The 49,181-nt window shown below is 37.5% G+C and carries 40 protein-coding genes, 1 riboswitch and 1 other annotated feature; of the genes, 14 read left to right on the forward strand and 26 right to left on the reverse strand.

Translation table 11 applies throughout. The features are described 5' to 3' along the window. Positions 1–158 precede the first annotated feature (158 nt). From pyk to ACFXN8_RS03155, 7 genes are all read right to left on the reverse strand, one after another. Positions 159–1,919, reverse strand: coding sequence for a pyruvate kinase (gene pyk / locus ACFXN8_RS03125; RefSeq protein WP_376075305.1), 1,761 nt, complete (start codon positions 1,917–1,919; stop codon positions 159–161). A gap of 28 nt (positions 1,920–1,947) precedes the next feature. Further along, positions 1,948–2,907: a 6-phosphofructokinase gene (gene pfkA, locus ACFXN8_RS03130; protein ID WP_376075306.1), complete on the reverse strand. Its 960-nt coding sequence runs from the start codon at positions 2,905–2,907 to the stop codon at positions 1,948–1,950. Between the two features lie 287 nt (positions 2,908–3,194). Further along, positions 3,195–4,151, reverse strand: coding sequence for an acetyl-CoA carboxylase carboxyltransferase subunit alpha (locus ACFXN8_RS03135; RefSeq protein ID WP_376075308.1), 957 nt, complete (start codon positions 4,149–4,151; stop codon positions 3,195–3,197). Next, positions 4,144–4,992, reverse strand: coding sequence for an acetyl-CoA carboxylase, carboxyltransferase subunit beta (gene accD, locus ACFXN8_RS03140; protein ID WP_376075310.1), 849 nt, complete (start codon positions 4,990–4,992; stop codon positions 4,144–4,146). Before accD ends, ACFXN8_RS03135 begins: the two co-directional genes overlap by 8 nt. A gap of 21 nt (positions 4,993–5,013) precedes the next feature. Further along, positions 5,014–5,655 carry a FadR/GntR family transcriptional regulator gene (locus ACFXN8_RS03145; RefSeq protein WP_376075311.1) on the reverse strand — a complete coding sequence of 214 codons (642 nt, stop codon included), beginning with the start codon at positions 5,653–5,655 and terminating at the stop codon, positions 5,014–5,016. A 352-nt stretch (positions 5,656–6,007) separates the two neighbouring features. Then, positions 6,008–9,091: a DNA polymerase III subunit alpha gene (dnaE, locus tag ACFXN8_RS03150; RefSeq protein ID WP_386842702.1), complete on the reverse strand. Its 3,084-nt coding sequence runs from the start codon at positions 9,089–9,091 to the stop codon at positions 6,008–6,010. A gap of 34 nt (positions 9,092–9,125) precedes the next feature. Beyond that, on the reverse strand, positions 9,126–10,070 hold the full coding sequence (locus tag ACFXN8_RS03155; protein ID WP_386842704.1) for a DHH family phosphoesterase: 945 nt from the start codon (positions 10,068–10,070) through the stop codon (positions 9,126–9,128). A gap of 90 nt (positions 10,071–10,160) precedes the next feature. Here ACFXN8_RS03155 and ACFXN8_RS03160 point away from each other — a divergent pair, with 90 nt between their 5' ends. Then, positions 10,161–10,466: a YtpI family protein gene (locus tag ACFXN8_RS03160; RefSeq protein WP_386842706.1), complete on the forward strand. Its 306-nt coding sequence runs from the start codon at positions 10,161–10,163 to the stop codon at positions 10,464–10,466. Between the two features lie 145 nt (positions 10,467–10,611). On the opposite strand, the gene ACFXN8_RS03165 is transcribed toward ACFXN8_RS03160, so the two are convergent. Together ACFXN8_RS03165 and ACFXN8_RS03170 are read right to left on the reverse strand one after the other, a co-directional pair. After that, on the reverse strand, positions 10,612–11,919 hold the full coding sequence (locus tag ACFXN8_RS03165; protein ID WP_386842708.1) for a DRTGG domain-containing protein: 1,308 nt from the start codon (positions 11,917–11,919) through the stop codon (positions 10,612–10,614). Positions 11,920–12,071: 152 nt separating this feature from the next. After that, positions 12,072–12,755 carry a metal-dependent hydrolase gene (locus ACFXN8_RS03170; RefSeq protein ID WP_386842710.1) on the reverse strand — a complete coding sequence of 228 codons (684 nt, stop codon included), beginning with the start codon at positions 12,753–12,755 and terminating at the stop codon, positions 12,072–12,074. A 274-nt stretch (positions 12,756–13,029) separates the two neighbouring features. On the opposite strand from ACFXN8_RS03170, the gene ACFXN8_RS03175 reads away from it, so the two are divergent. Further along, positions 13,030–14,118, forward strand: coding sequence for a M24 family metallopeptidase (locus ACFXN8_RS03175; protein WP_386842712.1), 1,089 nt, complete (start codon positions 13,030–13,032; stop codon positions 14,116–14,118). Between the two features lie 624 nt (positions 14,119–14,742). On the opposite strand, the gene ald is transcribed toward ACFXN8_RS03175, so the two are convergent. Further along, positions 14,743–15,858: an alanine dehydrogenase gene (ald, locus tag ACFXN8_RS03180; RefSeq protein ID WP_386842714.1), complete on the reverse strand. Its 1,116-nt coding sequence runs from the start codon at positions 15,856–15,858 to the stop codon at positions 14,743–14,745. A 403-nt stretch (positions 15,859–16,261) separates the two neighbouring features. Between ald and ACFXN8_RS03185 the strand changes: the two genes are divergently transcribed. Further along, positions 16,262–16,711, forward strand: coding sequence for a universal stress protein (locus ACFXN8_RS03185; RefSeq protein ID WP_323649118.1), 450 nt, complete (start codon positions 16,262–16,264; stop codon positions 16,709–16,711). Between the two features lie 442 nt (positions 16,712–17,153). Here the strand turns inward: ACFXN8_RS03185 and ACFXN8_RS03190 are convergent, their stop codons facing one another. The 5 genes from ACFXN8_RS03190 to mbcS form a co-directional block, all read right to left on the reverse strand. After that, a complete protein-coding gene (locus ACFXN8_RS03190; RefSeq protein WP_376075335.1) occupies positions 17,154–18,083 on the reverse strand; it encodes a class I SAM-dependent methyltransferase in 930 nt (309 codons plus the stop codon). Positions 18,084–18,172: 89 nt separating this feature from the next. Further along, positions 18,173–18,676, reverse strand: a complete 504-nt coding sequence (gene tpx / locus ACFXN8_RS03195; protein WP_386842716.1) for a thiol peroxidase — start codon at positions 18,674–18,676, stop codon at positions 18,173–18,175. Positions 18,677–19,213: 537 nt separating this feature from the next. Then, positions 19,214–19,831, reverse strand: a complete 618-nt coding sequence (locus ACFXN8_RS03200) for an RDD family protein (protein WP_376075339.1) — start codon at positions 19,829–19,831, stop codon at positions 19,214–19,216. Between the two features lie 12 nt (positions 19,832–19,843). Further along, complete coding sequence (gene sppA, locus ACFXN8_RS03205) at positions 19,844–20,857, reverse strand: signal peptide peptidase SppA (RefSeq protein WP_376075341.1); 1,014 nt, start codon at positions 20,855–20,857, stop codon at positions 19,844–19,846. A gap of 217 nt (positions 20,858–21,074) precedes the next feature. Then, the gene (mbcS, locus tag ACFXN8_RS03210) at positions 21,075–22,664 is read right to left on the reverse strand and encodes an acyl-CoA synthetase MbcS (protein ID WP_386842719.1); all 1,590 of its coding nucleotides are present in this window, start codon (positions 22,662–22,664) and stop codon (positions 21,075–21,077) included. Positions 22,665–22,949: 285 nt separating this feature from the next. Continuing rightward, positions 22,950–23,048, forward strand: a riboswitch (TPP riboswitch). A gap of 74 nt (positions 23,049–23,122) precedes the next feature. Here mbcS and thiM point away from each other — a divergent pair. Genes thiM through thiE form a run of 3 tightly spaced genes read left to right on the forward strand, consistent with a single transcriptional unit; the run spans position 23,123 to position 25,324 of the window. After that, on the forward strand, positions 23,123–23,878 hold the full coding sequence (thiM, locus tag ACFXN8_RS03215; RefSeq protein ID WP_386842721.1) for a hydroxyethylthiazole kinase: 756 nt from the start codon (positions 23,123–23,125) through the stop codon (positions 23,876–23,878). Continuing rightward, entirely contained in the window at positions 23,878–24,702 is an 825-nt protein-coding gene (thiD, locus tag ACFXN8_RS03220) for a bifunctional hydroxymethylpyrimidine kinase/phosphomethylpyrimidine kinase (protein ID WP_386842758.1), read from the forward strand. The genes thiM and thiD overlap by 1 nt, the downstream gene beginning before the upstream one ends. Beyond that, positions 24,692–25,324, forward strand: coding sequence for a thiamine phosphate synthase (gene thiE / locus ACFXN8_RS03225; protein ID WP_386842723.1), 633 nt, complete (start codon positions 24,692–24,694; stop codon positions 25,322–25,324). Before thiD ends, thiE begins: the two co-directional genes overlap by 11 nt. A gap of 273 nt (positions 25,325–25,597) precedes the next feature. On the opposite strand, the gene ACFXN8_RS03230 is transcribed toward thiE, so the two are convergent. From ACFXN8_RS03230 to ezrA, 5 genes are all read right to left on the reverse strand, one after another. Continuing rightward, positions 25,598–25,813, reverse strand: a complete 216-nt coding sequence (locus tag ACFXN8_RS03230; protein WP_376075349.1) for an alpha/beta-type small acid-soluble spore protein — start codon at positions 25,811–25,813, stop codon at positions 25,598–25,600. Between the two features lie 153 nt (positions 25,814–25,966). Continuing rightward, positions 25,967–27,175, reverse strand: coding sequence for a tRNA uracil 4-sulfurtransferase ThiI (gene thiI / locus ACFXN8_RS03235; protein ID WP_376075350.1), 1,209 nt, complete (start codon positions 27,173–27,175; stop codon positions 25,967–25,969). Positions 27,176–27,177: 2 nt separating this feature from the next. Beyond that, entirely contained in the window at positions 27,178–28,332 is a 1,155-nt protein-coding gene (locus ACFXN8_RS03240; protein WP_386842726.1) for a cysteine desulfurase family protein, read from the reverse strand. Between the two features lie 676 nt (positions 28,333–29,008). Continuing rightward, positions 29,009–29,473, reverse strand: a complete 465-nt coding sequence (locus tag ACFXN8_RS03245) for a GNAT family N-acetyltransferase (protein ID WP_386842728.1) — start codon at positions 29,471–29,473, stop codon at positions 29,009–29,011. Positions 29,474–29,680: 207 nt separating this feature from the next. Next, positions 29,681–31,381: a septation ring formation regulator EzrA gene (gene ezrA / locus ACFXN8_RS03250; protein WP_386842730.1), complete on the reverse strand. Its 1,701-nt coding sequence runs from the start codon at positions 31,379–31,381 to the stop codon at positions 29,681–29,683. 189 nt (positions 31,382–31,570) lie between these two features. Here ezrA and hisJ point away from each other — a divergent pair, with 189 nt between their 5' ends. Both hisJ and ACFXN8_RS03260 read left to right on the forward strand, forming a co-directional pair. After that, a complete protein-coding gene (gene hisJ, locus ACFXN8_RS03255; RefSeq protein ID WP_386842732.1) occupies positions 31,571–32,365 on the forward strand; it encodes a histidinol-phosphatase HisJ in 795 nt (264 codons plus the stop codon). A 24-nt stretch (positions 32,366–32,389) separates the two neighbouring features. Continuing rightward, positions 32,390–32,869: a GAF domain-containing protein gene (locus tag ACFXN8_RS03260; RefSeq protein WP_376075361.1), complete on the forward strand. Its 480-nt coding sequence runs from the start codon at positions 32,390–32,392 to the stop codon at positions 32,867–32,869. 181 nt (positions 32,870–33,050) lie between these two features. Here the strand turns inward: ACFXN8_RS03260 and ACFXN8_RS03265 are convergent, their stop codons facing one another. Next, the gene (locus ACFXN8_RS03265; RefSeq protein ID WP_386842735.1) at positions 33,051–34,928 is read right to left on the reverse strand and encodes a sensor domain-containing diguanylate cyclase; all 1,878 of its coding nucleotides are present in this window, start codon (positions 34,926–34,928) and stop codon (positions 33,051–33,053) included. A 458-nt stretch (positions 34,929–35,386) separates the two neighbouring features. On the opposite strand from ACFXN8_RS03265, the gene rpsD reads away from it, so the two are divergent. Then, positions 35,387–35,989 carry a 30S ribosomal protein S4 gene (gene rpsD, locus ACFXN8_RS03270; RefSeq protein WP_370045127.1) on the forward strand — a complete coding sequence of 201 codons (603 nt, stop codon included), beginning with the start codon at positions 35,387–35,389 and terminating at the stop codon, positions 35,987–35,989. A gap of 362 nt (positions 35,990–36,351) precedes the next feature. Here the strand turns inward: rpsD and ACFXN8_RS03275 are convergent, their stop codons facing one another. The 4 genes from ACFXN8_RS03275 to ACFXN8_RS03290 form a co-directional block, all read right to left on the reverse strand. After that, entirely contained in the window at positions 36,352–36,723 is a 372-nt protein-coding gene (locus ACFXN8_RS03275; protein ID WP_386842738.1) for a sigma factor-like helix-turn-helix DNA-binding protein, read from the reverse strand. 659 nt (positions 36,724–37,382) lie between these two features. Next, positions 37,383–38,009 carry a hypothetical protein gene (locus tag ACFXN8_RS03280; protein ID WP_386842740.1) on the reverse strand — a complete coding sequence of 209 codons (627 nt, stop codon included), beginning with the start codon at positions 38,007–38,009 and terminating at the stop codon, positions 37,383–37,385. 206 nt (positions 38,010–38,215) lie between these two features. Continuing rightward, entirely contained in the window at positions 38,216–39,082 is an 867-nt protein-coding gene (locus ACFXN8_RS03285) for a CPBP family glutamic-type intramembrane protease (RefSeq protein WP_386842742.1), read from the reverse strand. 2 nt (positions 39,083–39,084) lie between these two features. Further along, on the reverse strand, positions 39,085–39,630 hold the full coding sequence (locus tag ACFXN8_RS03290; protein ID WP_386842760.1) for a TetR/AcrR family transcriptional regulator: 546 nt from the start codon (positions 39,628–39,630) through the stop codon (positions 39,085–39,087). A gap of 233 nt (positions 39,631–39,863) precedes the next feature. Here ACFXN8_RS03290 and ACFXN8_RS03295 point away from each other — a divergent pair, with 233 nt between their 5' ends. From ACFXN8_RS03295 to ACFXN8_RS03305, 3 genes are all read left to right on the forward strand, one after another. After that, positions 39,864–40,235 (forward strand): hypothetical protein, encoded by a 372-nt coding sequence (locus tag ACFXN8_RS03295; RefSeq protein WP_386842744.1) that lies wholly within the window; start codon positions 39,864–39,866, stop codon positions 40,233–40,235. Positions 40,236–40,632: 397 nt separating this feature from the next. Further along, positions 40,633–41,838, forward strand: a complete 1,206-nt coding sequence (locus tag ACFXN8_RS03300) for an iron-containing alcohol dehydrogenase (protein WP_376071648.1) — start codon at positions 40,633–40,635, stop codon at positions 41,836–41,838. 121 nt (positions 41,839–41,959) lie between these two features. Continuing rightward, entirely contained in the window at positions 41,960–42,769 is an 810-nt protein-coding gene (locus tag ACFXN8_RS03305) for a cobalamin-binding protein (protein ID WP_376071645.1), read from the forward strand. A gap of 641 nt (positions 42,770–43,410) precedes the next feature. Here the strand turns inward: ACFXN8_RS03305 and tyrS are convergent. Continuing rightward, complete coding sequence (gene tyrS, locus ACFXN8_RS03310; protein WP_376071637.1) at positions 43,411–44,679, reverse strand: tyrosine--tRNA ligase; 1,269 nt, start codon at positions 44,677–44,679, stop codon at positions 43,411–43,413. A 73-nt stretch (positions 44,680–44,752) separates the two neighbouring features. Then, positions 44,753–44,956, reverse strand: a binding site (T-box leader). Between the two features lie 102 nt (positions 44,957–45,058). Between tyrS and ACFXN8_RS03315 the strand changes: the two genes are divergently transcribed. Beyond that, a complete protein-coding gene (locus ACFXN8_RS03315; RefSeq protein ID WP_386842747.1) occupies positions 45,059–48,187 on the forward strand; it encodes a transglycosylase domain-containing protein in 3,129 nt (1,042 codons plus the stop codon). Between the two features lie 94 nt (positions 48,188–48,281). Then, on the forward strand, positions 48,282–49,163 hold the full coding sequence (locus tag ACFXN8_RS03320) for an NAD-dependent epimerase/dehydratase family protein (RefSeq protein ID WP_386842749.1): 882 nt from the start codon (positions 48,282–48,284) through the stop codon (positions 49,161–49,163). The last annotated feature ends 18 nt before the right edge of the window (positions 49,164–49,181 follow it).

The following is a 49,181-nucleotide window of genomic DNA, read 5'->3' on the forward strand; positions in this document are numbered from 1 at the left end:
TTCCTAGGGGCGTCCAGCCTCCACTCCAATCAACTTATACACACGACATACTTTTTAACAAAATGTCATCCCTAGATTTCGTTGAAAGACCGCAATTACTTCTTTACTATAAGAAAAGCTCTAGTGCAAATAGTTGCACTAGAGCTTTTTATTATAGATTAAAGAACACTTGCATGCCCTTTGTAAATAACACCCGTTTCAGCATCCATTGTAATTTCTTGACCGTGGCGAATTAAAGTAGTGGCTTCTTTTACTCCAACGATAACAGGGATCCCAAGGCTTAGTCCTACAACTGCTGCATGACTTGTAAGCCCACCCTCTTCCGTAATCAGACCGATACAATTTTCAAGTGCTGGCATCATATCACGATCTGAACCAACCGTTACTATAATGCATCCGTCTGTGTCATAAGCTAGTGCCTCTGCTGCATTTTTAGCAACAACTGTTTTACCTACTACAGAAGCTTTACCGATTCCTTGACCACGAGCTAATAAATCGCCGATGATGTGTACCTTCATTAAGTTAGTAGTACCTGCTTCACCTACTGGTACACCTGCTGTAATGACAACTGCATCACCATGCGTTACAAATCCATGTTTCAAGCTTTCATCAACAGCTAGCTCTAAAATTTCATCTGTTGTCGTAACACGTTGACAAACAACTGGGAATACACCCCAAACTAGTGTTAATGCGTGAGCTGTATTGGCAGAACCCGTTACAGCGACAATCTGTACACCAGGGCGATATTTCGCAATCATTCTAGCCGTATTACCACTTTCTGTTGGCGCAAGTACTGCCTTTACGCCTAAGTTAATCGAAGTGTATGCTACTGCCTGAGAAATCGCCTCCGTCATATTTGCCTCTTTTTCACGACTACGTGTAGAGACGATTGCCTTATAGTCTAATGAATTTTCTGTACGCAGTGCGATTTTATTCATTGTTTGTACGGACTCTACTGGATACAGCCCTGCTGCAGTTTCACCAGAAAGCATAATTGCATCTGTACCATCAATAATTGCGTTTGCTACGTCACTAGCCTCTGCTCGTGTCGGACGTGGATTACGCTGCATCGAATCTAGCATTTGTGTAGCTGTAATAACTGGTTTACCTACTTGATTACATTTTAAAATTAATTTCTTTTGTACAAGTGGTACTTCTTCTGCTGGGATTTCTACACCGAGGTCACCACGTGCTACCATTAATCCATCTGAAACTAAGATGATTTCATCGATATTATCGACACCCTCTTGGTTTTCGATTTTCGGGATAATTTGAATGTGGCTACCGCCATTTTGTTCAAGTAATTCTCGGATTTCTAGTACATCCTTTGCTCGACGAACGAACGAGGCTGCAATAAAGTCAACACCTTGCTTACTACCGAATAGAATGTCCTGTGCATCTTTTTCTGTAATTCCAGGAAGTTGTACAGAAACACCTGGAACGTTAACACCCTTTTTATTTTTTAAGACACCTGCATTTTCTACAATCGTATGAATAAGACCTTTTTCCATATCTTTTGCTAATACGCGTAGTTGAATTAGTCCATCATCTAATAAAATAATGGAGTTTTGTTCAACGTCTTCGATTAAATGATCATACGTTACAGAGAAGCTTGACTCCGTTCCTTCCACTTCAGTCATTGAAATATCAATGACTTGCCCTGCTGCTAAATGCAATTCTCCGTTTTTCATATTGTGTGTACGAATTTCAGGGCCTTTTGTGTCGAGTAAAATCCCAACTGGTTTCCCTAATTTTTGTGCTACTTCGCGAATTAAATTAATACGTACTTCATGCTCCTCATGGGAACCATGCGAAAAGTTTAAGCGGGCAACATTCATACCTGCTTCAATTAGTTTCTCTAAAATTTCTGGTGACTCACTTGCTGGACCAATTGTACATACGATTTTTGTTTTTCTCATTTTCTGCCCACTCCGTTTTTATAACAAATTATATTGATAGTTCTTTCATTAAAGTATATAAGCTTACATCTGCCTCATGATTTTTTTCGAAAGCCTCTGGCATATCATAGTCGATCACTTGATGATTACGGATACCTACCGCCCTGCCAGACTTCCCTTCCATTAGCAATTCAACTGCATGTGCACCGAATTGACTCGCTAGAACACGATCACGCGCAGTAGGTGAACCACCACGTTGGATATGTCCAAGAACAGAAACACGCGTTTCTTTTCCTGTTTTTTCATATAATAGCTTTGCCAATTCGTTACCAGACATGACACCCTCAGCGACGATAATAATGCTATGCTTTTTCCCACGAGCTGCACCACGGTCTAAGCGTGCCACAATATCATCCAAATTATAATCTTCTTCTGGAATTAAAACTGTTTCAGCTCCAGCTGCAAGACCTGCCCATAAAGCAATGTCCCCTGCATCTCGCCCCATCACCTCAACGATAAAGGAATTTTCATGGGAAGTTGCTGTATCGCGGATTTTATCAATGGATTCCACAACCGTATTTAATGCAGTATCGAATCCTATCGTATACTCGGTTCCTGGTACGTCGTTATCAATTGTTCCTGGTACGCCAACAACAGGAAAGCCTTTTTTCACTAAATCCATAGCTCCACGGTAAGAACCATCACCGCCAATAACGACTAGTCCTTCAATGCCAGCTTCACGCATATTGTCAATGCCTCGCTGCTGAACAGCGCCTTCTTTAAATTCGGGACATCTTGCAGAATTTAAATGTGTACCACCACGTTGAATAATGCCACCTACTGAACCTAAATCAAGATTTTCCATACTTCCTTTTATTAAGCCATCATAGCCGTGCTTAATTCCGACAACATCAATTCCATGATATGCTGCCTTACGAACGACTGCACGAATAGCTGCATTCATTCCTGGCGCATCTCCACCACTTGTTAATACCGCAATTTTTTTCATTGTCGAACCTCCTGCAGATACTATTATTATTCACATTAACATGAAAAAACAAACTATGTAAGGGCTCTGAGGCTACAAAAACATAACTTTTACATAAAAAATAAAAAGAATGCGCTTTCACACACTCTTTCTATTTAAAAATATCTGGAATTTAACATTTTCCCCAAAGTTTCGGACGATATTTTTCGCACTATTTATTCTTCCATCATTAGGCTATTAATTTATTGAGGAAACAATTTTTATCTCTTTACGAGCAAATTCACATGTCCAAAAACCTAAAAATGAATTTAAGCTTCTGCATATTGTCCAATCTTTCTGAATTTCTCATAACGGTCTTCAATTAATTGTTCGCCATTTAAAGAATTTAATGCTTTTAGTGTGTCGCTTATACATTCTTTTATAGAAAGTGCTTGCTTCGCTACATTGCGATGAGCTCCACCTGTTATTTCAGGGATAATTCCATCGATAACGCCAAGCTCTTTTAAGTCAGGTGCCGTTATACGCATCGCTTCTGCCGCTTGCTTTCCTAGGCTACCATCACGCCATAAAATCGATGCAGCCCCTTCTGGAGAGATAACCGAATACGTTGAGTTTTCTAACATAAAGACACGATTCGCTACACCTAATGCAATGGCACCTCCACTACCACCTTCTCCAATAACAATAGAAATAACTGGCACTGTTAAACCCGCCATTTCAACGAGATTTCTGGCAATCGCTTCACTTTGACCACGTTCCTCAGCAGCCTTACCGGGATAAGCACCTTTCGTATCAATAAAACAAATAATTGGTCGCTTAAATTTCTCAGCCTGCTTCATTAAACGTAGTGCCTTACGATATCCTTCTGGATGTGGCATACCAAAATTCCTACGAATATTTTCTTTTGTGGATTTTCCTCGCTGGTGTCCAACAATTGTTACTGGCTGACCTTCAAAAAGAGCAATTCCTCCAAGAATAGCCGCATCATCACCAAACGTACGATCACCATGTAACTCAATAAAGTTTTCACACATAGCTTCTATATATTGTAAAGTTGTTGGTCGTTCTGGATGTCTAGCAACCTGTACACGATCCCACGGCTTCATATTGGCATAAATAGATTGTTCTAGCTGTGTTAGGCGTGTTTCAAGCTTTTCGATTTCGCCTGTCATATCTACATCTGCCTCGGTAGCAATCGTTTTTAACTCATCAATTTTTTCACGTAATTGTACTACTGGTTCTTCAAAAGCTAAATTTTTAGACATGTTGCACGCCGCCTTTCGTATGCATTTTTACAAGCACTGCTACTTGGTTTCGTAAATCTTTTCGATGGAAGATTGCATCAAGCTGACCATGCGCTAATAAAAATTCCGCTGTTTGGAAATCACTTGGCAGTTTTTCTCTTACTGTTTCTTCAATGACACGGCGACCAGCAAAGCCAATCAACGCTTGTGGTTCCGCAATATTAATATCTCCAACAGAAGCAAAACTTGCAGAAACGCCACCTGTTGTAGGATGCGTCAAGATAGAAATAAACAATAGTCCTTCATCGTTATGACGTTTTAATGCCACACTTGTTTTTGCCATTTGCATTAATGATAGAATGCCTTCTTGCATGCGCGCTCCACCACTAGCAGTAAAAATAATAAACGGTACACGTAATTCAGTAGCTTTTTCAACGGCAAGTGTGATTTTTTCTCCTACAACTGACCCCATTGAGCCCATACGGAAATGAGAATCCATAATTGCTACAACAATTTCTTCTCCATCCAGAGTACCTAATCCAGTCAGTACAGCTTCGTTCAATCCCGTTTTTTGTTGATCCGCTGAAATTTTTTCTACATAAGCCGGGAAATTCAGTGGATTACTCGTTTGTAAATGATCATCCATTGAAACAAATGATCCTTCATCTAAAAAATCTGCTACACGCTCCTGTGCAGTCATTTTGAAATGATGATCACATTTTGTACATACTTTATGATTTTTTTCTAATTCCTTCGTTAACTGAATATGACGGCATTCTGGACATTTTGTCATGAGTCCTTCTGGAAATCCCTTTTCTTGACCGTCCTCTTTCTTTTTGCTAAATATGCTGCGAATTGCCATGTTTGACTCCCCCTTTGTTGTCTAATTACTTCGTAAAGTCTTCATCCACTGCTCGTAAGCTTGTAATGCTTCTTTTTCATAGCCAAGCTGCATCGATTTCAACATAGTTTGAATGATTATTTTTTCTTCTTCTGTTGAGTTTCGATTTAAACGGTCACCATCATAAGCTGCTAGCTGAAACCAGACTTTTAGTGAAAGACGATTTCCCGCCGTGATGATTATTTCTCGTAATACATCTCGACAATTAATCGTGTCTTCTATCTCTAGCTTTACAAAAAAACTGTCCCACACCGATAGTGTTCGCAGAGTCCCTGTACAACTTATTACGCGAATGGCTTCCTTTTCATGAATTTGTCGCGTTAATTCGACATCCTTTTTTGATTTTTCATCTTCTAATATAAACATCGACAGTATTTCTACGAGCTGATGCTTATGTGTGGAAGCTAGGAACGTACCTCCCCCATGTTTCGTTTCAATAAGACCTAACAATTCTAAGCTTCGCAATGCCTCTCTCACGGAGGATCGCCCGACACCTAGACGCTCTGAAAGGACTCGTTCAGAAGGTAGTTTTTCTCCAGCCTGTATTTCTTCCATTTTAATAAGTTGTCGTAATTGTTGGACGATATCTAAAAACACTTTCTTTTGCTCAGTTTTTTTATCCATACGATCAACTCTCCTTACTATCAATTTCGCCTTGGCAAATTTGCGTTCGTATTTTGAATTGTGCCAAGGCCTGCACGAGGGCCGACACGATGTCGGTCATTTCGGTAATGCCACAAGACGTGGCGTTCTTAGACTGAATTCCTCTATTTCAGTAGAAGTTTGGACACTCACTGAAAAGAAATCACATCCGCAATTCATTTCGTCACCACAAAGGTGAGAGGCTAATACAGAATGAAGATAAAAAGTGGTCTGGCCACTTTTGAACATTGACTATAGCTTACAAAATAACTGTTAAAAAGTAAAGAAAAAACTGCATAAAAAATGTATGCAGTTTCTAAAATTTTCTTCAATTTCATATTCTTTTCGTCGCTTGCGCATGTTTTACTTTCACTTGAGGTTTACCAAAGCGCCTTTCAAGTGTTCCCTCAATGTAAAGCAATTCATCTTCAAGTAACAGCTCTTGAACAAGATGAAAAACCTGTGGGAATAAAGTTACAGATACCGTTCCAAACTCATCCTGAAGCTGAACAAAGGCCATTTGCTCACCTTTTTTTGTGCGTATTTTTTTCACTTCTTCTATCATGCCAATCATTTTTACATACGTTCCGTCACGCGCTTGTTTTAACTCTCGGCACGTACTATTTACTTCATTCCAAAAAGCTCTTTCCTCTGTGACCGGATGGGCTGATATATAAAAACCAAGACTTTCCTTTTCATGTAGCAATTTTTCCTTTTGTGGCATCGCTTCCACTTCCATATACTTTGGCTTACCAAAGCTAAAGGTAGTAGTCGATTCAATATCAATATCCTCAGTTGGTCTTAGCAGTTCTGCATACTTCAAAGCTGCCTCCAATGTCGCTATCAGTACCGCACGATCTTTATCTAAATAATCGAGAGCCCCTGCGAAAATTAAAGACTCCATTACTTTTGGTTTAAAATGCTGTGCACTTAAGGCAACTGCCAAGTCAAACAAATTATCCAATGCTTCTGGCTTCTCTTGGCGTAAGGCGTATACTTTTTCTATAAATGTATAGGGAACACCCTTTATTCCGGATAAGCTATAGCGAATTCCATCCTTCTCAACAGTAAAAAATTTTGTACTTTGTTTTAATGATGGCGGGTAAAACGAAATCCCTTTCTCTTTTGCCTCATTCTCAAGTTGCAGAATTTTTTCCACATTTCCTGTTGCATTTGATAATAACGCAGTATAAAAACTTTGCGGGAAATGTGCCTTTAAATAGGCCATTTGATAGGAAATAACGCTATATGCGACAGCATGACTTTTAGGGAAACCATAGTCTGCAAAGCGTACAATTAATGCATACACTTCTTCCGCCACATGGACGTCAAAGCCTTGCTTCATCGCTCCATCTACAAATGCGGTACGTTGCGCCTCTAATACTTGGCGATTTTTCTTACTTACCGCTCGACGCAATAAATCTGCTTGTCCCATCGTAAATCCAGCCATCACCGAGGCAATTTTCATGATTTGTTCTTGATAAACTATGACACCAAATGTCTCTCGTAAAATGGGCTCTAATGCTGGATGGGGCATAGTAACCGATTCCCTTCCTGCTTTCCGTCTAGCATACATAGGAATAAAATCCATTGGGCCAGGGCGATACAATGCATTGACTGCTACTATATCTAAAAAATGGGTTGGTTGAATATCACGTAAAGCTTGCTTCATACCTTCCGATTCTAATTGAAAAATCCCTAATGTATCTCCCATTTGAAGAAGTTTAAATGTTTTTTCATCTTGCATCGGTATAAGATCAAACTCTATCCAAGGACCACCGGCTTTATAAATTGACCAACGTACTTGCTCTAAAATTGTCAGGTTGCGCAATCCTAAAAAATCCATTTTGACAAGTCCACAGGCTTCTACATCTCCCATCGGCCATTGCGTACAATATATTCCATCATGCCCTTCTTCAATCGGTATCGTATTAACTAATGGTGAAGGTGACAGTACAATTCCTGCCGCATGAGTGGAAGAATTTCTTGGTACCCCCTCTAGTTTTAACGCCACCTCAAACCAGCGACGATGGTTTTCATCCTCAGCTAACCAGCCTTGTAAGCCTTGTGATTCGTCCACTGCTTTTTGCAATGTTATTCCTGGTTTATTTGGAATCATTTTCGAGATTTTCTCCAACGTTTCAGCGTCAAAACCAAAAACACGCGCAACATCTCTAGCAACTGCCTTTGCAGACAAAGTGCCAAACGTAATAATTTGCGCCACATTTGCCTTTCCATATTTCTGGGCGACATAGTGGATTACTTTTTGTCTTTTACTGTCGACAAAGTCGATATCGATATCTGGCAGTGTAACACGTTCTGGGTTTAAAAATCGTTCAAATAATAAGCCGTAAACTAATGGATCTACTTGCGTAATAGATAAGCTATAAGCTACAAGAGAACTTGCTGATGAACCACGACCAGGACCTGTTAAAATTCGATTTTCTTTAGCAAAGTGCATAAAATCTGCAACAATTAAAAAATAATCTGCATAGCCCATTGAACAAATAATTTCAAGCTCGTATTGAAGTCGCTCCTGATACACTTTAGGAATCTCTGTTTGCTTTAAACGTTCTGCCAATCCTGCAAAAGCCTCTTTAACGAGCAAGCTTTCGGCTGTTTCACCTGTTGGCACAGGAAATTTAGGCATTTGTACGTGCATTTCAGGAATTTCCGCCGTACAGCTAGCTAGCATCGTTGCACTAGACTCAAGCCATTCTGGATGATCAGCAAACCAACTTCGCCATTCCTCTTCCGTTGGAGCGAAATAACCTTGTAAATGAGCTGATAGCATTGTACCGGTAAGCTTTTCACCTGAATCTATCGCTCTTGCAACCTCAAAGGCAAAATGATCTTCTGGACGTAAAAAATAACAGCTCTGGGAGGCAACCAGCGTTATATTCATAGTTTCACACCATGCTACAAAAGTTTCTTCTTTTTCGGCTATCATTCCTGCTGGTCTTGCTATACCCATAAATAAATACTTGCCAAATACCTCGTTTAAAGCACTTGCTACTTCTGTCCAATCCTCAATTTCTACTAAATCATCCGAAGAAAGTAATGCCACACAGCCCGCCGCATATCCTTCAAGCCATTTCCACGGAAGTGCACCATCTTCTCTAATCGAAACTGCACTACTAATCTTTAAAAGATGCTGGTAGCCTTCTTGCGTCTGAGCATACAACACAAGTGGAACCTTTCTATCTTGCCACTGTACGTTTATCGAGAGCCCTAATACAGCATGAATACTCGCTTGCTGCAATGCTTTACAAAAAGGCAAAAGCCCGTACAATTTTGAATTGACGATTGCACAGGCGTGAGTATTTTGCTCTTGTAAAAAAGGGATCAATTGTTCAAGCCGAATCGTACTTTTCAATAAATCCGCACTCGTATGCATTTTCGTGTATACATGTGTCAAATGAATCCCTTCCTTTCTGGGTATTTAAAAATGTTTATTGATACGCCTTACAAATTTCCTGTAATCTCGTTATAACACGCTCTGCTTCTTCCCATGAGTAAGCTGTAGCCCCTGAAGCGAGCGGATGTCCACCACCATTAAATTCCTTCGCCAAAGTGTTAATAATAGGGCCTTTTGAGCGTAAACGCACACGAATCTGATCGACCTCTTCAATGAAGACCACCCATGCACAAATACCTTTCACACTTCCAAGACAACCAACTAACAGGGACGCCTCTGACGGCACAACATTGAATTCTGCCAGCAATTCCTTTGTCAGCTTGATATGTGCTGCTCCGTACTCATCCATTTTGAAATTTTGATAAATATAACCCTGTAAATTTAATAGCTTTTGATCCATTTCATACATTCCATCGAAAATTTGATTTCGATCAAAATTATATGCAATAAGCTCCCCTGCAGTTTTAAACGTTTTTACAGTCGTGCTAGGGAATTGGAAACGTCCTGTATCCCCTACAATACCAGCAAATAATAATCGTGCTGAAGCATCAGGTAGAATCCAGTTTGCTACTTGTTTCCCTTCCTCAAAAAGCTCATAAATCATTTCACTACAAGAGCTCGCATTTGTATCTACCCATAGTAAATCACCATACACATCATCATTTGGATGATGATCTATTTTAATGATCATTTTACCTTTTATATAGCGTTGATCGTCCACACGTTCAGTATTTGCCGTATCTGTCACAATAACTAAAGCATTGTCGTAAATTTCATCTGTAATGTCATCTGGATTTGCTAAAAATGATAATGACTCATCATGCTCACCTACAGCAAAAACTTTCTTTTCCGGATAATTTGCTAAAATAAGCTCTTTCAAGCCTTGCTGAGATCCATAAGCGTCTGGATCTGGACGCACATGGCGATGAATAATGATTGTTTCATATGAAGCAATTGTGTCGATGATTTGTCTTTTCAAATTAATTTCCCCCAAATTGATAGTAATAACCGTTAGCATTTTTCTTCAATAATCGTTACAATAATGACTAGTTATGCTAGGAGGTTTACTATGCTCAATTTAATATTTGTGTTTGCAATAATCATATCATTTGTGTTTTATTTTTATTTTAAAACAAAACAGTTTCGTTCTTCATTACCAATTGCTAAAAATTGGTATAAAAGCAAAGCTAATGTAAGTTTCGGTACATTTATTCTGTTATTCGGTTTAAACCAAGCCTATTTATTCCCTGGGTTATATACATTTATTATTGTAGCAATTCTTGTCGTTTTAGGCATCTTTGTTATTATTGAAAATATTAAAAGAGTTCGTCACTACGGTCAATTTGTTGACGAAGAGTACCGTATTAACCGATAAATAATCAATTATGCCTCGGCATAATTGCGTCTGGAATCGGCTTTGTGCTTGCACAAAGAACTCCATTCCGATTCCGTGACACCCGCTGAAAGAAGTGAAAGGGATGGTCTAGGGTAAATGCTAGACCATCCCTTTTTCTGTTTTCTTAACGTTCCAGTAGTTGGAACATCATCATTGCCTTCCCAACAAGCACTTGTTGATTAAACACTTCGAAGTCCATTTTCACAAACTTACGACTCATGTCTAATATTCGAGGCTTTACAGTAAGTGTGCTTTCCATTTGCACAGGCTTGATGAAATAAATCGTCATGTTTTCGGCAACTGCATCCCCACGTTTACGGCGCTTTAATGAGAATGAACCAACTTCCGCTAACAAAGTTGTAAATGCTCCATAAGAAATTGCCCCATATTGATTTGTCATTTGAGGAGTTACTTTAAATTCTACGATTAAATCTTCATCGCCAAGCACCTTCATCTCATTTTTCACTAAATCATCAATCGTTTCACCATGTTGAGGTTGTCTTTGAGCAAGCTGAAGCGCTTTCAGTACATCTTGTCGACTAATTACACCTTGCAAAATATTATCATCATCGACAATTGGTAACAGGTCAATCCCTTCCCAAATCATACGATGTCCGGCAGAAGCAACACTCATTTTCATCGATCCAGCAATCGGATTTTTTGTCATAACCTTTTCAATAAGCTCGTTTTCTTCGCGACCAATAACGTCTTTTACTGTAATCATCCCAACAAGCTTATTGTTTGCTGTCACAACAGGAAATGCACCATGAGTTGTTCGTTCATTTAACTTATGGAAATGTTGAATTGTTTCATCATTTCGAAGAACCGAAGTATCCGTCATTGGCACAAAAATATCTTCAATAAATAAAATATCTTTTTTGATTAATTGGTCATAAATTGCACGGTTAATCATTGTTGCCACAGTAAAGGTATCATAGCTTGTTGAAATGATCGGTAAGTCCAGGGAATCTGCAAGTAACTTGTTTTCCTCGGTTGTATCAAAGCCCCCTGTAATTAAAACAGCTGCACCAGCTCGAAGTGCATTTTCATGTGCTTTAAAACGGTTACCAACGATGAGCAAGCTTCCTGCATCTGTATAACGCATCATATCTTCTAATTGCATGGCACCAATAACAAATTTCGTTAACGTTTTATGTAGACCTGTTTTCCCACCTAAAACTTGGCCGTCTACAATATTAACGATTTCTGCGAAGGTTAATCGTTCAATATTTTCTTTCTTTTTCTTCTCAATACGAATTGTTCCAACACGTTCAATAGAGCTTACTAAACGGCGATTTTCCGCTTCTTTAATAGCGCGGTATGCCGTTCCTTCACTCACCTGCATTTCTTTTGCAATTTGACGTACTGAAATTTTATCACCCACGGGTAATGATTCGATGTATTGTAAAATTCTCTCATGTTTTGTAGACAAAATATCACCTATTTCTCAATCATCAATTCTGCTCTTAGTGTACCATATTTTTTATTAAAATATTTAATATAAAGTGATGAATTTGTTTTACTTTTCCCATCGTTTCAACTACGCACGTGGTGCCAACTCATATAGTACAGCAGTGTCACTGATTAGGAACAGTTTACTTTTTCACCCGCTTTTAAAATTTGAACCTCTGCATTTTGCACTAAATCTGCAAAATTTTGTGGATCCTGCTCGATTGGTGGGAATGTATTGTAATGAACTGGTACGACAATTTTCGGCTTCAAAAATGACACTGCACAAGCCGCATCTTCTGGACCCATCGTGAAATTATCACCAATTGGTAAAAATGCAATGTCAATAGGATGACGTTCTCCAATTAATTTCATATCACTAAACAAAGCTGTATCCCCTGCATGATAAATTGTTATTCCTTCGATAAATAATAAAATTCCAGCAGGCATTCCCATATAAATAATTTCGTTATTTTCAGTTACATACGACGAACCGTGGAAGGCTTGAGTAAATTTCACCTTACCAAAATCAAATTCCTTGGCTCCCCCGATATGCATTGGGTGCGTTTTCACTCCTTGCCAAGAAATCCAATTGGCTAGCTCATTTGGCGCAATAACAAGTGCATCTTTTTTCTTTGCAAGCTCCACTGTATCACCGACATGATCATTATGGCCATGTGTAAGTAAGATTATATCCGGTGCTTCCTCAGTAACCTTTAAATCTGTTTGCCCATTCCCATTAATGAATGGATCTATCAAGATTGTTTTCCCATTTGATTGAATTTTGACAACAGAATGTCCATGATAACTAATTTCCATCTAAGTTTCCTCCCTGCGGTACATATTGTTCTACATCATTTTTATTCGCTATCCATGCGATTTTTCCCTTTTTTTGATATGCTTGTACAGAGAATAATAGATCCTTTCCCAACAAAGCTATACCTTGTGGGGAGACAATTATTCATTCGTACAAAAATGAAGCATCGAATTAGAGTTATAGATCGCTCAAAAGTCGAAGCCTCATCCTGGTTAGGCTATTAGTTTAGCCAAGCACATGGAAATTTTTTCAGTGCAATAAGAGGAGGAACTGTTTATGTCAAAGGTTAAAGAAATTCAAAACTATTTACAACAAAACCAAATTGATGCCGCTTTCGTAACGACACCAGACAATGTTTTTTACGTTTCAGGCTTTAAAAGTGATCCACATGAGAGATTACTAGGCGTGATGATTTTTAAAGAGGCAGAACCTTTTTTAATTTGTCCAAAAATGGAGATCCCAGATGCGAAGGATGCGGGTTGGTCTTTTGAAGTCATTGGCCACCAAGATACTGAAAATTCTATGGAAGTCCTTGCGCAAGCGATAAAAGCTCGTAATGTTAACCCACAAACGTTTGCTATTGAAAAAGGTCAACTCATTGTAGAGCGTTTAGAAGCCCTACAACAATCATTTCCGCAGGCAAGTTTTGTCCGTCTTGATGAAAAAATCAATGCTATGCGCGTCATTAAAGAGGAAATTGAATTAGAAAAATTACGTAAAGCTGCAGCATTAGCTGACTATGCTATTGAAATCGGCTGTAAAGAAATCGCTGAAGGCAAAACAGAAATGGAAATCTTAACAGCGGTAGAAAGTGCTATTCAGGATAAAGGCTGCAAGATGTCCTTTGAGACAATGGTATTGAGCGGTCCAAAAACAGCCTCTCCACACGGTAAACCAGGTGCTCGAAAAATAGAAAAAGGCGATATGATCTTATTTGACCTTGGCGTAATTTACGACGGTTATTGTTCTGACATTACACGTACGGTTGCCTTTGGTGAACCTAGTGAGGCACAAAAGGAAATCTACAACACAGTACTATCTGCTAACACAAATGCAATTGCAGCAGTGAAACCAGGTGTTCGTGCAATGGATTTAGATAAAATCGCTCGTGATACTATTTCTGAAGCAGGCTATGGCGAATATTTCACACACCGACTTGGTCATGGACTCGGCATTTCTGTACATGAATTCCCATCTGTTACAGGAGCAAATGAAATGACTATGGAGGAAGGCATGGTCTTCACAATTGAACCAGGTATCTATAAATCTGATGTGACTGGTGTCCGTATTGAAGATGATGTAGTCGTAACAAAAGACGGAGTAGAAGTACTAACAAAATTCCCAAAAGATTTGATTGTACTGTAATTCTATTTAAAGAAAAGGAAGGAAGCAGCCAACACGGTGCTTCCTTTTTTAGTGTAAAGTATGCTCTTCGGCACAACGAGGGGTTGATTTCCGTTCCGACTGGGCGCTTTCCTGGGGGCGTCCGATGAGCCGCTTCACTCGCGTTGCTCGCTCCAGGGTCTCATCTGTGACGCTGATCCCCAAGGAGTCGCCCAGCCTCCACTACAATCAACTTCTTCACATAGCATATTTCTTCTGACATGTTACTCTAATTTATAAAAAACTTAGCAAGATGTGTTTTTGTGCGAAAGCGCAGCATTAGCAATAACAGGTGTACAATTGCGTCACTGATATAACTTGCAATAGTGTTCACTTTTGAAATGAGTAAAATTTATAAAAGTTCTACACTATTGCTGATTGGAGTGGAAGGCTACTCGACTCCCGTGGGAAAGCGAGACAGGCGAGACCCTGCACGAAGCGAAGCGGAGGAAGCGGCTCGACGCTCGCCCACAGGAAAGCGAGTAGCCTGGAACGGAAATCAACCCTCATTCTGCAGAAGATCCATACCTTAATAGAACACTTTAATAGTCTTTCAACATAACAAAAGGAAGCAACCTACAAGGTGCTTCCTTTTTGTTATGTTACTTATTGAATTAATTCATCAACATTTATATATGGCAAACCTTGAGAATCTGCAACAGCCTTGTAAACAAGATGTCCATCTATAGTATTAACACCTTGTTTCAGTGCAGCGTTTTCAACACATGCTTGTCTATAACCCTTGTTTGCAATTTGAAGTGCATAAGGAATTGTATTATTTGTTAAAGCAATTGTTGATGTACGTGGTACAGCTCCTGGCATATTTGCTACTGCATAATGCACAACGCCATGTTTTACATAAGTTGGATCATCATGTGTCGTCACTCGATCGGATGTCTCAAAAATACCGCCTTGGTCAATAGCAATATCGACTACTACTGAGCCAGGTTGCATTGACTGAATCATTTCCTCAGAAACTAGCTTTGGTGCTTTAGCTCCAGGAATTAAAACGGCTCCAACTACTAAATCTGAGTTTTTCACTGATTCTGCAATATTATAAGGATTGGACATTAATGTTTGAACATCACGGCCAAATAAATCTTCTAATTGACGTAAACGCTCTGGGCTTAAATCAATAACTGTTACATCAGCACCCATTCCGACAGCTATTTTCGCCGCATTTGTTCCAGCTATACCCCCACCAATCACTGTAACTTTACCGCGTGGTACACCTGATACGCCGCCTAGTAAAATACCTTTACCTTCATGATTTTTCTCTAAGAATTGCGCACCAATTTGCGTTGCCATTTTACCAGCAACTTCACTCATTGGTGTTAAAAGTGGTAATGAACCATTCGCTAATTGCACTGTTTCATATGCAATGCCTACAACTTTTTTATTTAAAAGTGCCTTCGTTAATTCAAGCTCTGGCGCTAAATGTAAATAAGTAAACAAGATTTGACCTTCATAGAAATAATCATATTCTGATGCTACAGGTTCCTTTACTTTCATGATCATTTCTTGCGCCCATGCTTCTTTTGCCGTATCCACAATATGAGCGCCTGCAGCAAGGTAGTCTGCATCTGTAAAGCTTGAGCCTAAACCTGCTCCAGTTTCAATGTACACTTCATGACCTGAATTTGTTAATGTAACAACCCCTGCTGGTGTCATGGCTACACGATTTTCATTGTTTTTAATCTCTTTTGGAATACCAATCTTCATCTTCCCTATCCCCTTCCATTACCTAAAAAATAAACACATTTTGTTACATACACTTTGATGTATTGATGCACCCCTTGCATTTCCATATTACCAAACATAAACAAAAAATGCTTTAATTAAAATAATAATAGATAAAATTCCGAATATTCTAATAATAATAAATATCCTAATTAATAAAGTGGTAATTTCCAACATGCAAAAATATAAGGTTATTATCGATCGATAATAGATTGCCTGGAGAAAATGCCTCGTAAGTAACAAAAAAATATGCTTGCGATAGTAATATTTATTTTGCTTGTGAATGAAAATGCCTTCACTTTTTCACATTTTTTCTTCCGGAAAGTATTTCCTTTAGAAAATCATTTGGTATAATCAACATATACAAATCTGGGAGGTAATTCAAATGGCTAATAAATATAAAAGCATTGTAGTTGCAGTAGACGGATCAAAGGAAGCAGAATACGCTTTCCGTAAATCGATTGACGTAGCAAAACGTAACGATGGTGCTGTATTAAATTTAGTAAATGTTATTGACACACGTTCTTTCGCTGCTATTGAAGCATATGACCGTTCGATTGCAGAGCGTGCTCAAGCATTCTCTGAAGAGCTATTAAATGGTTACAAAAAACAAGCTGAAGAAGAAGGCTTAACAAATGTTAACCTTGTAATTGAATATGGCTCACCAAAAAATATCATTACAAAAGAACTTTCTAAAATTGTAGACGCAGACTTAATCATCTGTGGTGCAACTGGTCTAAATGCAGTAGAACGCTTCTTAATCGGTTCAGTATCTGAAGCAATTGTACGCTCAGCTAAATGTGACGTACTTGTAATCCGTACACCGGAAAATTAATTTTGTCTTACATAAAGGGTATCCAAATTTGGATACCTTTTTCTTATTGTTGAAAAACCGTTATGTCTTTGAGATTAATGTGTCCTTTTAAATAAGGTATGGCTAAAATCAATGGTTCCACATCATGGAGTGATTTGACAATTGGAAGCTATAGTATTAAAAGATTTGAGATTGGAGTGGAGACTAAAGTAAAAGGATTCACGTACAGTTTTGTGTGTGAATCCTTTTTGCTCTTTTGAAGGTGGATGTCGATAAAATTTAAAAGTTGGGTGATAAAACGTGAATGTTTATCGATAAAATTTAAAAATTGGGCGATAATTCCTGAAAGTGTTCCGATAAAACTAAAAAGTTGGATGACATTTTGTTAAAACGTATTATTACTTTATATTTTTTCTTTTATAGACAAACTAAAAGGTATCCTATTTCGGATACCTTTTTTTACTTATTTCCCTTCTTGCCACATCTTCACTTTTTCAAAGAACATAGCTAGAGCTTGTTTATTTTGCATATTTGGTACTTTTGCTAATAGCACCTCTTTTGGAGCTTTGAAATCTTTACCTTGCTTTTGTAAAATGACAATGCTCTTTTCAAGTGCTTTATTGGCGAACATTGTATCTGGCAATTGAATAATTGCTTGAATCCAAGCATGCTTTTGAATGTATTTATGCAGTTGTTTCGACTGCTCAGATTCAAAGAGATGGGTTGGAGCAAGGAAAAATAAATAGCCTCCATCCTTCGTGTAGTTAATGGATTGCTCAATAAATAAGTGATGTGCATAACTCATTCCTTCTGAAGGACATAGTTCATAATCTAATGCGATATCTTCATTTGGATAATATCCGACTGGTAAATCACAAACAATAGCATCTGCAGGACTTACTAATAAATCTTGTAACGCATCTTGGCGGTATAAGGAAACAGACTGCTCAGTCAAATCAGCTGTAGCAGCAGCTATACGAATAAGTAGTTCATCAACCTCTACACCTGTTGCCTCTATTTTTTCGTCTAATAAGTTCATAACTGTTAGAAGTAAATTCCCTGTACCTACTGCAGGATCTAAAATCGAAATTTTTCCAGTTTTTAGACGATCTGCAAATAGTTGCTCTACAAAATAACCAACTAATAACCCAAGAGTATCAGGTGTCATTTGGTGATTTGGCTGAGAGCCTTTTCGCATCCCCTTTAAAACAGCAATTTGAATTGCTTTGCGCACATCTTCCTTTGTCGCAGTGTCTTGCGAAAAATCAACTTCCCCATCTAGCCATGCCTCTAAGCCATCTAGAATACCCTCTAATAATGTAATATTATGTTCTTTTTCTATCTTTTCAGCATGCTCATTTAGCATACCAAACAATTTCTCGATATTTTCCATACTCAACTTCCTTTCACGCAGAAAAGAGCCGTGACAAAAACTTGTCACAGCCCCTTTGTCTAGTAATATCTTAGCCTAAAATCAATAAATTATGCTAGTGCTTTGACCGCTGCAATTGCCGCTTCATAGTTTGGATGGTCTGTTGCTTCAGGAACATATTCTACATATGTCACTTTGTCATTTGCATCCACAACAAATACTGCGCGTGTTAGAAGACGTAACTCTTGAATGTAGACACCATATGCTTCACCAAATGACAGGTCACGGTGATCTGAAACTGTTTGAACAGCATCAATACCCGCTGCACCACACCAACGTTTTTGAGCAAATGGAAGGTCAACAGATACTGTATAAATCACTACATTATCACCTAAGCCAGCTGCTGCTTCATTAAAACGACGTGTTTGCGCATCGCATACACCAGTATCTAATGATGGTACAACGCTAAATAAACGAATTTTCCCCTCTGAATCTTTTAATGTAACAGGTGACAGGTCATTCGCTAATACAGTGAAATCTGGTGCTTGATCTCCAACCTTTACTTCGTTCCCTACAAGTGTTACTGGACCATTTTTAAATGTTACTTGTGCCATATAAACGCCTCCTAATCATCATATATACATAATATTACTAAATGGAGGGAATTAATTGCAACTAAGACAGCTTATTTTGTTGCTGACGCTTCGCTTTCGCACAGATAAAACATTTGTTGCTGTCGCTTCGCTTTCGCACAGATAAAACATTTGTTGCTGTCGCTTCGCTTTCGCACAGATAAAACATTTGTTGCTGTCGCTTCGCTTTCGCACAGAGCAAAGCTTCCTCGGGGCGTCCGATGAGCCGCTTGGGGCAACAGATGTTTTTTGTGCGAAAGCGTAGTGTAACGTAGCGGCAGCGACACGATGTTGGTCCCGAAGGCGTTATCACAGGATGTGATGCTCTTAGCCTTCGTTCCTCTATTGCTAATCCCTAAGGAGTCGCCCAGCCGGAACGAAGATCAACTTTATTCATAGTATACTTTATAATAAATGCATCCTAACTTTTGGATCTTTTTCCTAACGAACTAACCATTAATCACCACTATCACCACAAAAATAAAGAGCTGTCTCACCGTAATGAGACAGCTCTAGTCATTATTCTTCGTTATCTTTCTCTAGCTTTTCAGGTTCTGATTTTCCCTCTAGCGGTACAGATTCAGTCTTTTCCTCTTTTATTGGCAAAGACGGTTGAACAATATCTTTTTCTATATATATTTTTTCATGAACGACTGTTGTATCCGCGAAAAAATCATGTAGACCTTGATTGTTCGGTAGAATGCCTACAAGAATATAAAGTGGCATAAAAATGCTGTTGATGATACGCCCAATCCAATCACGGAATAACACGTCTGACCAAGTCAGCTTCTCATGCTTTAATGAAATAACACGTAATCCAAATATCATTTTCCCTAATGTTTGCCCAAAAAATCTCGTCATTAATACGAAATAACTGTAATAGAGAATAGCAGATATAATCGAAATAGGTGCATACCACACTGTGTCAGATAATGACCAATCCATTAAATAAAATATTGGGTTAACGAGAATTCCACCTACTGCTGCAATAATAATTCCGTCTATTAAAAATGCCCAAAAACGTATCCAAAAGCCTGCCGTTTTTAATACATAATTTTTATTCGTAATTGGCTTATCCATTAGGAGAGCATTCCCTATAGAGGGTGACCCTTGCATAACAACTTCATTGTTTGTCATTGTACTCCCTCCTTAGTATTCGCCATATAAGTACATCATTTTAGGTGCTTTATAGTCCGCCATAATTTTCATCAGCATTTTTTCCTCTGCTGATGGACCGAATATGGATCCAATTTTCATCCCAACATATGATTTCCAGCCACCCACATCATATGAATACTGGAATAATGCAGCGTCCTCTAGACCAAAGTCTTTACGCAATGCAGTAATTGTTGCTTCCTCATCACCAATCTCATCAACTAAGCCTGCTTCAAGCGCCTTCTTACCACTAAGAATTCTACCATCAGCCACTTTTTTCACATCTGGTTCAGACATATTACGTCCTTTTGCAACAATACCAACGAATTCTTGATACGTTTCATTAATCATGTCTTGCATCATAGCACGCTCTTCCGGTGTCACTTCACGCATTGGACTAAGCATATCCTTATGTTCACCAGATTTAAACGTTTCATATTTAATACCAACTTTTTCTGCTAACTCCTGATAATTAATAGATTGCATTATGACACCAATCGATCCTGTAATTGTATCACGTTGCGCAAATATTTTATCTGCAGGTGCTGAAATGTAATAACCACCTGAAGCTGCCATCGAATCCATAGAAACATAGATTGGAATTTGTCGCTCTTCTTTAATTTTCAAAAGTTTTTTATATATTTCTGCTGATTCCTTTACACCGCCACCTGGTGAATTAACACTTAAGACGATACCTTCCACAGTCTGATCATATAAAATATTATCTAATTGATTTAAGAAAAATTGATGATCATAAGAAACTGGTTGCCATAGTGAACTTGAGCCAACATCTTGAATCGTACCATCAACCTTTAAGTATGCAATACGTTTATCCTTATTGCCGCTTTCTTTAACCTCTTCCATTACCGTCAAGTCGTTTCCAGCCACCAAGCTATCAAAATTGCTAAAGAAATCTGATTTAAATATTGCAAAAATGGTGTTGATTCCTAATGAAAATACTAATAGCACACCTGCAATTATTAAAGCAGCCCACCTTTTACCATTCATTTCTTTCCGCCTCCTCATAACGTTATACGATTGATATCCTAATTTGTTTCATACTTATTGCAATAAGATGGCTTATCACCATAACACGGGTTTGATTTCCAACACTTTGCAAAAGCTTTAACTTATTCAACCTATAATACATTACCTAACATTATAAAAAAATCAAAGTTCATAAAAAAAGCAGGAACTTTGATTTTCGACATTATTTCCTAGGAAATTAATGATGATTGATAGAATGGATTTTTTCTTGCTCTCGTAATTCGACACGACGAATTTTGCCTGATGAGGTTTTTGGCAGCTCAGTAACAAACTCAATCGCACGAGGATATTTATAAGGGGCTGTTAAAGTTTTTACATGGCTTTGTAGTTTTTTTATTAGTGTTTCATCACCAACTTCTCCTTCACAGAGTACAACAAACGCCTTTACGAGATTTCCACGGATTTCATCCGGACTCGCGACAACAGCAGTTTCTTTCACTGCTGGATGCTTCAATAACGCATCTTCTACTTCAAAAGGGCCAATCGTATACCCTGACGATATAATGACATCATCCCCACGTCCTTCAAACCAAAAGTAACCATCTTCATCTTTATATGCGCGATCACCAGTAATATACCAATCGCCTCTAAATTGTAAATTTGTACGCTCGGGATCGTTTAAATACTTTTTAAATAACGCGGGCGTTTCACAGTGTACAGCAATATCTCCAACTTCTCCAATCGCAACTGGATTTCCAAAATCATTGATAATTTCAACCGTATTACCCGGGGTAGGTTTACCCATTGAGCCCATTTTAGCCTCCATCCCTACCATTGTACCAACAAGTAATGTATTCTCTGTTTGTCCATAACCATCTCGTACTTGTAAATTAAAGACCTCTGAAAATACTTTTATCACTTCACTATTTAAAGGTTCACCCGCTGATACAGCCTGACGTATTGTACTTAAATTGAAATCTCGTAAATTTTCAGGCCCCGCCATAAATCGATATTCGGTTGGCGTGCAGCACAGAATATTAATATTGAATTTTTCAATCAGTGCAAGGTATGTTGCCGCATCAAAGTGACCTTTGTAAACAAATGCTGTTGCACCACTCCCTAAAGTAGCGAGGAACGGACTCCAAATCCATTTTTGCCAGCCTGGAGCTGCTGTAGCCCAAACAATGTCACCTTCTTGAACACCTAACCAATTTGGTGCAGTAGTTCGTAAGTGTGCGTAACCCCAGCTATGAGTATGTACTGCTGCCTTTGGATTGCCTGTTGTACCACTTGTATATGCTAAAAATGCAATATCTGTACTCTTAGTTGGTGTAGAATTAAAATAGCTCTTTGATTGGCTTTGCATTTTTTCAAGCAATGGCTGCCAAGGTTCATGTGCATGTCCAATGACAAATTGCTGTATTTCTTGTAAATTTTCAACACTATCAAATTGTTCAATATAAGGCTCAAATGCAACAACTCCTTTTGCATCGGCATGATTGATTCGATATTCAATATCTTTAGATCTCAGCATTTCTGAACTAGGTATAATGGTTAAACCTGCCTTTAAGGCCGCAATATACACGATATACGCTTCCACTGATTTCGGTACCATGACTAAAATAACATCACCTTTTTTTAAACCTTGAGATGTAAATACATGTGCTGCCTGATTCGCCTTTTCAAGTAAAGCTGTATATGTAATGTACTGAATTTCCCCGTTTTCACTATAAACTAACAATGCATTTTTGGTAGAATCCTGTGCATATTTTTCAATTTCCTCTGAAATGTTATACCATTCTGGTGCGATTAAATCTTCTCTTTTCATGGCAAATGCCCCCTTTTGTACGCTCATTATAAAACTCAATTTTTATCTTTTTCAATGAAATTCACTCTAATTCATTAAAGTGGTGACAACTATCACGTTCTGCTATATGGCATCAGTCACGTATTGGTTCTATCCATTTCAACTTGGCGTAATCGTCGCTTTCGCACAGAAAAAATTTGTTGCTGTCGCTTCGCTTTCGCACAGAAAAGAATTGTTGCTGCATGAAGATTAAAAAATCCTTATTGAACCCGAATGAATAATATGGTACATTTTGTTCAACTAAAAGCATAATTGCAGGGGGACTCATTTAGAGTTGAGAAGGTAAAACCTGACCCTTTGAACCTGTTAGTTAATACTGACGTAGGGAGCATTACTGATGAAAGGCTCTTTTACGTGTTTTTTGCACGAAAAAGAGCCTTTTTTGCACGCTTACGTCCATCCAACGAGGAGGACTTACATTGATATTTCAAACGATCCGTAAACAAAATCCACTTATTCATTGCATTACTAATTATGTTGTGGCTAATTTCCAAGCAAATGGCTTATTAGCAATAGGCGCTTCTCCAGTTATGGCTGATGATGGTCATGAGGTTGAAGAAATGGTCACAATCGCCTCAGGCTTATTGATAAATATCGGTACCCTTAATGAGCGAATGAAAGAATCAATGTTACTTGCAGGGAAAAAAGCCAATGCTCTTGGCATTCCCGTAATTTTAGATCCTGTAGCTGCAGGTGCAACATCTTACCGGAAACAAACGGTACAGCAATTACTAAAGGAAATTAAATTTGCGGCAATTCGTTGTAATATCGGAGAGCTTGCGGCAATTGCCAATGTAGACTGGCAACAAAAAGGCGTAGATAGTGGTAGTGGTTCAATTTCTGTAGAAGTGGAGGCACAGAAAATAGCTCAACAATACAATTGTATTGTTATTGTGACCGGTGAAAAGGATTTTATTACTGATGGCAAACATCAGCAATGGGTTACAGGTGGAAATTCTCAAATGACAGAAGTTACTGGAACAGGTTGCTTATTGAGTGCAATATGTTGTGCCTCCTACACCGCAGGAGATAAACCATTTGACCAATTGCTAGAAACATTATCGTTTTATAAAAAATTGGCAGAAAAAGCAGCTTCTTCTACTCCATTCATTGGCGATTTTCAAATTGCTGTATTAAATGAACTACACCGCCTTTCCAAGGATGGTGAAAAATGATGGATATTGTAACGACAATTGCTGGTTCAGATAGTGGCGGCGGTGCAGGCATACAGGCTGATTTAAAAACATTTCAGGAATTAAAGGTGTTTGGAACGTCTGTTATTACAGCTTTAACAGCCCAGAATACATTGGGTGTTTCGGGTGTCTTGCCAATTGATGTGAGCTTTATTGAAAAACAACTTAAAGCGCTAATCGAGGATTTTTCAATTAGTGCTATTAAAACAGGAATGCTGTTTTCCTCCGAAATAATCCAATCAATTGCACATATTTTAGCCGAAGTAAATATTCCACTTATTGTAGATCCTGTTATGATTGCAAAAGGTGGCGAAAGCTTATTACAGCAAGAAGCAATTGAGGCATTACGAAGTTATTTGCTACCTTTAGCAACAATTGTAACGCCAAACATCCCAGAGGCCGAAACCCTTTCTGGAAGGAAAATCAATTCTTTAGCAGATATTAAAGAAGTAGCTCAGGTCTTATTACAAACAGGCGTTCAATGCGTCGTTATGAAAGGCGGTCATTTAGAGGATAAATGTTATGCTACTGATTATGTATTTTTTCAAGATGGTCGATCATTTTCCATGCAGTCTACTCGTATTGCAACAAAAAATACGCATGGTACAGGCTGTACGTTTTCCGCAGCATTAACTGCTTTTCTTGGTATTGGGCTACCTTTAGAAAAAGCGATTGAGGAAGCTAAAAAATTTATTCAATTAGCAATCACTCATGATTTATCTATTGGTAATGGCCATGGACCAACAAATCATTTTGCTTATCAAAACTATAAGGATTCCTGCGAGGTGATCATTCATGAAACGTAACGATCTACAGCTCTATTTTATTATGGGTACGGGTAATGTTTTAAATCAGGAGCCAATAAACGTTTTAGAGAAAGCTCTCCAATCTGGAATTACTATGTTTCAATACCGTGAAAAGGGGCCGAATACACTAACTGGACAAGCCTATGAAAATTTTGCTCGTAAATGTCAAAAGCTCTGTCAACAGTATCATATTCCGTTTATCGTCAATGATGATGTAGAGCTAGCTATAAAACTTAGAGCAGATGGTGTTCATATTGGCCAAGAAGATTTTCCTGTGTCGATGGTACGTGAAAAAATTGGCAACATGATTCTAGGTGTTTCTGTTCATTCACAAGCTGAATTACAAACTGCTCTACAATATGGTGCGGACTATGTTGGAATTGGTCCAATTTTTTCAACCGCTTCTAAAAGCGACGCCAAACCACCTAGTGGAACTGATTTTTTACAACAAGTTCGCAGACAATACCCGGAGCTCCCTATCGTTGCAATTGGAGGCATAAACTGCTCGAATGCACATGCTGTATTTAAAGCAGGTGCGGATGGAATAGCAGTTATTTCCGCAATTTGCGAAAGTAAGGATATTTCAAATACAGTCTCTATATTTAAATCATTTGTAGGATAAAGTGAAACTTTAATCAGTGGGGCGTTTTTACCCCACTGATTATTAGTCTTCACCAATCGGGTTTTTACGGGCAGTTAACTCCTCCTATTTCTTTGCTCTCATTGAATTGAATTGAATTGAATTGAATTGAAATGGGAGGACCTAACGTTTCTCTTTTGATATAGATAAATTACTGCCCGTTAATACGGGATAAAAAATAAAGAATTTAAACAAACTAAAACCAGTGCCTTTTACGGTCACTGGTTTTAATTTTAATAATTACTGTTTAAGCAATTATTGGTTGTTGTTTGGCATACCTTTTAATTGTGATTCAGCCATTTGTACAAGACGTTTAGTGATTTCACCGCCAACGGAACCGTTAGCACGAGCTGAAGCGTCAGCTCCTAATTGAACACCAAATTCTTGTGCAATTTCGTATTTCATTTGATCTAGAGCTTGCTCTACACCAGGTACTGCAAGTTTGTTTGAACTGCGATTTGTTGAAGTCATGTGTCTCTCACCTCCTTGTGAATATAGAATGTGCGATATTAGATTTTTAATACAAAAATTTTATAGGTAAATTGTACCTCAGAAGGAAGTAGACTAAAAAAAGCCGACTCAAATGGATTTTTGAGTCGGCTCTTACGGAATCGCAAGTTTCTTCTATAGAAGATCCGCAAATTTATCGGCTTCTTGTTCTTTTTTCGGGAAAATATAGACTTCACGGTTTTTCACTGCTCGTTCGATTAGTTCATCAAAATCCGAGAAGCTTTCGTAATGCTCAACCTTTTCAAGCTTTGGCTTTGTTTTTGGACTTGCAGGAGTAAAAATTGTACAGCAGTCTTCAAATGGCTGGATAGACGTTTCGTATGTGCCTATTTTCTCTGCAATATCGATAATTTCTAATTTATCTGATGAGATTAATGGACGTAAAATTGGTGTGTTAGTTACGGCATTAATAGCTGTTAGACTTTCAAGAGTTTGACTCGCTACTTGACCAAGACTCTCACCTGTAACAATAGCTAGTGCACCAATTTCTTCACGTACTTTATCAGCAACTTTTAGCATCATACGACGAGTTGTTGTCATCGATACATTAGAAGGTACTTTTTCTTTAATAAGAACTTGAATTTCAGTGAAAGGAATTACATGTAATCGTATATTAGCTCCAAATTTTGTTAATTCATTAGCAAGCACCTTTACTTTTTCTAATGAATTTTGGCTTGTGTATGGTGGGCTAAAGAAATGAATCGCTTCTAAGCGCACTCCACGTTTCATCATTAAATAACCAGCAACAGGACTATCTATACCACCAGAAAGCATTAATAAAGATTTACCATTAGAGCCTACAGGCATTCCACCTGCACCCGGTATAACTTGTGCCATCATATATGTTGCATCATGACGCACCTCTACACGAAGTTCGATATCAGGCTTCTTCACCTTTACTGATAAATTTTGATATTGTGGTAATACATAACCACCAATTTCGCGTTGAATGGCATGTGATTCTAACGGAAATGTCTTATCTGTGCGCTTTACTTCTACTTTAAAAGTAAGCTGCTCATTTTTAAACGTATCCATAATTGTTATGGCAAGCTTTTTCATGGCCTCCATGTCTTTTTCACATGCTGCCACTGGACTAAATGATTGGATACCAAAAATTTTAGGTAATCCTTTTAATAGTACGTCCATTTGTGTTTCATCTTGAATGGCGATAAACATACGATCGCGCTCTGTGCGAATGTGTAAATGTCCTAAATCCGCAAACGCATGACGAATGTTCTCACGTAAGCGACGAATAAAATCCATCTTGTTGCGACCCTTTGTAGAAAGTTCTCCATATCGAATTAAAATTTCTTTCCAAATCATTTTTAAAATTCTCCTTTAAGTTCCATCAATACTTCATCTAATATTTGTTTAAATTTTTCTATATCTTCGTTTGTTACATACGCGCCAAAACTAATACGAATAACACCTTTTTTAAAATGCTCATCGAGATTTAGAGCTTCAACAACATGACTTGTTTTTGTCTGTTTCGATGAACAAGCACTCGATGTCGACACAATTACATTGCGTTTTTGCAATGCATTGATAATGACTTCACCTTTTAAATCGCGAATACTAAAAGATAAAATATGTGCCGCTCCTTGTGGTGTTGATAAAATATGCACTTCATCTCCATATCCACGTAATTGGCTACATAATTCTTCATACCATTGACGATATTTTTTCGCACGGTCATTCATCGTCTCTATGGCTATACGAGCTGCTTTGGATAAGGCTACAGCTTGCGGTACAGCTACTGTCCCACTACGTAAACCAAACTCCTGCCCTCCACCAAGTGCATACGGTTGCCATTTCATTTTTTTGCGGAATGCGAGTACACCTGAACCTTTAAAGCCATGAATTTTATGGCCAGAAATTGAAATACAGTCTGGTCCCTCGTCATCGTTAAATGATATCGGTAACTTCCCAAAGCTTTGAACAGCATCTACGTGAAAAGTTGCACGACTTGATTCATGAATAATTTTTGCAGCTTCAAAAATTGGTTGAATCGCACCCATTTCATTATTTACATGCATCATACTTACTAAAATGGTATCCTTACGCACTTTTGTGCGAAGCTCTTCTAAAGAAATAACTCCATTTTTATCTACTTGCAAGTATTCTACGTCAAAACCGTCTTGCTCAAGTTGTTTTACAGATTCTAGGACAGATGGATGTTCAATTTCAGTTGTTAAAATATGATTTCCTTTATGTGTATTGCTACGTGCTAAACCAAATATAGCCGTGTTATTGGATTCAGTACCACCTGATGTAAATAGCACATTTTTTGCTTCTGTCTGCAAAATATCTGCTACTTGCTCACGTGCACGCATTAATAATTCGTTTGATTCAACACCCATTGCATGAATAGAAGCAGGATTGGCATAATACTGCTCATTCACTACCATAAATGCTTGCATAACCTCTTTTAAAGGTTTTGTTGTTGCACTGTTGTCTAAATAGATTGTATTAACTTCCATTATTATTCACACACTTTCAAAACGTTGATTTAACGGTATTTATCATAACGCAATCTTCAGCAATTGACTACTAACTTTAACAATTATACTAATTTAATCACTTATTTGTTTGCTTTTAATGTGAAAAACCACCCATTATAGAGTGGCATATTAATATTTACTATGAACGTTTCCTGAGTATAAAAATTTGGGTTTTGCATTGTTGGCTTATTACTATAACGTGAGGTTGATTTCCGTTCCGGCTGGGCGCTTTGTAGCTGTCGCTTCGCTTTCGCTACAGAAAACATTTGTTGCTGACGCTTCGCTTTCGCACAGAGCAAAGCTTCCTGGGGGCGTCCGATGAGCCGCTTGGGCCAACACGATGTTGGTCACGAAGGCGTTATCACAGGATGTGATGCTCTTAGCCTTCGTTCCCCTACTTGCTCGCTCCAGGGTCTCGGGCCAACACGATGTTGGTCACGAAGGCGTTATCACAGGACGTGATGGTTTTAGCCTTCGTTCCTCTATTGCTGATCCCCAAGGAGTCGCCCAACCTCCACTCCAATCAACTTATATACATGACATATGCTTTAAATAAATGCCATCCTCAACTTTCAGCGACAATATTTAAACTATATTTCAACACCGTATTGAAGACGAATTTCACCATTATAAACCCTAGTCAACACGCTTGTTTTTAATCTTTCTTCATTGTTATAAATTCAGTTGATGCTGTGAATTCCATGACTTTTTTAAAGCCTAATTTTTCATAAAGGTGAATTGCTCTTGTATTAAATGAGGCTACCGTTAAACGAAGGGAACTATGATTTTCTTGTTGTAGCTGATTTAATATAAATGAAAAAAATTCTGAACCATAACCTTTTCCTGTTAGCACAGGCTTCATCCCAAGCCCAACATCAATGCACTCGTCTAAATACGCACCATAATCACGTCCTTTAGGTACTTGTGCAGATGTTCCTGTACAGAAAAAACCGACTAGCTCTTCTTTATCATTGACAATTGAATAATACGGACTTTCAAGAAATTCTTTTAGAGATTCGTCGCAAAGTTCATTGTTGTAAAAATCATATGGTTCTTCATATTTCCAATTCAAAATATCCGTCGCATAAATTTCATTCATTTCCCGAACATAAAATTGCATGTTGAACACCTCTATTTTTATCGTTTCTAATCAAAAATTGGGATGAAGCATCGTATGTAGTTTCTAGAAAAGGAATCAAATGAATACCCCAACAAATATTTAGCTCTTTTCATATTTGAAGAAATCTCGCTTCTTAATAACAAAGCTGTCTAAAAAGTAAAAACTATACCTTTTTAGACAGCTACTGTAATTTCTTATTATACTTGACTATTTTGACACTGTTTCTCCTGCTACAAGTTCTTGAATTCGCTTTAAAGCACCCGGCTCCATTTCTTCAACTGCTGTTCCTGCCTCTTCTAATGCTTTGGAATAACGGAATTGATTGAAAGATCCTTCTGCTTCTTTTAAACGAGTATTCAATTTTGGATTTGTTGCACGATGACGATTACCATACTGAATAATACGCTCAATCAGCATTACATTTTCAATTAATTCATGCGCCTTCGCTTTTACATCCTCTACACAAAGTGTTGCAGCATTTAAATTATTATGAACTGTTCCCATGTTGAGAGGCACCTCTTGCAAGCTTTGCATAACTACATAAATATGCTCTGCTGCCTCATCTAGACGGGCATCCATCTCTTCAGGGATACCTGGAATATTAGCTTTATTTAATAGACGATCTGTTTCTTGTAATGCTTTCTTTAAGCTTTCTACCTGTGTACGAGCCTTGTTTTCATCAATTCGTAGCTTCTTCATCGTGTTTGATAAATGACCTTGCTCCTCATGAATCCGTTCTAGCTCATCACTTATTTCAATCAATTCTTCCTGCAAACTTGAGTATGCAGATTTTTCCTCTCTAACACGCATCGCCAATAAGTCATAGCGACGTTGTAAAGCCTCTAATTGCTTTAATGCAGCTTTTGGAATTTCTGCATCTTTTTCATTTAAACGATAGCTTTGCTGCACAAAGGTTGCTTCATCACTTACTAATCTTGTTGAACTAATAACATTGGTGATTGAGCTTAATAAACGATCACAATTTTGGTCAACATAATTTTTAGCAATAACCTCTTTTTCAAGCAGATCGTAAAAATGATCAATCTCTTCATTCATATCCGTAACACGTGGTTTAACAACATTTAAGTTAAGCTCTGCTAATTCATTTTTTAATGTCGCAAATTCCTCTTCAAATTTATTAAGCTCTTCCGTTAGCTCTAAATGCTGTAAATAATAGGATTGCTCCTCCATTTCACGCTGGCCACTTCGTAATTCCTGTACCGCACCTGGAAGCTTTACTTGCAATTCAGTCAAAATTGTTGGGACATCATTAATGTATTCAAATGTCTGCTGTGACTCTTGGTTCAAGCCAATAACAATTTCTCTCGCCTGCAAATAATTCCCTTCGCTCGTAAGCACATCGAACTCCTCAAACTTTTGAACAAACGTCTCTAGCTTTTTCTCCAGAGCTGGTAATGCTACCCCAAATGAATGTTGGTGCGCTAGCAATGTTTTACGTGCAGAGCGATAGTATTCTTTTAATTGTTCAATTTCAATACGATTTTTTTCTTCGCTGCCAATTAATTCATTTAGTTCTTCTAAGATTTTATCTTTATTTTGTTCACACTTTTGAATGTAATCTTCTATCTCACGTTCAATTAACGTTGCTTTATTAAAACGAAGTCTATTGATTTGATCCTCTGCATCAAATAAAAGTGAATCAATTTTCGTCATATGTACATCGATAACTTCATCCCAACTATTACGCCATCGTTCAAACATTTCTTCCGTTTCACCGTTCATGTTTAAAGATTTAACTTTTGAAATTTCCTCATTTATGGGATTGTTTTGTATTTGTGATTTTTCATTTTCAAGTTTAGCAATGATTGTTGTATGTTTTCGTCGCATCATAAATCCTACTATCGCTAAAATTAATAGTAGGATAACTGGAATGATGATATACTCCATCGTAAGCCTCCTATTCTACAATAAACGAATTGGCTAGTTGTATTTATTATATACTATGTTATCGCCTTTTGTACTAAAATTTGAGTGTTTTTTGTGTAATTGCGCCTTTTAAGAATAACAACTACTTAATTTTTGAACAATATGCGCAAATATAAGTGTTATTATCCAAAATATAAAGGAGTGGTATTTATGAAATGTGACGGCCATGTTCATAGCCCATATTGTCCACACGGAACTTCTGATTCATTTAAGCAGTATATAGAAAAAGCAATATCTCATGATTTCACAGATATTACCTTTACAGAACATGCACCATTACCATTGAATTTTGTTGACCCTACACCGCAGCAGGACAGTGGTATGAATCCAGAATTTTTAATGCCCTATTTTGAAGATTTACAGTACCTTCAAAAGGAGTACGCACAAGACATTCGCATTCATATAGGACTAGAGGTCGACTATATTCAAGGCTTTGAACAAGAAACTCGTCAATTTCTTGATACATATGGACACTTTTTAGATGACTCTATTTTATCAGTTCATTTTTTACAATGGCACAATATCTTTGAATGCATAGACTTTTCTCCAGAAAGTTTTATGGCTTTTTCAAAAAAAGTGGGCTCTATTGAACAAGTGTATAATTTATATTACGATACCGTCCTACAATCCATTAAAGCAGATTTAGGGCAATACAAGCCTAAGCGCATTGGGCATCCTTCACTTATTCACAAATTCCAATTAGCACATATGGTGAAAATTGATGATTCTGCGCAGATTCGAGAAGTTTTAGATTTAATGAAGGCAGAAGGCTATGAGCTAGATTTAAATAGCGCTGGATTAAGTAAAACACATTGTCAGGAAACTTATCCACCATTTTCCTTCATAGATTATAGTAAATCTATTGGGCTTCCAATTGTTTTCGGTTCAGATGCTCATACTGTTGCTGATTTGCATCAACATTATAATGTTATATTCCCAAAATAAATAACTTTCAAACGAGGTGCTTTTATGTTTACTCAAATTAATTATGAAGGGCCAATTGCCGAGCAATATAATACATTGGCTAAACAGTTAGATGCCCTACTTACAGGAGAAAGCGATCGCATTGCTAATTTAAGTAACGCCTCTGCATTACTAAATCAGTTTCTACCAAACATTAACTGGGTTGGTTTTTATGTATTACAAGGGGAAGAACTTGTCCTTGGGCCATTCCAAGGCTTACCTGCCTGCGTCAGAATACCAATTGGACGCGGTGTTTGTGGAACAGCTGTAAGTAAAGCAGAAACAATGGTGGTAAGAGACGTACATGACTTCCCAGGGCATATTGCCTGCGATGCCGCTTCCCAATCTGAAATCGTTATTCCCTTGAAAAAAGAAGGAGAGGTTATCGGTGTTCTTGATATCGACAGTCCAATCGTTAATCGCTTTTCTAAGGAAGATCAAGAGGGGTTAGAGCTATTCGTAAAAACCTTACTCCTCCATTTATAAAAAAATACCCTGAAATGATTTATTGTCATTTCAGGGTATTTTTCGTAAAAAGATGACTGACGTTTTATTTCGTGAAATCGATTTCCGTTCCAACTGAGCGCTTTCCGAGTGGCGTCAGATGTGCCCCAAAGAGTTGTCCAGCCTCCACCGAAATGTCATCCCTAATTTTAATAGCGAGCTATTAATTTATTTGATACGGTCGATCATGCATACAAAATCGATTTTTACCGCTATTTTTCGCTTCATAAAGCGCTGTATCTGCATGTAGGAAAACAGATTGAAACGCTGGACGATACTGTTCATTCCATGTTATGAGACCTGCTGAAATTGTCACCTGAGGATCTGTTGTATTTGGAATTACTGCAACGATTGTTGCTGCCAATTCGATTGCTTCTTTCTCATCAATATCCGGGACATACACAGACATTTCCTCTCCACCCCAGCGTGCACAAATACCACGAGCTCCAATCATTTCTTTTAACTGTACCGCAATTTGCATAAGAATTTTATCACCAATCTGATGACCATACGTATCATTAACACGTTTGAAATTATCAATGTCAATAAGTAAGAACATCCCCGATTGATCATTTTTAAGTGACTTTTCTACATATTGATCTAAATAACTTCTTGCATACAATTTTGTTAAATGGTCCAAATCTACCATTTCCTGAAGTTTATTGCGTAATATTGAGTTTGCAATTGCTAAAGAAGAATGATGGATTAATGATTGCATTAATTTAAAGCTATCAAACGAAAAGAAATATGGCTCCTTGTGTAACACAATACTAAAGCCATTAATTTTTTCTTCCATTAAAATCGGGATTGCCATAATTGAACGATATTCAACTTGATTAGAGGTTAATCGGCTGAAATCAGCAATAAATAGTGGATCATTGGTATTTTCAAAATGTTGTTCAACATGTTTTATAAATGTTTGACCCTTTTCTGTATTAAATAAAGCCGTGCTAGCATCCGTCACTTCAAATGTGTCATTATGCTTAAAAGCGAAGCAAACTTCCATTGGTTGAAAGGATTTCATTAACTGCTTTTGAAGGAAAAGCAACATTTCATTAATGTCTAACCTCATATTTAAACGATGTGATGTTTCATTGATGAGTTGCAAATCACTCACAAGGCGATGTGATTGATGATATAATTTTGCATTTTCGAGCGCATTTCCTGATGTTTGCGCTAGCATTCGTACAAAATCTTTTTCAGTCGTAGAAAAAAGATACGTTGTAGGTGCAATTACTTGTAAAATGCCATAAATAGCTTGTCTCCCTTTAATAGGGGCGTTTAATACTCGACAATTCAAATCGCTAGCAAGCTCCGTCGTCAGCTCTCCCGAGACAAAAGCTTCAACCGTCGCAGGCCTTTCAGATAAGTAATCAAAAAGCTTAATATCGATAGTCGTATGGCGGTCTTGATCATTCGATAGTATAAGCTCCACATTAAATTCGGGAAAATTACCCTTAATATTTTTTAAGACATTTTCTAAAATTAAATCAATATTCATAGTTGAATGAAATAAATCTGTCATATTATACAATTTTCTATATTGATCTTCATTCACTTTTACTTCATAATTTTCTCTAATCAACTGAAGAACCTTTGTAAGCGTTTCGACAAACTTTTCCCCGTAATCCGAAGTCATAAAGTCTGTCCATGCATCGGTTGCCTCGACGAGTAGCACACCAATTGGATTCTTGCCTTCTGCTTGGAAAAGCACCATATCTGTCATCGTCATATAGGCGTCTTTTTCTTTTAATATATAGGGAATTTTCACCATCTTCTGTTGATAAAAGCTAGCTTCAATCATTAACCATGACACAGCATTTAGTTTTGTTTCAATTGTTACAGTAGCCATCTCTTCAATCGGTATTAAAGAATTACCTTCGAAACCGAGAAATGCCACATTTACAATTCCAAAGCGCTTCTTTAGACACTGTTTCAATGGGTTAAAATACCCATTAAAACCAGCTTGTTCCTTAGAACTCACCCAAATGCTTAAAACATCTGATTTTATATATTTTAGCGTTTGTAAATGGTCTGTCATGAAATCACCTTTTCTATATAACGTCCAAATCAAATACTATTAACTTATAGTATATTATACATAATTTGAGTCATTTTGACTATGTTATTCTATTTCACTTTTACATTTTACATATCACACTGTATCATTAACTATTCCTGAATATCGAAAAATGTATAGGGAGGAAATTTTTACTATTGTCCATTTTCAAAAATAATTAGCCTAATAATTGACGTCTATATAATAAGCAGTTACAATGTAGTTTGTGTAAAATAAACGCAGCAGTGGTATGAGCTTATTACTGTATTTTATTCCTCTATTTTATTTAGTATAACTAAACAGATTCAAATAGATGGTGTATCGCGTAACCTAACGGCTGCATAGGCGAAAATACATGAAAATAAAATGCGTATAAGAATGGGTACTACTGGTTTTTGTTTTACAACAATAAAACCAAATTTAAAGGAGGAGACAACAATATGTCTCGTTATACAGGTCCATCTTGGAAATTATCACGTCGTCTTGGTATCTCACTAAGCGGTACAGGTAAAGAAATCGAAAAACGCCCTTACGCACCAGGTCAACACGGTCCAAACCAACGTAAAAAATTATCAGAATACGGTTTACAACTTCAAGAAAAACAAAAACTTCGTCACATGTACGGCATGAACGAACGTCAATTCCGTACTCTATTCGACCGCGCTGGTAAAATGAAAGGTGTTCACGGTGAAAACTTCATGGTTCTTCTTGAAACTCGCCTTGACAACCTAGTTTACCGTTTAGGTTTATCTCGTACTCGTCGTGGATCTCGTCAATTGGTAAACCACGGCCACATCTTAGTTGATGGCAAACGCGTTGATATTCCTTCATACAGCGTAAAACCAGGTCAAACGATTTCTCTTCGTGAAAAATCTCAAAACCTTGCTGTAGTAACAGAAGCAATCGAAGTAAACAACTTCGTACCTGACTACTTAACATTTGATGCTGACAAAAAAGAAGGTACATTCACTCGCCTTCCAGAGCGTTCTGAATTATCAGCTGAAATCAACGAAGCATTCATCGTAGAGTACTACTCTCGTTAATCTTTTAACGTTAGAATACTTTCGTTTCTTAAACCTCGCAACCTTGTTTATACAAGCGTTTGCGAGGTTTTTGTATTTAATCAGATAAGCGGAAATTTACGTTTTGATTGTGGGGATTCGAGGGAAATCTTCAGGAGCATTTTTACCTTAAAATTTATAAAAAGAACATACGGACAGGTGTACATAATTTTTATCAATTTTAAAATAAGATGATAGAGCTATCAAGTCACTCATGTTTTCTTTTCAAATGAGTGGCTTTCCTAAAAAAAGAATACATCATTACCCTAAAACGGAACATATGTTCTTTTTGTGATAATAAAAAATAGCCATATAGGCAAATTAAATGTATTTTCATACCATACTCAAGATCTATTATTATTGATATACACAGTTTCATCAACTTTTTCAACTTTGGCAACCAATTCTTTTTCCTCATTGTAGAGCAAATGACTTATACCGTGATAAATTTTCTTCAGTGCATTTTTACGAATAACATATATCATTTGCTGACTATAACTCATCTCTTGAGCTATCTTAACTATAGTCCATCCTTTTAAATATCTATATTTGATAAAGGCAAATTCCTTTTCGGGCATTATGTTTAACAACTCACTTATACATATGGCTACCATTTGATCTTTGGTTAATGTTCCGACTTTTTCTTTATTTATATATGGATACAATTTCAAATATTCTTCTACCAATTTATCTAATTTGCGTCCGTTCTTCTTCATTCCCATTTCCCCTTTCCCCTATTTTTCTGTTCCAAATTAATTCTTAACATTTTATTTAATCTTCGCTCTTGATTTTTGTGTCTTTAAGCTCATTTGTTAAATTAATAATCGCTATTTCTATGTTCTTCATACCCTTGTCCAATTTAACGAGTAATAACATTGAAACTACAACTGGGAACCCCAATTTAATAATAAATTTATAAAAATCAACATATTTCATAACATCAATCACACAGAAACGTATGTTCTTTTTTGTATTAACTATACTATAAATTCACATTGTATAACAATAAATTACGAAAATAAGGTATCATGAAGTGAAATGGTTTAATTAAATAAATTTTTGAGGTGAGACATGGAATTCGACATGATTATGAATATATATTTATTTGTTTTCGGCCTTATCCTTGCACTTAAAACGATTCTACTCTTAATTTTCACCCAGAAAAAACAACTAATTAACTTACTATTGAATCTAGCTTTACTTTTATTACTTACCAATTTTATAATTATTGTAAAAGATGAAGTGTTCATAACTTTTAACGTTAAAACTTTAGGAATAATTTTAATTGTGCTCGGATGCTACAGCTACTTTTTTTATCAACTTTATAAATTTTTCAAAAAAGCACATGAATAGTCCATCATGTGCTTTTCGTTTATTATCTTGTGTATGTCAAGTATTTTGCTGTAGTTATCTTGTCCTGATAAACGCCACCGTTTTTCGCTTTAAAAGAAATAGTAGTTCTAACTCCATCAGTTGCAGGTTCTATTTTCGTAATTATCTTATCCCCAGCTCTAGGAGTTGGAAATGGCTCATACTTAGTGTCATGTACCCAAACACCTCTTATTGTTGCACCTAATGAAATTACGGTAGTAGTTACAGATACAACTAACAAACTAGCAAAACCTAATAACGCAAAAGAACCCAGTGTAAATGTAGCGTTTATTTTCCAATTCAGTACATCTTTAGCCGTAAACTCGTAAGTAGCAGACGTTGTTGTCGCTAGATGTACTTTGCAATAAGCTGTGTCATACGTATATCCATTATTCGCCTTTATATGCACCTTGTATTCCCCAAAATATGGAGTTTCAACCGTTATAGAATCTTTTGCAGTCGCTTGGCTATAATCTTTTGAAAAAATAATTTTCCCATCTCCCGGTCGTTGCACTTGAATTGATCCACCGTAACCAATACCACCACTTTTGCTCCAAGAAATGCTTAAACTTTTTGTACCTGTTTTAGATACCTTTAAACCGAAATCTGAATTACCATTATTAATTGCCATTAAAAATTCCTCCTTGTGTTGTTTTTTGGAACAACTTAATCATAAGTTTTTTTAATGGCTTAAAACTCTGTTAAAAATACTACGATATTTCATGATTTATCTATTAAAACTCTATTAAGTAATCTATCATTCTCTATATAATGCTAAACGAAAAAAATAAAAATCCTAGTAACCTTGTTAATGGCTTCTAGGATTTTTTTCATCGCTTAAACTTTTATAACGATAGCTGTTGTATTTGATTTTAATACACTTTCCCTTTCCAGCTTTTTTCGTTTAGTTCGTAATAAAAGCCCTACCATTAGGTAAAGCAATGTAGTCATAATGCCTGCCGTTGGAGAAACAAGAAATTCTTTTCCCTGAGCAATTTTGATATATCCGTCAAGAATAAGTGGATTCACAAGCGCATCTTCTGTCATATGCATAAGGACAAGTGGCCAAATGCTCTTCGTCATTAAGTAAATTTCTGTATACATAACTGTCCAGCAAATCATCGTCACAATACCTATTAACGCAAATAGCCACCGATTTACAGGAAGTACGCTGAAGATATCACTTTCTGATAAGAACACTAAAAAATATGGACTATGCCAAGCTCCCCAAACACCACCCACAATAAAATACAACCAAAAATCATTTATTTTTAACGATGAAAGTTTACTTGTTAAATAACCTCTCCAAACTGATTCCTCAAAAAAGTTTTTAACAAATTGAATCAGTAAACCACTAATAAAAACTGAAACTAATGCATCTAAATTAAAATTTGAAAAATCCATCCAGCCAAATATATAGCTTAATAGCAAAACTATAAAAGTGATTATGGGATAGACTAGGAGTGAGACAATATACCATTTTATGTTGCCTTTCAAATTTGGCCATAAGCCTATATCTCGCCAACCATCTCCTGCAAATGCACGTAACAGTATAGTTGTAAGTAACGGAAATACTAGCCAAATTCCCATCCCAAGTGTGTCACCTTTAGGCTGTTCAGGGATGAAGCGATCTACAAAAACACCAAGCCAGCCACATAGCAAAACAACAACTATAAAGATTATTAAGTTGCGTTTAGTTTTCATTTTCAATCCGCCTCCCTGTTTTCAAGGATTGAAATAACCCACATTGTATTGGGACAAGGAGTTTCGGGATGCAGCGCAATGTATTGGGCGATTCCTTGAATTGAACACCAAAATGCTACCGCAAGAGCTTCAGCATTTCCCTGTTTAATTTCACCTAGCAATTGCCCCTTCTTTATTAATGGAGTACTCTTTTTTATTAATTTATCTGCTTCCATAAGCATTTCTTTTAAATCTTCCGACAAGGAATCAAGATGTTGTGCATTCTCCATTAGCACAAACATTTTTGCTGCAGATGGGTTTGTACTGATCATGTTAAACAAATCCGCAGCAGCCGCTGTAAAAATTGCTAATGGCGATTCATTCATAAAATTAAAATCCATCTTGAGTCTTTCACACCCTATGCGTATTAGCTCTTCATAAAGCTTTTCCTTAGAGTCAAAATAATGAAAAAGCAATCCCATGCTCATATCAGCGGCTTTAGCAATATCAGCAACTTTCGTTTCACCATACCCCTTCCGAATAAACAAATCTAATGCCGATTGTAAAATTAAGGCCCTTCGTTATTCTTTTTGTTCATGTCTAATCGACATTTTCCCCCACCCTTTTATTAAAAGTATTTTCATTGAAATATTATTCAATAAAATTACAAATATCCCTACAAAATGCCTAAATAATAAAAACTTCAATAAGTTTTTATTCCCGTTTGTAAATATCAATAAAAAAGGAACCTTTTATCTTTATGGAAGTCTAAATACAAAATATCGGAATAAAGGAGGAAATAATGGGGGTTTCTGAACTTACTGTGATGGTTTTAATTTATAGTGGGATCATGATTTTTTTCTTAGTACCCTTTAAAAAACATCAAAGCAAGGAAATTAAGCGTCCAATTACTTTTAAAGAAAGTCTACTGCATATCATTTTTCATAAAAAGGCTTTACTAGCTCTCCTTTTATTAGGCTTTTTGTTAGTAGCTATTTGGTTCGGTTATGAACAGGAGGTATATCATTTTAATGCTCACAGTGGTTATCCTCCTATAAATTCTGATTCAAAGGCAATTTTCTATATGTGCGCATTACTCGGATATACGGTCATTCTTTATTTAGTTCTCGCATTATGTATTTCCTTAAACATTTTAAAAAGAAGGAGAGAATAATTTTAAATATTCCTATAAATTATGACGATTTTATGTACTTTAAAATAGTAATTACACATTTAAAAAACAACATAATCACTACTATTATATTAAAAACAAATTATCAGTTATTTACTATTCAACACTCTCTTAAAATAGAACATATTTCCAAAAAATATATTTTACTTTCATAGTAAAACAATTTTCAAAACGTTTTCATATCAATACTACTAGACAATTCAACCTTTCATCATATCAAAAAACCATCTAACTTTTTTGTAAAATAATAACTCGATTAAAATTAACAATTTTAATAAAAATACGAGTTGAACTTTTACAGAGAATAGAATACTATGAATTTCGAAAGGTGGTTCGCCATCATTCAAGCAATAACAATTATTTTAAAGGGGTTGGAAATATGTCAGACGTTCTAAAGCAATTTGTTATGCCGAAAACAAACTTATTTGGACCTGGAGCAATTCAAGAAGTTGGTAAACGCTTAAATGATTTAGAAGTGAAAAAGACATTAATCGTAACAGATGAGGGCTTACACAAATTAGGTCTCTCTGAACAAATTGCTAACATCATTACAGCTGCTGGAATTGATGTAGCAATTTTCCCGAAAGCAGAACCGAATCCAACAGATCAAAACATTGAAGACGGGATTGCAGTGTATCATGCGGAAAACTGTGATTCAATCGTTTCTCTTGGAGGAGGTAGCGCACACGATGCAGCAAAAGGTATCGGACTTATTGCTTCGAATGGTGGACGCATTCATGATTACGAGGGCGTTGACAAATCAGAAAACCCACTAGTTCCATTAATCGCTATCAATACAACTGCTGGTACAGCAAGTGAAATGACTCGCTTTACAATTATTACGGATACAACTCGTAAAGTGAAGATGGCTATCGTAGACACACATGTTACTCCACTACTATCGATTAATGATCCAGAGCTAATGATTGGCTTACCTCCTGCTCTAACGGCGGCAACTGGTTTAGATGCATTAACACATGCAATCGAATCATTTGTGTCGACAAACGCAACTCCAATTACTGATGCATGCGCAGAAAAAGTATTTCAGCTAGTTCCTGAATATTTACCACGTGCCTATGCAAACGGTGCAGATTTAGAAGCACGCGAGCAAATGGTTTACGCACAATTTTTAGCAGGCATGGCGTTTAATAATGCATCACTTGGCTATGTACATGCAATTGCTCATCAATTAGGTGGTTTCTATAATCTACCGCATGGCGTATGTAACGCTATTCTATTGCCACATGTTTGCCGCTTCAACTTAACAGCACGTACTGAGCGCTTTGCAAAAATCGCTGAATTGTTAGGTGAAAACGTTGAAGGATTAAGTAAACGTGATGCTGCTGAGAGAGCAATTTTAGCAATTGAAAATCTTTCTAGAGATTTGAACATTCCAAGTGGCTTCCGCGAATTAGGGGCGAAGGATGAGGATATTGAAATCTTAGCGAAAAATGCAATGTTAGATGTATGTGCTGCAACAAACCCACGTAAAGCAACTTTAGAGGACATTAAACAAATTATTACAAATGCGATGGGCCCTGTAGCGAAAAAAGAAGAATCACTCGAAGCTATCGCACTTTCTTAATAAGTAATCAAAAGGCATGTCTCTAGCAGGCATGTCTCTTTTTATTGTGGTCAGCATTCGGGCATTGTATATGACCTCAACACTCGCTATACTTTTCTTAAAAAGAATGGGAGATAAGAAGATGCGTTTAATCTCAATTTGTCCAAGCAATACCGAACTTGTTGCTTATTTAGGCCTGACTGATCAGCTTGTCGGTGTCGATGATTTTTCGGATTGGCCATTATCAGTAAAAGACTTACCTCAGCTTGGCCCAGATTTATCAATTAATATGGATGCATTAGAAGCATTACAGCCTGATCTTGTACTTGCATCCTTAAGTGTCCCCGGCATGGAAAAAAATATTGAAGCGTTACAAGCTAGAAATATTCCCCATATTGTTTTTAATGCTAATTCATTAGAGGAAATCGCACAGGATCTCCATAAATTAGGTAAAGCCTGTGGGGTTGAAGGGCGTGCAAAAGAAATTTCTGAGGAATACTTACAATGTATCGATCGTCTTCGCACAGTGGCTCAAATGATTCCTAAAAAACCTACTCTCTATTGGGAGTGGTGGCCAAACCCTATCTTTACGCCAGGTAAAATAAATTGGCTAACTGAAATTAGTGCCATTGCTGGTGGGGAAAATCTGTTTCAAGATGTAGAGTTAGCAAGCGTGCAAACTGATTGGGCTGATGTAGTAAGGCGCAACCCAGACTATATTATGATGGCTTGGGTAGGAGTTGCCTTTGAGCGAATTCAACCGGCAAATTTATTAAAACGTTCACATGCGCAGGAGCTACAAGCCGTTAAAATGAATCAGCTTCACGTAATGGAAGAATGGCTTTATTGTCGCCCGTCACCACGCCTTATAGAGGGTGCATTAAAGCTAGCAAATATGCTTCACCCCAAAGAATATAAGCACGTAAAGCTTCCTAGTTTTTTAGATAGCTAAAATGAAAGTATGACCATTCGCCGAAACGAGGAGTTGATTTCCGTTCCGGCTGGGCGCTTTCCTGGGGGCGTCCGATGAGCCGCTTCACTCGCTTTGCTCGCTCCAGGGTCTCATCTGTGACGCTAATCCCCAAGGAGTCGCCCAGCCTCCACTCCAATCAACCAATTTATTTAGCGTGTATTTTCTGGCATGTCACTTTAATTTTAAGTGATAAAACGAAGCATCCGCGCATAACAAAGCTAAGGAAGCAGCTCGACGTTTGCCCATAGGAGAGCGAATAAAGCAATCCTTGACCCTTTTCCAACATAACAAAACATCCCCTCAAATTTCGAGGGGATGTTTTGTTTGTGAGTCTGGAATCGGCTTTGTGCTTAGGCCAGCAGATGTTTTTTGTGCGAAAGCGCAGCGGCAGCAAGGAGTTTTGTCTGTGCGAAAGCGAAGCGACAGCAACAACATGATGTTAGTCACTCAGTCGTTGCCACAGGACGTGGCGTTCTTAGACTGAGTTCCTCTATTTCAGCGGATGTTTGGATACCCGTTGAAAAATGACTTAAAACCGCATTCATCTCACCAACTATAGAGGTGAGAGACTTCTGTACCTGTCGCTACGCTTTCGGTACAAAATCCTTTGCTGGAAGAAGTTAAACAAACTTCACCATATGGTATTTTTTCTTGCCGCGACGAACAATGCTGAATGCATCTTCTAAACGATCTTTGCCGTCGATCACATATTCTAATTCAGTGACCTTTTCACCATTCACGCTAATTGCACCATTTGTTACGTCTTCACGAGCTTGACGTTTTGAAGGAGAAATACCCGCTTCCACAAGTAAGTCCACGATGTTTTTATCTTCTTTCGCCATTTCAATAGAAGGAACATCTTTAAACGCATCCTTCATTTCATCAGCAGAAAGTGCTTTTAAGTCACCCGAGAATAAAGCAGCTGTAATGCGGATTGCTTGGTCTAATGCTTCTTGACCATGAATTAAGCGAGTCATTTCTTCAGCTAGTGCTTTTTGTGCCTTACGTAAATGTGGCTCCCCTTCTACAGATACTGCTAAAGCTTCAATCTCTTCACGAGAAAGGAATGTAAAGATTTTTAAGTATTTTACAACATCAGCATCCGCAGCATTAATCCAGAATTGGTAGAACTCATATGGAGATGTTTTCTTGCTATCTAACCATACAGCTCCACCTGCTGTTTTACCAAATTTCGTACCGTCTGCTTTCGTTACTAAAGGAATTGTTATACCAAAAGCTTTCGTCTCTTCCTCATGTGTTTTACGAATAACTTCTAAACCAGTTGTAATATTCCCCCACTGGTCAGAGCCACCTACTTGAATGCGACAGTTGTAATGGTTGTATAAATGATTGTAATCAATACCTTGAATTAATGTATACGCAAACTCAGTAAATGAAATCCCTGTATCAAGGCGTGATGCAATCGTATCCTTTGCTAACATGTAGTTCACGTTAATTAATTTCCCATAATCACGTAAAAACTCAATCGTATTTATATTGCCAATCCAGTCACGGTTATTAACTAACTGCGCACCATTACCATCTTCTGCAAAGTCAAAAATACGCTCTAATTGGCTACGGATACCTTGAACATTTTTATCAATTTGCTCAACTGTTTGTAATTGGCGTTCTTCAGAGCGACCAGATGGATCTCCAATCATACCAGTCGCACCACCAACTAACAAAATTGGACGGTGGCCCGCTTTTTGGAATCGACGTAGCGTTAAAAGAGGCACAATATGTCCAATATGCATAGAATCCGCAGTTGGATCAACACCACAGTATAAAGAAACAGATTGTTCATCTAATAATTTGACCATACCTTCAGCATCAGTTTGTTGGTATAACAATCCGCGCCATTCTAAGTCTTGTAATAATTCATTCGTCATTTTTATTCCTCCTAATTGTTTAATAATTCCGTGTAGGGAGAAACAAAAAAGTCCCTACACGCAAAAAATTGCATGCAGGGACGTTAAAAACTAACGCGGTACCACCCAGCTTGAAGATGTCATCCATCTTCCTCTTCATTCAACCGCCTTTATCGCAGGCGCGCACGTCTAAGCTCCAAGCACGTAATTCGTCTCTACATTATGACCAGCTTTCACCAACCGCCGGCTCTCTATACAGGGAATATAGACACTACTGCAAGCTCTTCTTCACTAGAAAACTATAAGCATTATTCTAAACGATTCTTTTTCATTGTCAATAATTATGTTCGACCTAAATCAATATGTGCTATAATAGACAAGATTTTAGGAGGTCGATACATTGAAAGATTGGATTGAGAAAATCAATGCAAAGATCGATGATTTAATTCAACAAAAATGGATGAAGAAATTACGTATTTCAGGAAGTGTTGCCTGGAACTTATTTTTACTATTTTTAGTCTTTGCATTGGTAGGCACTGTATTTGCCGGTTCAGTTGGCGCTGGTTATTTTGCTTCACTTGTAAAAGAAGAGCCACTACGCTCTAAGGAAGAATTAAGAAAAGAAATTTTCAACTACGATTCAACAAGTGAAATTTATTTTGCCAACGATATTTATATCGGAAAATTACGTACGGATTTAGACCGTCGAGTAACAACATTAAACGATGTCGCACCTGATGTTGTGAATGCGGTATTAGCGACAGAGGACGAGTATTTCCGTGAACATAACGGAATAGTTCCGAAGGCCGTCATCCGTGGGCTAGTTCAAGACGTAACCAACTCTTCCACACAAACTGGTGGCTCTACATTAACACAACAGCTTATTAAAAACCAAGTATTAACAAATGAAGTATCTTATGAACGAAAAGCAAAAGAACTTTTACTTGCAATGCGTTTAGAGCACTTTATGAAAAAGGAAGAAATTTTAGAGGCCTATTTAAACATAATTCCTTATGGTCGTAATGCTTCCGGTCGAAACATTGCAGGAGTAGAAACAGCTGCTGAAGGTATTTTCGATGTAAAAGCAAAGGATTTATCGCTTCCTCAAGCAGCGTATATAGCTGGTATTCCTCAATCACCTTTTGCTTACACACCTTTCACAAATACAGGTGTACTTAAAAGTAAAGAAGCTCTTCAACCGGGTATTGATCGTATGAAAACTGTACTTTATCGTATGAAAGACGCAGGTTATATTAACGAAGCTCAATATAAAGAAGCACTCGCTTACGATATCACTGCTGACTTCCGTTCACCAGAGATGCGCGCAGAAGATCGCTACCCATGGCTAACGTATGAGCTTGAAAATCGAGCAAAAGACATTATTGCAGAAAAACTAGCAGAAGAAGATGGTATTGATCCAGAACGCTTAAAAAATGAGAAAAAGTTAAAAGATAAGTATACGATCCTAGCAGATCGTGATGTCCGCTCAAAAGGTTATCGTATCTATTCAACTATTAATAAGGATATGTACGATTCGATGCAAAAAGCAGCGGAAAACTTTCAAAATTACGGTCATACTTACACCGTTAAAGACAAAGATCCTGTAACAGGTGAAGAAATCGATGTTCAAATGCCTGTACAGGTTGGTAGTATTTTAATCGAAAATACTACTGGACGTATTTTAAGCTTTGTCGGTGGTCGTGATTTTGAATTAAAAAGTTATAACTACGCTACACAGGCAAAACGCTCAAATGGCTCAACAATGAAGCCTTTACTCGTATATGCACCTGCAATAGAATATGGTGTAATCGGTGCAGGTAGCCCATTAGTCGACGTAAAATTCTCTATTCCCGGATGGAGCCCAACAAACTATAATACTAATGATGAACGAGGGCTTATCCCTGCACGTGAGGCATTAGCGAGTTCACAAAACTTATCAACTGCACGTCTATATTATAGTATTCTTAACAGACGTCCTGCCGATTATTTAGTAAAGATGGGAATCACAACCCTAAAGCCTAATGATTTCACAAACCCTTCTGCTAGTCTTGGGGCCGTAGAAGATGGTATTACGGTTGAAGAGAACACCAATGCCTATGCAACTTTTGCAAATGGTGGACAATTCATTGACTCTTATATGATTGATAGAATTGAAGACCAAAATGGAAATATCATTTATAAACACGAAGTTAAACCTGAACAAGTATTTAGTCCTGAAACTTCTTATATCATTACTGATATGTTACGAGATGTGCTAACAAAAGGAACAGGTACAGTTGCAAGAAATACATTAAAATTCTCTGCTGACTTTGCCGCTAAAACAGGTACTTCACAACAATACAAAGACGTTTGGCTAGTTGGCTATAACCCGAATGTTTCTCTTGGTGTATGGATGGGTTATGATAAAAATCAATCACTGGATGCATTTAATAATACGTATCAACAGCCTAGTGTGCGAATTAACAAACTATGGGGAACATTAATGAATTCTGTGTATGATGTAGATCCACAATTAATTGCCCCTAAAACTAGATTTACGCAACCGAAAAACGTTGTCACTGCATCATTCTGTGGTATTTCTGGTTTAGCGCCATCTGCAGCATGTGCTAATGCTGGTCTCGTGCGCTCTGATTTGTTTAACGCAAAAGTATTTTTACCTTCACAAGCTGATGATAGCTTAGCTTCTTCAAGCGTTGTTACGATAAAAGGTAAAACTTATAATGCACTTCCTAGCACACCGGCAGAATTTGTAAAAGCAGGCGGTGCAGGTATTAATCAGGCATTTATTAAACGAATGCTAGGCCCACTTGGCGGTAACCCGGCCAGCCTATTACCAAAAAATTCGTCATTATCGAATTCATCGGTGTCTGCTGTTAATTTCCCAGCAGATCAAAATCCGCCAGCGGCAGTATCTGCTTCAATTAATGGGAATACATTATCTTGGACAGGCTCTTCAAATGATGTAGTCGGTTACCGAATATATAAAGTAACAAATGGTGGAAGAATTCTTGTCGGATCAGTGCTTGAATCATCACAAAGTATGACGGTAGCAAGTGGTCAAGCCTATGTTGTTGTCGCTGTAGATATTACAGGTTTAACTTCATCGCAATCCAATACCGTTTCTACTGGTGGTAGCGCAAGTGAAAAACAACCTAAAAAAGACAAGCAAGAAGAGGTCCCACCAACTACTCCACCTACCGACGGCAATGACTCGAACAATAATGAAAATGGTTCGGAAAATGGCGGTGGGTCTGATGGTAGTAACGGGAATGGCTCCAATAGCGGTAACGGTTCTGGAAACACTGGAAATGGCTCCAATAACGGCAACGGTTCCGGAAACACTGGAAATGGTTCCAATAACGGCAGCGGTTCCGAAAATACTGGAAATGGCTCCAATAACGGCAGCGGTTCCGGAAATACTGGCAATGGCTCCAATAATGGCAATGGTTCCGGAAACAACGGGAACGGCTCTAATGGAGGAAACAACGGAAATACAACTCCACCGCCCGATCCACCTAAACAACAATAAACAAGCATGGCATACTACGATTAAAAATTAATTGTAGTATGCCTGTTTTTTTGTCATTATAAAGGGGACTACAAATTTGAAGGGGTGGAAATAATTGAACATTTTAGTTTTAGGAGGCACTCGCTTTTTTGGTAAAAAGCTTGTTGAACTCTGTCTTCAAAATGGGCATAGTGTAACTATTTTAACACGTGGACAAAGCGGAAATCCTTTTGATGCGAAGGTGAAACAGCTAATTGTTAATCGAGATGATGCCGATTCGTTGTCACAAGCACTATCAAGTACTACGTGGGATATTGTCTATGATAATATTTGCTATTCTCCCAATGAAGCTCATAAAATATGTGAAATTTTAGAAGGTAAAACGAAAAAGTTCGTTTTTACATCTACTCTATCCACCTACGAATTAGACGGTACTGTCAAAACAGAAGAAGATTTTAATCCATATGATTATGAAGTTCGAATGGGGAATCGTGATAATTTTTCATATGGTGAAGGTAAGCGTCAAGCAGAGGCAGTACTGTTCAAAGAAGCTACGTTCCCTGTTGTCGCTGTACGTTTTCCGATTGTTATGGGTGAGAACGACTATACACGCCGTTTACATTTTCATGTTGAACGAATTTTACAGGAACAGTCTATTTCATTGCCAAATATTGAAGCAAAAATGAACTATATTACGGATGATGAAGCAGCTGCATTTTTATATTTTGCAGGGATTACCCCTATTGAAGGACCTTATAATGCAACAGCTACAGGTGCAATTTCGTTAAAAGATTTGCTGGGGCTTATTGAAGAAACAACGGGAAAGCATGCAAAAATTTCTCTTATAAGTGGCGATGAAGAGTCTCAGTCACCATATGGGGTTCCAGCAGATTGGTATATGTCAACTACAAAAGCAGAAGCGGCAGGCTTTACATTTAGTCAACTTCATGACTGGCTCCCTACTCTAGTGAAAACATTAGTAAAAGAGCTGCAATAAAGTGAAACTTTAATCGGT

The organism is Lysinibacillus sp. NPDC059133, assembly GCF_042755925.1.
GTDB lineage: Bacteria > Bacillota > Bacilli > Bacillales_A > Planococcaceae > Lysinibacillus.

Bases quoted from the DNA above. Each gene is read 5' to 3' on its own strand.
- ACFXN8_RS03275 (WP_386842738.1), bottom strand. From the start codon at position 36,723: ATGAAGAAGAACGGACGCAAATTAGATAAATTGGTAGAAGAATATTTG.
- thiD (WP_386842758.1), top strand. From the start codon at position 23,878: ATGGATATTGTAACGACAATTGCTGGTTCAGATAGTGGCGGCGGTGCA.
- pyk (WP_376075305.1), bottom strand. From the start codon at position 1,919: ATGAGAAAAACAAAAATCGTATGTACAATTGGTCCAGCAAGTGAGTCA.
- ACFXN8_RS03200 (WP_376075339.1), bottom strand. From the start codon at position 19,831: ATGACAAACAATGAAGTTGTTATGCAAGGGTCACCCTCTATAGGGAAT.
- ACFXN8_RS03245 (WP_386842728.1), bottom strand. From the start codon at position 29,473: ATGCAATTTTATGTTCGGGAAATGAATGAAATTTATGCGACGGATATT.
- accD (WP_376075310.1), bottom strand. From the start codon at position 4,992: ATGGCAATTCGCAGCATATTTAGCAAAAAGAAAGAGGACGGTCAAGAA.
- ACFXN8_RS03190 (WP_376075335.1), bottom strand. From the start codon at position 18,083: ATGGAAAATATCGAGAAATTGTTTGGTATGCTAAATGAGCATGCTGAA.
- thiE (WP_386842723.1), top strand. From the start codon at position 24,692: ATGAAACGTAACGATCTACAGCTCTATTTTATTATGGGTACGGGTAAT.
- hisJ (WP_386842732.1), top strand. From the start codon at position 31,571: ATGAAATGTGACGGCCATGTTCATAGCCCATATTGTCCACACGGAACT.
- ACFXN8_RS03170 (WP_386842710.1), bottom strand. From the start codon at position 12,755: ATGGAAATTAGTTATCATGGACATTCTGTTGTCAAAATTCAATCAAAT.
- ACFXN8_RS03145 (WP_376075311.1), bottom strand. From the start codon at position 5,655: ATGGATAAAAAAACTGAGCAAAAGAAAGTGTTTTTAGATATCGTCCAA.
- tyrS (WP_376071637.1), bottom strand. From the start codon at position 44,679: ATGACGAATGAATTATTACAAGACTTAGAATGGCGCGGATTGTTATAC.
- ACFXN8_RS03175 (WP_386842712.1), top strand. From the start codon at position 13,030: ATGTCAAAGGTTAAAGAAATTCAAAACTATTTACAACAAAACCAAATT.
- rpsD (WP_370045127.1), top strand. From the start codon at position 35,387: ATGTCTCGTTATACAGGTCCATCTTGGAAATTATCACGTCGTCTTGGT.
- mbcS (WP_386842719.1), bottom strand. From the start codon at position 22,664: ATGAAAAGAGAAGATTTAATCGCACCAGAATGGTATAACATTTCAGAG.
- ACFXN8_RS03160 (WP_386842706.1), top strand. From the start codon at position 10,161: ATGCTCAATTTAATATTTGTGTTTGCAATAATCATATCATTTGTGTTT.
- ACFXN8_RS03185 (WP_323649118.1), top strand. From the start codon at position 16,262: ATGGCTAATAAATATAAAAGCATTGTAGTTGCAGTAGACGGATCAAAG.
- ACFXN8_RS03260 (WP_376075361.1), top strand. From the start codon at position 32,390: ATGTTTACTCAAATTAATTATGAAGGGCCAATTGCCGAGCAATATAAT.
- ACFXN8_RS03285 (WP_386842742.1), bottom strand. From the start codon at position 39,082: ATGAAAACTAAACGCAACTTAATAATCTTTATAGTTGTTGTTTTGCTA.
- ACFXN8_RS03230 (WP_376075349.1), bottom strand. From the start codon at position 25,813: ATGACTTCAACAAATCGCAGTTCAAACAAACTTGCAGTACCTGGTGTA.
- thiI (WP_376075350.1), bottom strand. From the start codon at position 27,175: ATGATTTGGAAAGAAATTTTAATTCGATATGGAGAACTTTCTACAAAG.
- tpx (WP_386842716.1), bottom strand. From the start codon at position 18,676: ATGGCACAAGTAACATTTAAAAATGGTCCAGTAACACTTGTAGGGAAC.
- ald (WP_386842714.1), bottom strand. From the start codon at position 15,858: ATGAAGATTGGTATTCCAAAAGAGATTAAAAACAATGAAAATCGTGTA.
- ACFXN8_RS03135 (WP_376075308.1), bottom strand. From the start codon at position 4,151: ATGTCTAAAAATTTAGCTTTTGAAGAACCAGTAGTACAATTACGTGAA.
- sppA (WP_376075341.1), bottom strand. From the start codon at position 20,857: ATGAATGGTAAAAGGTGGGCTGCTTTAATAATTGCAGGTGTGCTATTA.
- ACFXN8_RS03265 (WP_386842735.1), bottom strand. From the start codon at position 34,928: ATGACAGACCATTTACAAACGCTAAAATATATAAAATCAGATGTTTTA.
- ACFXN8_RS03240 (WP_386842726.1), bottom strand. From the start codon at position 28,332: ATGGAAGTTAATACAATCTATTTAGACAACAGTGCAACAACAAAACCT.
- pfkA (WP_376075306.1), bottom strand. From the start codon at position 2,907: ATGAAAAAAATTGCGGTATTAACAAGTGGTGGAGATGCGCCAGGAATG.
- ACFXN8_RS03300 (WP_376071648.1), top strand. From the start codon at position 40,633: ATGTCAGACGTTCTAAAGCAATTTGTTATGCCGAAAACAAACTTATTT.
- ACFXN8_RS03295 (WP_386842744.1), top strand. From the start codon at position 39,864: ATGGGGGTTTCTGAACTTACTGTGATGGTTTTAATTTATAGTGGGATC.
- ezrA (WP_386842730.1), bottom strand. From the start codon at position 31,381: ATGGAGTATATCATCATTCCAGTTATCCTACTATTAATTTTAGCGATA.
- ACFXN8_RS03305 (WP_376071645.1), top strand. From the start codon at position 41,960: ATGCGTTTAATCTCAATTTGTCCAAGCAATACCGAACTTGTTGCTTAT.
- ACFXN8_RS03280 (WP_386842740.1), bottom strand. From the start codon at position 38,009: ATGGCAATTAATAATGGTAATTCAGATTTCGGTTTAAAGGTATCTAAA.